This window comes from Geodermatophilus sp. SYSU D00703 (assembly GCF_054050155.1).
Map to the genome: position 1 here is coordinate 1 of NZ_JBJGYU010000030.1, position 52,526 is coordinate 52,526.

The following is a 52,526-nucleotide window of genomic DNA, read 5'->3' on the forward strand; positions in this document are numbered from 1 at the left end:
CGGGGCGCGGGGGGGGGCGGCGGGCCCCCCCCGCGGCCCGGCCCCCCCCCCCCCCCCGCCGCGTTGCCGCCGGGACGGGTGGAGACGCCCGTCCCGGCGTCTCCTCGTGCCGGAGGGGCAGATGCATCAGGACCGCATCCCGAACCCTCCCGCCGTCGTTCCCCGGGAGGGCGCCGCGCCGCCCGGCCGCCCACGGCTGGGCGGGCTGGGTCGTCTGCGTTCGCCGCCGTACCGCTGACCGCGCAGATCGTCCGCGCCGGGTGACGTAGGGGACCGGCGGCCCCGGGCACCGTGGGAGCGCCGAGCACCGTTCCTCGTTCCCTTGGGGGAGACATGACCGCTGACCTCGAACAGGGCAGAGACCTCGACCAGATGGGGCCGGTCGACTACCTCGTCGTGGCCTTCCCGGTCGAACGCATGACGGGGGAGGCCTTCCCACTGCTGATCGACCTCGTGGACCGGGGCGTCATCCGCATCCTCGACCTGGAGTTCATCCGCAAGGACGAGGACGGCACCGTCACGACGTTGAGCCAGGTCGACCTGGAGCGCATGAAGGTCGTCGAGGCGGCGCTGTTCGACGGTGCGGACTCCGGCCTCCTCCGCCCGGACGACCTCGCCGAGGCAGCCTCCGCACTGGACCCCGGGACCGCCGCGGGTGTGCTGGTCTACGAGAACGTCTGGGCGGCTCCGTTCGCCGCCGCGCTGCGCCGGTCCGGTGGACAGCTGGTCGCGTCCGGCCACATCCCGCTGCAGGAGCTGGCGGCGACGCTCGACGCGCTCGAGGCCGATGAGCAGTCCACCACCACGGCGCCGGAGCCGGCCCGGCCGGTGGACTGACCGGCCGGACGGCGCCGGTGGACTGACCGTCCGGACGGCGGTGACCCGGCTGCCTCAGAGCAGCCGGGTCGCCCAATCCGGTTCCACCGCCGCCCAGCCCCGCGCCCACCGGCGGTCCCGGTGGGCGTCCAGGGCGGCGCAGAGGAGGGCGTAGAGGGTCCACGTCGCGAGCGGGATCCCGAAGAAGAAGACCGCCCCGATCGACATCGCCGAGCTGTCGATGCGGCTGCGGTCCATGGGTGCGCGGGTGATGTGCCCGTCTCGGTGCACCCACACGGGGACGGTCGTCCCGGCAGTCACGCCCGGGCGGACCAGCACGACTCCCTGGCGCTCCGTCCCGCCCGGGACCGGCCAGACGGCTGGGGCCGGCACGGTCACCGGGTCCTCGCCGCCGTAGCCGGCACCGGCAGCCTGTGGCGCCTCGGGCGCGTCCTCGAGCAGGACGGCGTCCACGTGGGTGCGCTCGGCCGCTTCCTCCGCCGCCAGCGCCTCGAGCTGACCGGTGGTGACCGCCGAGGCGGCCACGGCCAGCGGAGGGGCGACCAGCAGCGCGAGGACGACGACGAGCCGGCCGGCCACCTGGAGCCGGTCCGAGCCCCGCTTCAGCGGCCCCGACCCCAGGGTGAACCACCGCACGGAGCGGCGGAGCGCGGTGTCCGTCGGAGTGCTCATGCCACGGCCCTCGGTTCCTGCCGTCCGCTGTCGGGGAGTGGGCGGGGTGCTCAGACCAGCACGCGCCGCTTGAGCTGCTCGAACTCCTCCTGGCTGATCGCGCCGCGGTCGAGCAGTTCCTTGCCGCGGGCGATCTCCTCGACCCCGCGGTAGCCGGGCGCGGCCACCGCGCGGATGTGGTCGTCGGTCCGCTGCTTCAACGCGGCCGCCTGCTGCACGTCGCGGTCGGTCATCGCGCGCCCCTGGCCGATCAGGTACGTCAGCGAGCCGATGAGGGGGAGGAGTATGACGAACACCGTCCAGGCGGCCTTGCCCCAGCCGGAGACGTCCCGCCGGCGGAACAGGTCGCCGAAGACGGTGATCAGCAGCCAGAAGTAGGCCATCAGGGCGAAGAACAGGACGAACGTCCACAGCAGGTCGGCGAGTGGGTAGCCGTCCGCGGCCACGGTCATGGTCCACCTCCGGGAGAGGGCGCTCCGGCCCAGGATGGGCACCGGCGGGCGCGGCCCCATCGCCCCCGCGGGATGACTCCTCGGCGTCGTCCGGCGGCGGCACCCGGGAGAGCGAGGTCCGTCGGAGCCCCCGGCCGCCTCGTCCCGGCCTCCGGAGGCCGCCTCATCCACGGAGGAGGAGGCAACCGGCACCCCGACCCGCGAGGCTCACGGGATCGGATCGGACCTCCCGCGTCCCGGGGAACCGGCGGCGGCGGTCGTCCGGCTCGGTGAGCGGGTTCCCGCGGCGAACTCCCGTCGCACGGCGCCCGCCTCGAGCAGAAGGAGCAGCGCAGATGGGACGTCAGGTGTACGAGCTCCGAGTACGCGGACCGGTCCCCGCCGAGCTCCTCGAGGAGATCGGCGCGGAGGACCTCGGCGAGGAGCCGCCGCTGACCATCCTGCGGACCGAACCCACGGACCAGCCGGGTCTGCACGGCATGCTGCAGCGCCTGCGCAGCCTGGGCCTGGACCTGATGGAGGTCCGCACGACCGGACCGGAGTCCTACGTCGACGGCTCGACGTGAGCAGTCCGGCGGCGTGCGCCCGCCCCGTCCCCGACCGCCTCGTGTGCGAGGGAGCGTGATGCCCGATGTCTCCCGTCCTGGTGGTGCTCGGCGCCGCCGTCCTGGTGGGGACGACGGTCGTCGTCCTGGCGGTGTGGGGCCGGATCCGCTACGCGCGTGAGCTGCCCTCGTTCCGGTGTCGGGTCGGCCCGCCGGCGTCGTCGCGCCGATCCGAGGCGCGGTGGTGTCTCCGGCGCACGCGGGCGGCGTGGGTCGACGACGTGCTCCTCCTCCGGTCCGGCCTGCTGCGGCTGTGGCTCACGCCGCTCGCGGTCGGGGTCGCCCGGGAGGTGACGGTGGAGGCGCTGGAGCCGGGGGAGGTGCGCGGCCTGGGGCGGCGTCCGGTCGCCCTGCGGTTCACCGGGCACGACGGCTGTGAGGTGGAGGTCGCGGCGGCGCACGAGGACGCCGGCCTCCTGGTCGGGCCCTTCCTCACGGCGGCGATGTCCGGTCTCCCCGACGCGCCCCGCGAGCGCGGCGTCTGAACCGCTGGGGTCATCCGACCGGGGTGATGAACCCCCGGGCCGGCGTTCGCGACGCTCTGCCGCGACCACCCGGACCACGAGGGAGCACCCCATGCCGCTGCTCGACCTGTTCTGGACGATGTTCCTCTTCTTCTGCTGGATCCTGTGGTTCTGGTTGCTGTTCCGGGTCTACTCCGACCTGTTCCGGCGCCAGGACATCGGGGGCTGGGCCAAGACCGGCTGGGTGGTCTTCACGATCCTGCTGCCGTTCCTCGGCGTCTTCGTCTACCTGATCTCGCAGGGCCGGTCGATGGCCGAGCGGGCCGAGCTCGAGGTCGAGCGGCAGCGGGCCGCCACGGAGGCCTACATCCGGTCGGTGGCCGCCGACGCCGGGACCACGCAGACGGCGAAGGCCCGCGGCCTCCTCGACAGCGGTGCGATCACGCGCGACGAGTACGAGCGCCTGGTGCCGAAGGTCCCCAGCTGACCGCTGCGCCTCACGACAGCGGCACCCCGGCCGGCGACGGCCGGGGTGCCGCTGTCGTCGGTCAGGCAGCCGGCACGCGGTGCGGAGCCCGGGGGAGCAGGAACGCGGCCACCCATCCGACGACGGTGAAGCCGCCCACCACCAGGATCGCGGTGAGGAACGGCGGGTTCCCGCCGGCCGCCGCCGCGACGAGCACCGAGCCCGCGATCGCGACACCCAGCGACGAGCCGAGGTTCGACACGCTGCGGGAGACCCCGGAGATGTCCCCCTGGACCTCCTCCGGCCACGCCGACTGCACGACGTTGACCGACGCGGTGAGCATCGCGCCGAGGCCGAACCCCATGAGGAACAGGCCGGGCCAGAAGGTCCAGACGGCGGAGTCCTGCCGGGCCAGGCCGAGGAGGAGCAGCAGTCCGACGACGGTCACGGTGAACCCGGCCCGGATCAGCAACCGCTGCGGGTGCCGGCTGGCCATCCGCTGCGCCATCGCCGACGACAGCAGGATGCCGATGGTGGCCGGCAGCAGCATCAGGCCGGTCTGGATCGCCGAGTAGCCGCGCTCCTGCTGCAGGAACACCGAGATGACGAAGAAGGAGCCCTGCATCACCAGCCACTGGACGGTCTGGGTGAGCAGGCCCAGGTTCGACGTCCGGTTCCCGAACAGGGCGGGCGAGACGAGGGGCGCCCGACCGCCGCGCTCGCGGGCGCGGGCGTACAGGAAGAAGCCGGCCAGCACCACGACGCCCAGGCCGACGACCAGCCACACCCGGGCCGAACCCCAGCCGAGGGTGTTGGTCTGCAGGACGCCGAAGACCAGGAAGAACAGCCCGGCCGCCGACAGGACCGCGCCGACGACGTCGAAGCGCGGCCGCTGCGCCGGGAGCGGCGGGTCGTCGATGCGCCGCGCCAGCAGGGCGATGACGGCCACGACGACCACCTGGAGCAGGAACGAGGCCCGCCAGCTCACGTAGCTGGTGATGAGGCCGCCGATCAGCGGCCCGGCGGCGGCGCCCAGCCCGGCGGCCCCGCTGACCACGCCGAACCACTTGGCCCGGGTCTTCAGGTCGTCGAAGACCACGGTGATGAGGATGTAGATCGGCGGGATGAGCAGCGCCGAGCCGACGCCCTCGAGCAGCGAGTAGCCGATCGTGAGCATCCCCAGCCCCTGCGAGAGAGCGGCCAGCAGGGCACCGGCCCCGTAGACCACCAGGCCGAGGATGAAGCAGTACTTGCGGCCCCAGATGTCGGTGAGCTTGCTGCCCGGGATCATCAGGGCCGCCATCGTCAGCGTGAACAGCGTGATGGTCGTCTGGATCCCGGCGACGTCGGTGTCCAGGTCGTCGGCGATCGTGCTGATCGCGACGTTCATGTTCGACGCGGCGTAGCTGGCGATGAACTGGGCGAGGGCGAGCGGGAGGACGACGGCCCCCGCGGTCGCCGTCGCCGGTCCGGCGCCGGTCCTGGTCATGGCGGGTCCTCCGGGATCGGCGCCGGGCGGCGGTGTCGGGCCGGCGCGGTTACGAGGAGCGCTGCTCCGGGACCTGGTCGGCCAGGGCGGCCGCGCCGAGGACCCCGCGCAGGATCGCGCCGGCCGCCGCGGTCACCCGCGCGCTGCCGACCACGGGGGCGATGGCGACCAGGACGGCCTGGGCCTTCTCCGCCGTGAGGCCCGCCTCGGCCGCGGCGCCGAGGGTGATCGCGTAGGAGATCGGCGCGGCGTCCATGGCGACGAGGGCGGCGAGCCGCACGAGCAGGTAGGTCTCGGCGTCCAGCCCCGACCGCTCGGCCGCGTCGAGGTTCATCGCGAGCAGCGTCTCGAGGACCGGTGCGTCGCCCTGGGCGATGCTCTCGAGCGCGTTGTCGGGGGTGGTCTGGGTCATGGCTCCTCCTGGACGAGGCGGGACGGACGGACGTCCAGCGTCGGGCGCCGGCCGCCGTCCGTCCTCACCCGCTGCGGACGAGCACGCGGCTCAGCGGGGCGGGCGCCCGTCGAGGGCCGCGTCGAGCGTGGTCGCGGCGTCGATGAGCGCGAGGTGGGTGAAGGCCTGCGGGAAGTTGCCGATCTGCTCGCCGGTGAGGGCGATCTCCTCGGAGTACAGGCCCACGTGGTTGCCGTAGGTCAGCATCTTCTCGAAGGCGGTGCGGGCGTCGTCCAGCCGGCCGGCGCGGGTGAGCGCGTCGACGTAGGCGAACGTGCACAGCGAGAAGGTGCCCTCCGACCCGCGCAGCCCGTCGGGGGAGGCCTCGGGGTCGTAGCGGTAGACCAGGCTGTCGGTGACCAGCTCGCGGTCCATCGCCGCCAGCGTGGTGGTCCACATGGGGTCACGCCCGTCGACGAACCCGACCGCGGGCATGCGCAGCAGCGCGGAGTCCAGGACCTCGGTGTCGTAGTGCTGGACGAAGGCCTGCCGCTGGAAGTGGAAGCCGCGCTCGAGGACCTGCTGGTAGATCGCATCGCGCGCGGCGCGCCAGCGCTCCAGCGCCGCGGGCCGGCCGTGCTCGGTGGCCAGCCGGATGCCGCGGTCGAAGGCCACCCAGCACATCACCCGCCCGTAGGTGAACGGCTGCCGGCCGCCGCGGGTCTCCCAGATCCCCTCGTCGGGCTGGTCCCAGTTGTCGACCAGCCAGTCGAGCACGTGGCTGACAGCCGTCCAGCCCGCGTGCGGGAGCGGCAGGCCGGCCCGGATGCCGGCGTAGACGCTGTCGAGCGCCTCCCCGTAGATGTCGAGCTGCAACTGTTCGGCGGCGCCGTTGCCGATGCGCACCGGGGTCGAGCCGCGGTAGCCGCGCCAGTGGTCGAGCACGTCCTCCTTGAGGTCGGAGGAGCCGTCGATGCGGTACATGATGTTCAGCGGGCCGCTGTCGGAGCCGACCCGCTCGCGGATGCGGTCGCCCATCCACCGGCCGAACTGCGCGGCCTCCGCGGTCAGGCCGAGCTTGAGCAGCGCGTGCACCGAGAACGAGGCGTCGCGCACCCAGGTGAAGCGGTAGTCCCAGTTGCGCTCCCCGCCGACCTGCTCGGGCAGGCCCGCGGTGGGCGCGGCCACGAGGCCGCCGGTGGGGGCGTAGGTCATCAGCTTCAGCGTGATCGCCGACCGCTGGACGTCCTCCCGCCATCGACCGGTGTAGGTCGAACGGGACACCCACGAGCGCCAGAAGGAGACCGTCTCCTGGAACAGGGCCCGCACCTCGGCCGGCCGGATCTCACGCGGTGGCTCGCTCCCGCCCCACTCGAGCACCACCCCGCGGGTCTGGCCCGCCTCCAGGGGGAGCGTCGCGTGCCCGTCGCCGTCCCCGGCGCCCTGGATCAGCCGCTCGTCGTCCGGCTCGCGGACGACGTGCAGGGTGAGCCGCTGGCCGTTCGCGGTGAAGACGGCGCCGTTCGCCGTCACGTCGGCCCGGTGCGCCTGCCGCCCGTAGTCGAAGCGGGGGGCGACATCGATGTCGAACGTCACCCGGCCGCGGACGCAGTCGAGGATCCGCACGATCCGGTGGTTGTCCGTGGCCTTGTCGCCGGCGGGCGGCATGAAGTCGACGACCTGCCCGAGGCCCTCATCGGTGAAGAACCGGGTCACCAGGACGGCGGTGTCGGGCAGGTACATCTGCTTGGACGTGTACTCCACACCCGCCGGGCGGATCCGGAAGTGGCCGCCGCGCTCGTCGTCCAGCAGCGCGCCGAAGACGCTGGGGGAGTCGAAGCGGGGCGCGCAGAACCAGTCGATCGACCCGTCGGTGGTGACGAGCGCGGCGGTCTGCAGGTCGCCGATGAGCCCGTGCTCGGCGATGGCGGTCTCGGTCCTGGGCGTCTCGGTCATGCCGGCGACCGTGACGCGGGCGGCTCGCCGGGCGCCTCATCCCCCGGGGGTGATGAGTTCGGCGGTCCACCGGAACCAGGCTGGTCCGCTGACCGCCGGGTTCCGCGCCCGCGGGAGGGGAGGAGCCATGCGCCGCTTCGCCGTCGGGCTGCTGGTTCTCATCAGCGCCGTCGCCCTGGTCCTGGCCAGCACCTCGCTGTGGACCCGCCGCACCGTGATCAATACGACGGTCTTCGTCGCCACCGTCGAGACGATGGTGGACCTGCCGCAGGTGGAGGCCCGCATCACCGACGAGGTGACGTCGACGGTCATGACCAACCCCGATGTGAAGGCCGCCATCGACGAGGGAGTGGCGCTGCTGCCCGACCGGCTCCAGCAGTTCCGCTCCACGGTCGAGGAGGGGATCCGGTCACTGGTGGCCACGGGCGTGCGGCGTCTGCTGACCAGCGACCCGTTCCGGCCGCTGACGCAGGCGGCGCTCACCTCCGCGCACGACCAGCTGGTCGCCGGCGAGTCGGTGCGGTTCACCCTCGGCCAGGCCAAGGAGCGCATCCCCGACTCGGCGAAGACCGGCATCGCCGGGCAGATCCTCGACCTGCTGCCCGACGACGTCGGCGTCACGATCGTGACCCCGGCCGACGCCCCGCAGCTCTACACCGCGGTCGACCTGCTGAAGTCGGTCTGGTGGTGGCTGGGGCTGCTGTCGCTGGGCACGCTCGCCGGCGCGCTGGGCACCTCGCGGCACCGCCGGGGCACGCTGCGCGCCTGGGCGGTGACCACGACGGTGCTGACCCTGCTGGTGCTGCTCGCGCTGCGGATTGGCCGCGGGGCGCTCGTGGCGAGCGTCCGGGTGGAGAACCGCGACGCCGTCGGGGCGATCTACGACGTGCTCGCCGCCAGCCTGCGGTCCTGGACGCTGTGGCTGCTCGGTGCCGCCCTGCTCCTCCTGGTGCTCACGCTCGTCTGGGGCCGGCTCGGGATCGTGGCCGGGGTGCGGCGCGGCGTGGCCTCGGCCCGCGCGACGCTGCGCCGGAGGCGGGAGGAGTCCCGCGCGGCCGCGGCGCTCGCCGCCGAGGGGGCCGAGCCGGCGGCGGACGCCGACGTCCGTGAGCCCTGGACGCGGCGGGTGGCCGCCGGGACGCGCGCGTTCGCCGAGGGGCTGGACCTGCCGCAGCGGACCGCCCGACTGGGCGGGTTCGTCCGCGACTACCTCGTCCCCGCACGCTGGTGCGGCATCATCCTCGGGGCGCTGGTGCTGCTGTTCTGGCCCGCCCCCACGCTGTCGGTGCTGATCTGGATCGCGGCCCTGGTCGCGCTCTACATCGGGGCGCTGGAGCTGCTGCAGAGCCGGGCCCCGGAGCCGGCACCCGCGGAGCCGATCACCTCCGGTGCCGTGCCCGCGACGGGGGCGGTCGGCGTCGCCGCCGACGGCGCCCCGGTGACCCCTGGGGTCGTCCCTGCCCCCCGTGCAGGTCCCCTCCGGGTCGACGGCGCGGCCGAGGCCGCGCCGGGCGGCGCTCCGGTCGCGACCGCGGTGGAACCGGTCCAGGTCGTGCCCGAGCCGGAGCGGTTCGTCCCGGCGGCGCTCACGCCGGAGACGATCTCGACGCTCAACGACCGCCTCGACCTGCTCGTGCGCCTGGGCAGCGCCCGGGACGCCGGCGTCCTCACCGACGAGGAGTTCGGCCGCGAGAAGAACCGGCTGCTCGGCGTGTGACGCGCGGGTCAGCCGGCGTCCGGTGGCGGCGCGCCCGGGTCGATGCTCGCTCGACGGCGGCGGTCGACGGCGGCGAGGAAGAGCTTGAGCACCAGCCCGATCAGCACCAGGTCGCCGACCATCTGCACCGTGGTGAGGACCCGGGCCACCTCGCTGACCGGGGCGATGTCGCCGAAGCCCACGGTGGCGAAGACCGTGACGACGAAGTAGAGGCCGTCGACGCGGCTGATGGGCTCGGTGAAGGCGTCCGGGTCGGTGCCGGAGAGCTGCACGAACGTGGTGGCGAACAGCAGGAGGAACAGCGGGAGTGACAGCGCGATGCCCTCGACCGCCCGCAGCGCGGGGTGCGGCGCCCTCAGGATCGCCCGCACCTGCCAGGTGACCAACAAGCCCATGGCCACCACGCCGGCGCCGAGCGCGGCGACCGTCGCGGCGGTGAACGCGCGGTCGAGGGGCAGCGCGAAGTAGACGACGAGCAGGCCCACACTCGTGAGGACCGTCCGCACCACGGCCACGAGCAGTGGCCGCCGCCCAGGATCGCCGGGCGCCGTCCGCTCCGTGGGCAGGGCAGCCGCGGCGCCCCGTCCGGGGGACCGCTCGGCGCGGGCGGGACCGTCCACCCGGCCGATGCTGGCGCGGCGACGACCGCCGAGGATCACCCGCCCCGGGTGAGCGGGCCCCAGCAGTGGGGTGCTGGTTGGTCGCCACGGACGGGACGCGGCGCCTCCTCGGGTAGCGCTGGTGGGAACCGGGCGAGGTCGACGGCCCGCCCCGGGCCCAGCGCCGGTTCGTGACCACCCGCGACCGCGCCTGCCGGTTCCCCGCCTGCGGGCAACGGGTGGGCTGGGCAGGCCTCGACCACGTCGTCCCGCACGCCTGCGGCGGGGCGACCGACTGCGCCGACCTGTGCCTGTCTGTGCCGCAGTCACCACCGGCTGAAGAGACCCTTGCCCGCGGCTGGCGGTCCGCCATGACCGACGACGGCGTCCTGCACGTGCCTCCGGGGTCACCCGCACGACCCGACCACCCGGCCTTGGACCCCCGGCACCCGAACCACCCGCAGCTGACGAGCCACCGCCGCAGTCTCTCCACCGGACGGTGATCGCCCGCCCTTCCGACCACCGGGCCCCGGACGACCCGGGGTCGGCGCCGGGTGAGCGCACGCCGACCCACGGTCGGACCGCGGTCAGAGGTCGGTGCGAGCCGGGATCCGACCGCGGGCGACGGCGTCGGCCAGCCGGCGGTGGTCGTCCTCGTTGACGTCCGCGTAGGCCTCGGCGAAGTCGGCGATCGCGGTCTCGAAGGCGGCCGAGGAACCGAGGTACCCGGAGATCGCGATGCGGTCACCGGAGCGTGCGTGGGCGCGGGCGAGACACCAGGCGCACTGCTCGCCGTAGACCTCGAGCCCCTGCGGACGCAGGTCGTCGACCTCGATCGACCCCTTCCAGTCCCGCAGCTGCCGGATGTAGAAGTCCCGCTCGACCCCGTCGATCCCGGCCGTCCGCTGCCAGCCGAGGAAGATGTCGCTGGCCTGCTGCATGAGGCGCTGGCCGGCCACGACCCGCTGCCCCTGGTTGGTGTACCGGCTCCGGCCCACGAACTCCGCGTGCACCGAGGGCTCGGCCTCCTTGATCTGCAGCAGCAACGGGTCGTCCTCGTCGCGCCCGACGAGCAGGACCACCCAGCAGCGGGTGCCGACGCTGCCCACGCCGACGACCTTGCGCGCCATGTCGACGTAGCTGTAACGCTCCAGCAGGGTGCGCCGGTCGGACTGCAGCGTGCCGCGGTACTGCCGGATGAGGAGGCGGAACGCCTCGGCCGGGTCGTCGCCCTCCGCTCCGGGGGCGAGGTCGCGCAGCGGCACGAGCAGCGGGGGGTCCGCCTTGATCCGCGGCGCCCCGTCGACCACCTCGGTGAGCTTCCCGAACGCCTGCAGCGTGTCCCGTGTCCGAGCCCGGTCGAGGGCCTGCGCGAGACGGTCGCGCCGTGCCCGGTCCAGCCGGGGGGCGAGCTGCACGGTGAGCAGGTCGGCGTCGATGTGCGAGTACCAGACGTCGATGTCGCGGGCGCGGGCGAACTCGGCCATGGCCGTCCGGTAGCGGGCGCCGGCCGCGAGAGCCACGGCCCGCCGCCGCTTGCGGGGGACGCCGTTCTGCCGGCCCGCGATCTCCAGGCTGGCGACCAGTCGCTTCACGTCGAACTCGAACGGGCCCGGCAGCGTCTCGTCGAAGTCGTTGGCGTCGAACACCAGGCGCCGTTCCGGCGAGCCGAACATCCCGAAGTTCGAGACGTGCGCGTCCCCGCACATCTGCACGGTCAGTCCCGAGCGCGGGGTCCCGGCCAGGTCGGCCGCCATCACCCGCGCGGCACCGCGGTAGAAGGCGAAGGGCGACTGGAGCATGCGTCCGTAGCGGATCGGCAGCAGGTCGGGGACCCGGGTCGCCCCCTGCTCCACGAGCAGGGCCAGCGGGTCGGGCGAGGACGCCGTCCGGGAGAACTCCGCGTGCGCGTCGAGCGCGACGGCGGTGCGCAGGACCTTGCCGGCGGCGCGCCGCTCCTTCGGAGTGGGCCTGGTGGTCGGCGCGGCGTCCCGCACGGGGCGATCGTCGTGGGACGCCGGGGCTGTCGTCAGCACGTCGAGCTCACCTGGTCGAGGAGGGAATCGGCGTCGTGGACGAGGACTCCGATGGCGGAGGCGACGGCGCCGAGGGTCTGGGCCGAGGGGTTGCCCTGCGCCGTGTCTATCGCGGTCTGCACCTGGTCGGCGTCGGCCTGCACGGTGTCGACCTGGCTCGCGTACTCGTCGCCGGCGTCCTCGCGCAGCTTCGCCAGGTCGCTCTTCACCGACGCGAACGCCCCCTTCACGGCGTCGGTGCCCTGCTGGACGGGCTGGACGTCCCCCAGCGCGGTGACCGACGACCGCAGGTCGTCGGCGGCCTGGCACACCGCCGCACCCGACGCCTCCGCCGTGCCCGACGCTCCGGTGCCCGACGTCGCAGCACTCGACGCCGGAGCACTCGACGTCGCGGTGCCGGATGCCGCAGGGCTCGACGACGAGCCCGAGTCCGAGCACGCGGCGACCGCCAGCGCGACGACGACGGCCCCGATCCCGGCTGCGCTTCTCCGCCTCATGACCCGACGGTGCAGGGCCGGGGCGGGCGGCTGCGTCATCCAGGGGGGATGAGGTCACGCACCGGGCCGCAGGCGAACCTCGGGAGCCAGGAACGCCACCCGGGGAGGAACCGTCATGACCGCCAACGTGTCCGGTCCCTACGCGGCCGCGCCGTCGAGGCACAAGGGGCTCCGGGTCGCGGTCGGGCTGCTCGGCGTGGCCGTCGTGGTCATCGGGATCGTGCTGCTGTTCAACCCCGTCGCCGCCGCCCGCAGCCTGGCGCTGCTGATCGGCCTGGCCTTCGTGGTCGGCGGGCTGCTGGAGATCGCCGTCGCGTGGGACGCCGAGCGGCACCGCACGGGGTCGCTCGTGCTGGGGGCGATCCTCGTGCTCGGCGGCATCCTGGCCGCGTTCTGGCCCGGCCTCACCCTCTGGACGCTGGTGCTGATCACCGGGCTGTCCCTGATCGTCCACGGTGCCGGCCGGGTCGGCCTCGCCGTCGTCGCGCGACGGGAGATCCCCGGGTGGGGCTGGCTCGTCGCGCTCGGCGCGGTCAACGTCATCGTGGGCGTCCTGGCCATCGTCTGGCCCCAGGCGACCGTCCTGGTGCTCTGCATCGTCTTCGGCCTGCAGGTCGTCTTCCTGGGCCTGGCCCTGGTGGCCGCCGGGTTCTGGCGCCCCGGCACCGCGCGAGGACTCCCCTCGATGGGTTGAGCACCACCGTCCGCACGAGCGAGCCGGCCCGCCGGCCGGGACCGAGCAGGAGAGAGGAACCGACATGCCAGGACTGCTACGAGGGATGGCCCGCACCGCCGTCGTCGCGGGGACGGCGACCGCCGTGTCCAACCGGGTCTCCCGCCGCCAGGCCAACCGGTGGGCCAACCAGCAGGGCTACTACGCGCAGGAGCCGCAGTACGCCGAGCCCGCACCCGAGGCCCCGCCGCGCACCGACACCAACACGAAGCTGGCCCAGCTGCGCGAGCTGGCCCAGCTCCGGGACTCCGGCGTCCTCGACGACGCCGAGTTCGAGCTCCAGAAGAGCCAGATCCTCAACTCCTGACCCCGGGCCGCCCGGTCCGGTCGCGCACACCCCGAGGAGAAGTCCATGGCCACCATGACCGTCTGGAAGTTCCCGACCGCCCACGGCGCAGACAGGGCCGAGGCGACGCTCAAGGACCTGCAACGCAGGGAGCTCATCCGGATCCACGACGCCGCGATCGTGAGCTACCCGGAGGGTGCGAGGAAGCCCAAGACCCGGCAGCTGACCAACATGGCCGGCGCCGGCGCCCTCGGTGGCGCGTTCTGGGGCATGCTGTTCGGGCTGATCTTCTTCGTCCCGCTGCTGGGGATGGCGATCGGTGCGGGCATGGGCGCACTCACCGGCAGCCTCACCGACGTCGGCATCGACGACAGCTTCATCCGCCGGATGCGGGACGAGATCCAGCCCGGCACGTCGGCGCTGTTCGTCCTCTCCTCGGACGCCGTGGTGGACAAGGTCAGGCAGGCGTTCGAGGGCCAGGAGATGGTCCTGGTCGAGAGCAACCTCAGCTCCGACCAGGAGGAGAAGCTGCGCGAGGTGTTCGCGGAGGAGCAGGTGGCGCCCGAACCGAGGACGCCTGCACCCACGAGCTGAGCGCGACCTCGGGCCGGGGCCCGGCTGCTGCGGCAGCCGGGCCCCTGGTGCGTGCCCGGTCGGCGGGAGCAGGGCGACCAGCAGGAGTCGTCCACCTCGGACGGGGGTCCGGTCCCGTCGTGGCGCGGCGGGGGACAGCCGGTCAGGGACAGCCGGTCAGCCCAGCGCCGGATCAGCCCAGCGCCAGACCCTCGGTCGAGCCGGAGGGCGTGGGGTCGGGGAGCCGGGCCATGCGGAAGGAGTTGGCCAGCCCGGCGAGCCCCGCGAGGATCGGGACGACCAGGGCGACCTGGAGGGACAGGGGCCGGGTCTCGGTGTTGATCCGGATGATCTCGGCCCGGACCGGTGCCGGCTGACCGGCGAGCAGTTCCTCGAGTCCGGCGTTGCTCATCAGCTGCGCGTCCTCGTCCAGCACGCGGGCCACCTGCTCCTGTTCGGCGGGGGAGAGGACGTCGCTGCTCTCTGCGGCGGCGGTGAACGCCGTCGCCAGCGTGGCGAGCATGATCGCCCCCGCGAAGGCCAGCCCGAAGGACAAGCCGAACGACCCGGCTGCCGAGTTCACCCCGGCGGCCTCGCTGACCCGCTCGTCGGAGACCGGACTGAGCGTGTAGTTGTTCAGCTGCGAGACCAGCAGTCCCAACCCGGACCCGGCGATCAGCAGCGGCACCAGGAGGTACCAGCCGGAGTCCGCGCGGGGCACGAGCGGGAGCAGCAGCGTCAGCCCTGCGGTGAGGAGTCCGAACCCCCAGCGGACGACGGTGGACGGGCGCCGCCGTCCGGCGCGCTTGCCGGCGAGCAGGGCGACCCCGAACATGCTCAGCGACAGCGGGGCGATGGACAGGCCCGCTTGCAGCGCGTCGTACTCCAGCACCATCTGCAGGTAGATCGGCAGCACGATCATCGTGCCGCCCAGGGCGATCTGCTGGAGCAGTTGCTCGGACACGCCCAGCCGGAAGTACCGGGACGAGAACAGGTCCGGGTCGAGCAGGGTCGGCCGGCCGAGGCGCTTGCGGCGGCGCAGCCACCACACCAGCGCGCCCATCGCGGCGAGCCCGACCACCATGAGCGCGCCGACGGACTCGCCGCCCTCCTGCCACACCAGGATGCTCAGCACGATGCCGCCCATCCCGACGACGGACAGGGCCGAGCCGACGACGTCGACGCGCCGCGGACCGGTGTAGGGCACGTCGTGGACGAGCCGGAGCCCGCACAGCACGGCCGCGATGATCACGGCCTCGAGCGCGAACCCGACCCGCCACGACAGGTAGGTGGTGATCACCCCGCCCAGGAGCGGACCCACCGCGGCAGCGATGGCCGCCGCGGCGCCGACCACGGCGTAGACCTTGGTCCGGGCGGCGCCGTCGAAGTTGCCGTGGACGAGGGACTGCATGGCGGGCAGAAGCAGCGAGGCGCCGAGTCCACCGACCAGTGCCCAGAACACGATGATCGCGGCCAGGCTCTGGGCGAGTGTCATGGCCACGGCGCCGACGGCGTAGCCCAGCAGGCCGAGCACGTAGGCCCGCTTGCGCCCGAACAGGTCGCCGACCTTGCCGCCGATCAGGATGAACGCGGCGGACACCAACGCCTCCAGCGCGATCGCCGACTGCACACCGGAGACGGTCGTGCCCAGGTCCCGGACGACCGCCGAGATCGAGACGTTCATCAGCGAGGTGTCGACGACGAGCACGAACATCGCCATCGCCAGGAGGACGGCGAGCAGGCGACCGCCCGTGCCGGATGAGGGAGGAGCAGCGTCCGGCTTCTCGACGGCCATTCTGAGGATGGTGGGCGCACCGGGATCGGTACGGCTCATCCCGACGTGGTGAGCGGCCGCGGGCGTCATCCTCCGCGAGTGAGGCCCGCGACGGGCCGGGCTGGTTGGTTGGTACCGCGTGGAACGCCCGGCTCCACGGGTGAGCGAGGTGGCGATGTGCAGGTGGATGGCCTACTTCGGCGACCCGGTCTCCGCCGGGGAACTGCTGTTCCGACCGGCTCACTCGATCATCGACCAGAGCCTGCACGCCCGGCTCGGCGGCTTCGCCACCAACGGTGACGGCTTCGGCATCGGCTGGTACAGCGACGGGGGAGCGCCCGCTCTCTACAAGAGCACGCAGCCGGCCTGGAGCGACGAGAACCTGCGGGAGCTCGGGGGGCAGATCCGCACGCCCCTGCTCTTCGCGCACGTCCGCGCCTCCAGCGGGACCCCGGTGCAGCGCAGCAACTGCCACCCGTTCCGGTACGGCCGCTGGCTGTGGATGCACAACGGGTCGTTGGCGCAGTTCGCCGAGGTGAAGCGCGACCTCGTGCTGGCCGTCGACCCCTCGCTGTACCCGGCCATCGAGGGGTCGACCGACACCGAGACGCTGTTCTTCCTCGCTCTCACCTTCGGGCTGGCCGACGACCCTCCGGGAGCAGTGGCCCGTGCGGTCGGCCTGGTCGAGGACGTCGGCCGGCGCCATGGCGTGCAGCACCCCGTCCACATGACGGTCGCCACCAGCGACGGCGAGTCCGTCTGGGCCTTCCGCTACTCCTCGGAGAAGGACACCAGCTCGCTGTACTACTCCAGCGACGTGTCCCAGGTGCGGCAGCTGTACCCCGACCTGGAGGCGCTGGACCAGCTCGGCCCGGACACCCGGTTCATCGTCTCCGAGCCGCTCCGTGACCTGCCGGGAGCGTGGCACGAGGTCCCGGAGGCGTCGTGGGCGCTGGTGCGCGCCGGTCACCAGGAGATCGCGCCCTTCACCCCCCTCGCCGCCACCTGAGGCGTCGAGCGGCGGTACCGCGGAACGGTCGCGGACGTCTCCTCTCGTCGGGATGAGGCCGGGTTCGGCACCGCGCCGCGTGTCAGGGAGCGGTGGGCAGCCGGTTCCGCCCGCGCTTCCAGACCCCGTCCACCGCGAGGCACAGCAGCAGGATCACCAGCAGCGTGACGGCGGTGGCCGGCTCCTCCACCAGCGTGGTGAGCGTGAACGTCACCAGGACGCCCACCGTGGTGACGATCGCCAGCCACAGCACCCAGCCACGGGCGCCGGTCTCCCCACGGATGCGCAGGTGGCCGACCGTCACGAGCGCGAACACCACGAGGGCGACCGCGCTGCCGATCGACGCGATCGCGCTCAGGTCGAAGAAGACCGCCAGCCCGGCTGCCAGCACGACGGTGAGCAGCAGGCCGGCGGGCGCACGATCGGCGAACCGGCGGCCGAGCGCCGGCGGGAACTGGCCGTTCCGGGCCATCTCCTCGCAGAGGCCCGCAGCCGGGAAGAGGCCCGAGTTGGTCGCGCCCGCCGTGGCGAACAGAGCGGTCACGCTCATCATCCAGTAGCCGAGCTGCCCGAGGACGGGCTGCGCCGCGACCGCCAGCGCGGTGCCGCCGGACGCGACCACCTGGTCGACCGTCAGGGTGCCGAACACACCCAGGGCCACGGCGACGTAGACGGCGGTCGCGATGCCCAGGGCGAGGTACACCGCGCGTGGGAGTTGCCGTGCGGGATCGGTGAGGTCCTTGGCGGTGAAGGTGATGACGCCGAAGCCGAGGAAGGCGAAGAAGGTGAGCGCGACGCTGGAGACGATCGCGCGCAGCGAGGGATACCCGGCGAACGCGAGCAGGCTCGGGTCCATGTTCCAGATCGTGGCGACGGCGAACACGGTGAGGATGCCGGTCACCACCACCACGACGACCGTCTGTGCCCGGGCAACCGCGCGGGAGCCCAGGATGTTCAGCACCGCCATCACCAGGATGACGAGGACGGCGAGGGCCTTGATCGACGGCATGCCGCCGTCGAAGGCCGCGGCGGCGTAGCTGCCGAAGGAGACCGCCACCATCGCGGTGATGATCGCGTTCGTGGCGAACAGCAGCCACGCGATGATCCCGGTGACGTGTCCGTCGCCGTACCCGCGGCGGACGTACTCCAGGAAGCCGCCCGCCGAGGGGTACCGCGCGCCGAGGCGGGCGAAGGAGTAGCCCTGCAGGAGGGCGACAGCCCCGGCGCAGAGGAACGACAGCCACACGGCCGCCCCGGCGACCTCCCCCGCGGTGCCGAGGAGTGCGAAGATCCCCGCACCCACCATGGAGCCCACCCCGATGAAGGCCGCCTGCCGCACCGACAGCTTCGTGGACCCCTTCTGCTGGACCGCCATGGCCCCTCCCACGAGTGCCGCGCCCTCGCCGGGGCGCCACCGGCCGCTGCGTCGGCGATCGCAGTGACGGTGCAGCCGTTCCTCCACCGGAGCGGTGGTCGTCCAGCGTGTTCGGCGACACCCGGGGGCCCCTCATCCCGCTCGGATGATCACGGTCGGCGCCCGGTCCTCCGGCGCGGGGCGTCTCGATCCCGCTCGGGGCACTGCCGGCGGACCGGTGCCGGTCGGCTGCGGGGACGTGCTCATCCGCCTGGGGGGATGGCGCGCGTGGTGGTGGGCGCGAGGGTGGCCGACGCGTGACGCGACCGGCCCCCGGAGGACGACGATGGCCGACCAGAGAGCCCGGCGGATAGCGGACGCGATCAAGCCGCTGCGTGTGAAGCCCGGCAGCACCGTCCGCCTGGGCAAGGACTTCGACCCCCGGTACAAGGCGAGCTTCGTGCACAAGGAGGACGGGGCGGACCTCCTGCAGACCGGCGTGACGCTCCTGGCGGAGTACCAGGCCCGCCTGGCCGCCCAGGACACCCACGGCGTGCTGGTCTGCCTGCAGTCCCTCGACGCCGGGGGCAAGGACGGGACCATCCGGCACGTGATGAGCGGGGTCAACCCGCAGGGCGTGCACGTGCACAGCTTCAAGGCACCCTCGGCCGAGGAGCTCGACCACGACTACCTCTGGCGCTACGCCCGACGGCTGCCGGCGCGCGGGGAGATCGGCATCTTCAACCGGTCGCACTACGAGGAGGTGCTGGTCGTCCGGGTGCACCAGGAGCTGCTGGCCCACCAGAAGCTGCCGCCGGAGGCGCGCGGCTCCGGGATCTGGCGGCGCCGATACCGGCAGATCAACGACTGGGAGCGCTACCTCACCGACAACGGGATCGCCGTGGTCAAGCTCTTCCTGAACCTGTCGAAGGAGGAGCAGCGCCGGCGCTTCCTCGCCCGCATCGACCTGGCCGAGAAGAACTGGAAGTTCTCCGCCAACGACGTGACCGAACGCCGGTTCTGGGACGACTACCAGGACGCCTTCTCCGAGATGCTCTCGGCCACCAGCACGGCGTGGGCGCCCTGGTACGTCGTCCCCGCGGACCGCAAGTGGTTCGCCCGGCTCTGCGTCTCAGCGGTCCTGGCCCACACCCTCATCGAGATCGGTCCGCGGTTCCCCGACGTGAGCGACGAGGACCGGGCACGGCTGCAGGCGGCCCGGGCCGAGCTCGCGGCCCAGGCGCCGGCCGAGGGGCCCGCCGTCGACGGCGCCCGGCGGGGCACGGACGTCCCGAGCCCCCGGGAGGTCGTCGAGCCGGCCGCTGCCGGTACCGGGTGACCGCGCGCAGCTCCGGCTGAGCCGTTCGCCGGCCGGGCGCGGCCGGCTCCCCGCCCGCCACCGGGTGATTCATCCACGGGGGAGGAGGACCCGTTCCCGCGCCCCGGCTGCAATGACGCCGTCCCCAGCGACTCCCGGAGGGGTCCATGAGCACCGCATCCGCTCCGCCGGCCGGTCCGGCCACACCGGTCGAGCAGGAGCCCCGCGGGACCCTGGGCCTGGGCGCCGCGACCGCGCTCATCGTCGGCAGCATCATCGGGGTCGGCATCTTCAACCTGCCGGCGTCGCTGGCCGCGTACGGGCCGATCAGCCTCGTCGCCATGGCGCTGACCACCATCGGCGCCCTGGCCCTGGCCGTCATGTTCTCCTCGCTGTCCCGCCGGCTGCCTGCCGACGGCGGCCCCTACGCCTACGCCCGGGCGGCGTTCGGCAACCTCGCCGGCTTCTCCAACGCCTGGCTGTACTGGATCACGGCGTGGTCCGGGAACGCGGCGATCGTCGTCGGCTGGGTGCTGTACGTGGAGGAGTTCGTCAACCAGGACCAGAACCCGCTGTTCTCGATCGTCCTCGCGCTGATCGGGCTGTGGCTGCCCGCCGCGATCAACCTCAACGGCGTCAAGGCGATGGGCACGGTCCAGATGTGGACGTCGGTGCTCAAGTTCATCCCGCTGGTCTTCATGTCCACCGTCGGGCTCTTCTACGTCCAGAGCGCCAACTTCGCCGTCTGGAACACCAGCGGCCAGAGCACCATGGGCGCCATCGGCGGGGCCATGGCGCTGTGCCTGTTCAGCTACCTCGGCGTCGAGTGCGCGGCCGTCGCCGCCGCCAAGGTGCGCGACCCCGACGAGAACGTCCCCCGCGCCACCATCTTCGGGACCCTCGGCACCGCGGCCGTGTACCTGCTGTCGCTGACGGCGGTCTTCGGCATCGTCTCGACCGCGACGCTGTCGGAGTCGACCGCGCCGTTCGCCACCGCGGTCAACCAGGTCTTCGGCGGCACCTGGGCCGGCTACGTCATGTCGGCGCTGGTCGTGGTCTCCGGCTTCGGCGCGCTCAACGGCTGGACGATGATCTGCGCGGAGATGCCGCTGGCCGCCGCCAAGGACGGGCTGTTCCCGAAGGCCTTCGGCAAGCTGAACCGGCACGGCGTGCCCGCGTTCGGCATCATCTCGTCCACCGCGCTGGCGTCGCTGTTCATGATCATGTCCTACGCCGGCTCGGTCGGGATCACGGTGTTCAACACCCTGGTCTTCATGAGCGGCATCACCGCCGCCATCCCGTACGCCTTCTCCGCCCTGGCCCAGGTCAAGTGGCGGGTGCTCGACCACCGGCAGCTGCAGACCCCGCGCTTCGTGCGCGACGTGGGCGTCGCCGTGGTCGGCCTGGCCTTCTCGGTGCTGTTCATCTGGTACTCGCGCAACACCGGCGGGAGCCTCTGGCAGGAGTACCTGCCGTTCATCTTCGCCGGCGGCGCGTTCCTGGCCGGCATCCCGATCTACCTCAGGCACCGGACCTCGATGTCCGAGCCGCCTGCCGTCCCGGCCTGGCGGCCCTGACCCGCGCCCAGCAGAAGGAGCGAGAGCCATGCCGTTCCGCGTCGACTCCGAGGTCGGGCAGCTGCGCCAGGTGATCCTGCACCGGCCCGGCCTGGAGCTCACCCGGCTCACCCCGCAGAACGTCGACGACCTGCTGTTCGACGACGTGATGTGGGCCCAGCGGGCCCGGGAGGAGCACGACGCCTTCGCCGAGAAGCTGCGCACCAAGGGCGTGAAGGTGTACCTGTTCCACGACCTGCTGGCCCAGGCGATCGACCAGCCCGGAGCGCGGGAGTTCCTGCAGGAGGAGCTGACCACCGCGACCCGGTTCGGGCCTGCCCTCGACGCCCCGCTGGACGAGCTCATCGGCACCCGGCCGGCAGACCTGGTGGCCGAGGCGCTCGTCGGCGGCGTCCTCAAGTCCGACCTCGACCTGCCGAAGACCTCCAGCCTGCTGCTGGAGTACCTCGACGACGACGACTTCCTGCTCGCGCCGCTGCCCAACCACCTCTTCCAGCGGGACAACTCCGCGTGGGTCCACGACGGGCTGTCGGTGAACCCGATGAGCAAGCCGGCGCGCAAGCGGGAGACGATCAACTCCCGGGTGGTGTGGAACTTCCACCCGATGTTCGCGGCCGATCCGCCGCACTTCTACTACGGCAACGACAGCGCGAACCACGACCCGGCCAACTGCGAGGGCGGCGACATCCTCGTCATCGGCAACGGCACGGTCATGGTCGGCATGGGGGAGCGGACCAGCCCCCAGGGCATCGAGTTCCTCGCCCGTCGGTACTTCGAGCACGGCCGGGTCACCAGGGTCATCGCCGTCGAGCTGCCCAAGACGCGCGCGTTCATGCACCTCGACACGGCCATGACGATGATCGACCGCGACGCCTTCAGCGTGTACCCGCACCTGCCCGAGACGCTCCGGTCGTTCACGCTCACCCCGATCGGCAGCGGGGGCGACTACCAGGTCACGGAGAACCCCGAGCTCTGGCCGGTCGTGGCCGACGCCCTCGGCGTCGAGAAGGTGCGGGTCATGCGCACGCCGATCGACCTGCTCGGCGCGCAGCGGGAGCAGTGGGACGACGGCAACAACTTCCTCGCCGTCGCCCCCGGCGTCATCTTCGGCTACGAGCGCAACACGACGACCAACACGTTCCTGCGCAGGAACGGCATCGAGATCGTGACGATCGCCGGCGAGGAGCTCGGCCGCGGCCGCGGCGGGCCGCGCTGCATGTCCTGCCCCATCGAGCGCGATGCCGTCGCTGACACGGCCGTCGCCTGAGCCCGCGGACGGAGCCCGTCATGGCCCTCAACCTCCACAACCGCGACTTCCTCAAGGAGGCGGACTTCACCGCTGCCGAGCTGCAGTTCCTGCTCGACCTCTCGTACGACCTCAAGCGGGCGAAGGCGTCGGGCAGCGAGCGGCAGCGGCTGCGCGGCCGGGACGTCGCGCTGATCTTCGAGAAGACCTCGACCCGCACCCGGTGCGCGTTCGAGGTCGCCGCCTACGACCAGGGCGGTCACGTCACCTACCTGGACCCGGCGTCCTCGCAGATCGGGCACAAGGAGTCGGCCGCCGACACCGCCAAGGTGCTGTCGCGGATGTTCGACGCCATCGAGTTCCGCGGCAAGGCCCAGGCCACGGTGGAGGAGCTCGCCGCCAACTCGGCGGTCCCGGTCTACAACGGGCTCACCGACGAGTGGCACCCCACCCAGATGCTCGCCGACTTCCTCACCATGACCGAGCACGCCCGCCGGCCGGCGCACGAGCTGACCTACTGCTTCACGGGCGACGGCCGGTTCAACATGGGCCGCTCGCTGCTCGTGACCGGCGCGATCATGGGCTCGGACGTGCGGATCTGCGCCCCCGAGGCGCTCTGGCCCGACAAGGACGTGCAGGACCTCGCGCGGGAGCGGGCCGAGGAGTCCGGGGCGCGGATCACCCTGACCGCCGACCCGGCCGAGGCCCTGCCGGGCGCCGACTTCGTGCACACCGACGTCTGGGTGTCCATGGGGGAGCCGGACGACGTGTGGCGGACACGCGTGGAGGAGCTGACCCCCTACCAGGTCAACGCCCGGGCGATGGAGCTCACCGGGAAGCCACGGGCGCGGTTCATGCACTGCCTGCCGGCGTTCCACGACACCAACACCGCGGTCGGGCGGAAGGTCGCCGACCTGACCGGCATGACCGGCGGGCTCGAGGTGACCGGCGAGGTGTTCGACTCGCCGGCCAACATCGCCTTCGACCAGGCCGAGAACCGGCTGCACACGATCAAGGCGGTCATGCTCGCCACCATCGGCGACTGACGCTGCGACGGGAGGGTGGGCCATGAGGATCGTCGTCGCCCTCGGCGGCAACGCCCTGCAGCGCCGGGGCGAGCCGATGACCGTCGAGGGGCAGCGCCACAACGTGGCGGTGGCCTGCAAGTCGCTCGCACCCGTGGCCGAGGAGCACGAGCTCGTGATCACCCACGGCAACGGGCCGCAGGTGGGGCTGCTGGCGCTGCAGGCGGCCGCGTACGACCCGGCGTCGGTCTACCCCTTCGACATCCTCGGCGCGCAGACCGACGGGATGATCGGCTACCTGATCGAGCAGGAGCTGGGCAACCTGCTGCCGGCGGAGAAGCCGCTGGCCACCGTCCTGACGATGATCGTGGTCGAGCCCGACGACCCCGCGTTCGAGTCGCCGACGAAGTTCGTCGGCCCCGGGTACACCGCCGACGCCGCCCGGGAGCTCGCCGCGCGGCGCGGCTGGGTCTTCCGCCAGGACGGCGACTCCTGGCGGCGCGTCGTCCCCTCGCCGCAGCCCCGGCGCATCGTGGAGGTCCGCCCGGTCGAGTGGCTGCTGGCCCGGGGGTGCGTGGTCATCGCCGCCGGCGGTGGCGGGATCCCCACGATGTACCCGCACGGCACGCGGACCCTGGTCGGCGTCGAGGCGGTCATCGACAAGGACCGCGCCAGTGCCGTACTCGCCCAGGAACTGCACGCCGACCTGCTGGTCATCGCGACCGACGTCGAGGCGGTCTACCTCGACTGGGGCACGCCGGAGCAGCGGGCGGTCGTCGCCGCGCACCCGGACGCGCTCGACCCCGGCCTGTTCCCCCCGGGCTCCATGGGACCGAAGGTCGAGGCCGCCGCGCAGTTCGCCCGCTCCTCGGGCCGGTCGGCGGTCATCGGCTCGCTCGACCAGTTGTCCTCGATGCTCGCCGGTGACGGCGGGACCAGGATCTCGGTGCACGCCGAGGGGATGGAGACCCGATGAGCGCCCCGACCGACCCCCGGGTCTCGGCCCAGCCGACGATCCCCGTCCAGCGGACGGTCAGCGCCGAGGGGCTCCCGCCGTACCTGCTCCCGCCCGAGCAGGTGGTCGCCGGCCTCGGTGCCGACGTCCGGAACGGCCTGACCCACCGGGAGGCCGCCCGCCGCCTGCAGGAGACCGGGCCGAACAAGCTCACCAGTGAGAAGCCGCCGTCGATCTGGGTGGTCGCGCTGTCCCAGCTGCGCGACCCGATGAACATCATGCTGATCGTGGTGGCGGTGGCCAGCCTGCTCATCGCGCAGGTCTCCACCGCGGTGCTCGTGGCCGCACTGGTCCTGCTCAACGTGGTGCTCGGCACCCGGCAGGAGCTCAAGGCCCGGGCCAGCGTCGACGCCCTGGCCAAGCTGCAGGTGCCGCAGACCCGCGTGCTCCGGGAGGGGCAGTACGAGCAGATCCCGGCCGAGGAGGTCGTCCCGGGGGACGTGGTCCGGCTCGAGGCCGGCGACGTCGTGCCCGCCGACGGGCGGATCGTCGCCTCGGCCACGCTGGAGACGCAGGAGGCCGCGCTCACCGGGGAGAGCGCGCCGATCAGCAAGGGTGCGGAGACCCTGACCGGGCCCGACGTCGGGCTCGGTGACCGGGTCAACATGCTGTTCCAGAACACCTCGGTCACCCGCGGCACGGCGAGCATGGTCGTCACCGCGACCGGCATGCAGACCGAGATGGGCAAGATCGCGACGATGCTCACGTCGGTGACCCGGACCCGGTCGCCGTTGCAGAAGGAGCTCGACGGGCTCACCCGGGTGCTCGGCATCGTGGCGTGGACGGCCGTGGCGCTGATCGTCGTCGTGGGCCTCGCCCGGGACCTGCCGGCCGAGGACGTCCTGCTGCTGGGCACCGCCATGGCGATCTCGGCCATCCCGACCGGCCTGCCCACCTTCGTCCAGGCGATGCTCTCCTACGGCGCCCGGCAGCTGGCCGAGGCCAAGGCCGTGGTCAAGAACCTGACCGACGTCGAGACCCTCGGCGCGACCAGCGCGATCAACACGGACAAGACCGGCACGCTGACGCTCAACGAGATGATGGTGTCGACCATGTACGTGGACGGCGCCTGGTTCACCGTCGACGGCGAGGGCTACCGGAAGACCGGCGGGATCCGCGCGGTGGCCGGCACCGAGCTGCCCGACTTCACCCGGCTGGCCTACGCGCTGGTCCTCGACAGCGACGCGACGGTGGGCGACGACGGCACCGTCATCGGCGACCCGACCGAGGCCGCGCTGGTGGTGCTCGCCGCCAAGCTGGGCGTGGACGCCGACGAGACGCGGCGGGCCTACCCGCGGCTGACCGAGGTGCCCTTCGACTCCGACTACAAGTTCATGGCGACCTTCCACCGCGTCACGATCGACGGGGTCGAGCACGTGGTGGAGCTGGTGAAGGGCGCGCCCGACGTCGTCCTGGGCCGGTGCAGCCGGGCAGGGGGCCCGTTCCGCTCGCCCCAGGTGCCGATCGAGGAGGAGCGCGGCCGGATCGAGGGGGCCAACCGGCAGATGGGGGAGAAGGGCCTGCGGGTGCTCGCCTTCGCCGCCCGCCTGGTCCGCGAGGACGAGCTGGGGGCGATGCAGGCCGACCCCATGACGCTGACCACCGACCTCGGCTTCGTCGGGATGGTGGGCATCATCGACCCGCTGCGGCCCTCGGCCAAGGCCGCCGTCGAGACGGCACTGCGCGCCGGCATCGACGTCCGGATGATCACCGGTGACCACGCCGTCACGGCGCATGCCATCGGCGAGCAGCTCGGGCTGGGGGCGGGCGCGATCAGCGGCGCGGAGCTGCAGGCGCTCTCGGACGAGGAGCTGCGCCGGAGGTTGCCCCGGCTGCACGTGTTCGGCCGCGTCACGCCCGAGGACAAGCTCCGGCTGGCCCGGATCATGCAGGGCGAGGGGCTGATCGTCGCGATGACCGGGGACGCGGTCAACGACGCCGCGGCGCTCAAGCAGGCCGACATCGGGGTGGCCATGGGCTCCGGCAGCGAGGTCTCCAAGCAGGCCGCGCGGATGGTCCTCACCGACGACAACTTCGGCACGCTGGTGCACGCCGTCGAGCTGGGCCGCAGCATCTACGGCAAGGTCGTCTCCTACATCCGCTACCAGATGAGCCAGCTGCTCTCGCTGGTGCTGCTGTTCGTCACCGCCACGGTGTTCAACATCAACAGCGGCGTGGCGATGACCCCGCTCATGGTGCTGTTCCTGAACTTCTTCGTGGCGGTCTTCCCGGTCGTGGTGATCCTGCTCGACCCGGCCGACCCGGAGATCATGGACCGGCCGCCACGGGACCCGAAGGTGCCGATCACCAACCTCCCGGCGGTCGTCCGCTGGATCGCGTACGGCACGGTGCTGTTCCTCTCGGGTCTCGTGCCCCTGGTCGCCGGCCCGGACGAGCCCAGCACCGACGTCGCCAGCGCGTCGATGACGATGTGCTACGTCGTCATCGGGCTGGGCACGATCTTCAGCGGCGTGGTCATGCGACGTGATCCCACGTCGGGGCTGACCCCGCCGATCCTGACCGCGGTCAAGTGGTCGGTGATCCCGGCCGGCCTGCTGGTGCTCTCCACCGAGCTGGACTTCCTGCAGAACGGGCTGCTCGCCCAGTCGCTGACCGGGCTGCAGTGGCTCGCCTGCATCGGCCTGGCCCTGCTGATGCCGATCGTGGTCGAGCTCGACAAGTGGGTGCACCGTCGCCGGCAGCGCCCGCCGGCGCCGGTCGTGGTCGAGGCCGCCGTGGCCCCGGCGCGGGCGACCGTGGCGGCCTGACGTGTGCCGCTGGCTGGCGTACACCGGGTCCCCGGTCCTCGTGCAGGACCTGCTCTACGCGCCGGAGAACTCGCTCATCGTGCAGAGCCTGCACGCCCGGTTGGGCGTCGAGCCCACGAACGGCGACGGGTTCGGGCTCGGCTGGTACGACGGGCACGCCGAGTACGCCGGCCAGTTCCGAAGCACCGAGCCGGCCTGGAACGACCGGAACCTCCGTGAGCTGTCCGGTCACATCCGCTCCGCGATGGTCCTGGCCCACGTCCGGGCCTCGACGGGGACGGCGATCCAGCGGACCAACTGCCACCCGTTCCGGCACGGGCGCTGGCTGTGGATGCACAACGGCGCGATCGCCGGCTTCCGCGACGTGAAGCGGGACCTGGCGCTCGCCGTCGCGCCCGACCTCTACCCGGACATCGAGGGCTCCACCGACTCCGAGCTGTTCTTCCACCTGGCGTTGACCTTCGGCCTGGAGGACGACCCGCCGGCGGCGGTCGCCCGCGCCGTCGGGGTCATCGAGGACGTCGGACGGCGGCAGGGGGTGCAGTTCCCGATCCAGATGACCGTCGCGACGACCGACGGCGAGACGCTGTGGGCGTTCCGGTACTCGAGCGAGGGCCGCTCGCGGTCGCTGTTCCACAGCGCCGACATCACCACCCTGCGCGCGCAGTACCCCCACAACCCGGTGCTGCACCGGCTGTCGGACGACGCCCGGCTGGTGGTCTCCGAGCCGCTGGGGAACCTGCGCGGCGCCTGGCGGGAGGTCCCCGAGTCCACCTGTGTCGTCGTCCGGCAGGGCGAGGAGGAACTGCGGCCGTTCGCGCCGCGCCTCCTGCAGCCGGCCGGCTGACCGGCCGGGCAGCGTGAGGTGACCGCCGCCTCCGGGGCGGCCGCTCCGCCGGCCGGGGCACCCGGGGTGGCCGCGACCGTGGGCGTCGAGGAGGAGTTCCTCCTCCTCCGGCCGGACGGCGAGGCCGCACCCGTCGCCGCGGAGGTGATCGCGTCGCTCGGGGACGGCCCGCACGCCCAGCCGGAGCTGATGCGCTTCCAGGTCGAGAGCGCGACCGGCGTGTGCCGCGACCTGGCCGAGCTCAGGGCACAACTGCGGGAGCGCCGCCGGCTCCTGGCCGGTGTCGCGGCGGAGCACGGGGCGTGCCTCGTCGCCGTCGGCACCCCGCCGTTCGGCCTGCCGAGGATCGCGGCGCTGACCGACGACCCGCGCTACCGGCGGCTGCTCAGCCAGATCCCGGGGGTCACCGGCGAGGAGGTGACGTGCGCCTGCCACGTCCACGTCGGCGTCGCCTCCCGCGACCTGGCGGTCGCGGTGCTCAACCGCATCCGCGGGTGGTTGCCCGTCCTGCTCGCCCTGGGCGGCAACTCGCCGATGTGGGCGGGGCGGGACACCGGCTGGAGCAGCTACCGCTACGTGCAGCAGAAGCGATGGCCGACGTTCACGATGCCGCCCCGCTGCCCCGACGCCGCCGCCTACGACGAGCTGGTCACCCGGCTCATCGCGGTCTCCGGGGCGATCGACCCGGGCAGCGTCTACTACTTCGCCCGGCTCTCGCCGCGCTATCCCACGCTCGAGATCCGGATCCCGGACGCGTGCCTCGACGTGGACGACACGGTCCTGCTGGCCGCGCTGGGCCGCGCGCTCGTGGCGACCGGGATCGCCGACGAGGAGGCGGGGCGACCCGTCGCCGCCATCCCCGCCCGGCGGCTCGCGGAGGCCTGCTCCGCCGCCGCCCGGCGCGGTCTGGACGGCCGGCTGGTCGACCCGCAGCGGGGCACGCTCGTCCCGGGGCGGGCCGCCCTCGAGGCGCTGGTGGAGTGCGTCGCGCCCGCCCTCGACGGCGCGGGGGACGGGGACGCGGTGCGGGGGCTGCTGGCGCAGCGGATGGCCCGAGGCTCGGGCGCGGCGACGCAGCGGGTGCTGCTGCGCAGTGGCGCCGACCGCGCCGGGTTCGTCGCCGCTCTGGCCGCCCGGACGTCGGGCCGCTGAGACGCTGCAGCACCTGGGCACCGGGAGCCCCTCCGGATCCGATCCACGGCGCGACCGTGAACCACGGGGAGAGGAAGCCGAGGACCCACCCGCCGACCGACATGGCCGCACCTTCCCGAGGAGGGTCAGCCGGGCAGGGAGCGGAGGTCCCCGGGGGCGAGCTCACCATCCGCCGGCCGGGGGTCGTCAGTGGCCCCAGGATCGCGCCTGCCCAGACCGAGCCGGTTCCGCAGGCGCGTGGCCCAGCGGTCCGGGGCGCGGTCGAACTCCGCGGCCAGGATCGTCGTCGCGACGAAGATGAACGTGACGCAGAGCAGCCACCCGATGAGCGCGAGCGTCACGCCGAACAGCCCGTACCGCAGGCTGTACGTGGACATCAGGCGGGGCATGTAGACCGTGGTGGCGAGGGCGTAGACCCCCGCGCAGGCGGCGGTCAGCACCCCGGTCGGCACCAGCCGACGCCAGGAGACCCGCCGGTCGAGCAGGAGCCACGGGATGGTCGTCCAGAGCAGCAGGCTCCCCATCACGGAGACGGTCCCGCCCAGCGCCCAGCCGGCCGGCAGGGCGCCGACCAGCGTGCGGATGAGGAAGAGCAGGCTGATCTCCACCAGCAGGACGGCCAGGGCGAGGGCGGCGTTGAGCGAACCCCTGACCCCGCGGCGCGGGGACAGCTGCCAGGCGTCCTGGTACATCCGTTGCATCCGTCTGGTCAGGGAGACGCCGGAGAAGACGAGGAGCACGATGCTGAACACGCCGGTCGAGGCGGCGGAGGGGTGCGCGAAGAGCTCGCGCACCGCGTCGGCGGCGGAACCCTCCAGGGTGAACTTGCGGATGAGGACGTCGGAGACCAGGTCACGGTGCTCGGGCGGCGCCAGCCCGGAGGCGAGCAGGACCAGCGGGATCAGCGCGGTGAAGGCCTGGGCGGCGATGGCGGTCGCGCGGTCGATCCCCTGGAGGGCCATGAAGGAGCCGAGGGAGCGGCCCAGCAACGTCGCCTCCAGCCGGCGCCCCGCCGTCCGGAGGCCATGACCTGTCTGCATCCCGGCTCCCTCCGACGCGCACCGGGGACAGCGGCGACCACCGCGCCGTCCCGCCGCTCTACAGCCCGGTGCCGGACGCGCCACCGACTCCGGTGGCGCTCGCCGGCCCGGGCTTGGCTGGGCCGCGACCGCCTCCTCCGCCCCAGCCGACCGTAGGAGGTCACCGGTACCGACGGGCGTCCCCCCGCGGGGATGACCCGACCCGCCGCGGAGGCCCGGCGACTCACCCCCGGCGGAGGAGGCCCGGTTCGTGTCGCGGCAGTCATCATCACGACCGGTCCCGACCGCGGCCGAGGGAGAGGACGAGCCAGTGGTCACGACAGTGGATCAGGTCCCGACGGAGGCGACAGACGCGGCCGTCGTCGCGCAGACACTCCGGATCGGTCACGGCGCGCTGCTGCGCGCTCTCCAGGGCAACACCGTCAACGTCCCCCTCCCGGTCCTCGGCACGGTGCGGCTGCCGCCGCTGGACAGCCTCGTCTGGTTCGGCGGTCTCGCCACGCTGGCCGCGGTCGGGGTCATCGAGTGGCCCGTCGCCGCGGCCATCGGTGTCGGACACCTGCTGGTGCAGCAGGAGCACTTCCGGATCCTGCACGACTTCGGCGAGGGCCTCGTGAAGGCCTGACCGCCTCCGCGCCCCGTGTCCGTCGCGCGGCCGGGTCGTCGCGGGATCGCCCGGAGCGGACGAGGCGCTGCCGTCGTCCCGGCGGGAGGCTCGGCGTCCGGACGACGGAGGGTGGCGGGACATGCTGCGAGGTCGACGGGCGGAGCGACGCGAGGAACGACACGGCGCCGTCCACTACCGGATGCGCCAGCGGCTGATGTCGGTCGGCGACGACTTCTGGATCGAGACCGACTCGGGGGAGCGGGCCTACAAGGTGGACGGCAAGGCCCTCCGGCTGCGCAAGACCCTCGTCCTCGAGGACGCGGACGGTCGCGAGCTGGCCAGGATCCAGGAACGGGTCGCCCGACTCAGGGACTCGATGGAGGTCGAGGACGCCGACGGCCACCGACTGGCAATGGTCCGGAAGGCACTCGTCAGCCCCCTCCGGGACCGCTGGGCCGTCACGGTCGAGAACGGCCCGGACCTCGACGTCCAGGGGAACGTCCTCGACCACGAGTACACCTTCACCGACGGCCGCACCACGGTGGCCACCGTCTCCAAGAGGTGGTTCCGGGTCGCCGACACGTACGGCGTGGAGGTCGCCCCCGGCCAGGACCCGGTGGTCGTGCTGGCCGCCACGGTGGCGGTCGATGCGATGGTGCACGAAGGGCGCTGACGAACGGGCGGCGGCGCGACGCGACGGGACCTGAGGCCGGCGGTGGGCGACCGTGGAGACGGCCGTCCTCGTCGTCGCCGCGTCGGTCTTCCTGTGGGGCGTGGTGTCGGCGCGGCTGGAGCGGGCGGACCTGAGCGCCCCGATCGTGTTCGTGGCGGTCGGCGCCGTGCTCGCCGCGTGCGGGCTGGTCGACGCCACCACCGCTCCGGAGACCCTCAAGCCCCTGGTCGAGACCACCCTCGTGTGGGTCCTGTTCGCCGATGCCGCACGCGTCCGGGTCCACGACCTGCGCTCCGACGCCGGGCGGTACGTCCGGCTGCTGGCGATCGGCCTGCCGATGACCGTGGTCGCCGGCTGGGGACTCGCGGCGTGGCTGTTCCCCGGTCTCGGGCTGTGGCTCGCCCTGCTGGTCGGCGGCGCGCTGGCGCCCACCGACGCCGCGCTGGGGACCCCGGTGGTGACCAACCCGGCGGTGCCGTCCCGGCTGCGGCGGCTGATCAACGTGGAGAGCGGACTCAACGACGGGATCGCCACGCCCGTCGTCGTGTTCGCCCTGGCCGGCGCGGCGTCGGCGGAGGGACGCGCGGAGGCCCCCGGGCTGGGACAGGCGCTGCTCGAGCTGGGGATCGGCGTGGTCGCGGGGGTGGCCGTCGGCGCGGCCGGCGGGGAGCTGCTGCGCCGGGCGCGCGGCCGGGGTTGGGTCGCGGAGGACTTCGCCGGGCCCGCGGTGCTCGCGCTGGCCCTCACCGCCTACGCCGCGGCACTCGCCGTGCACGGCAACGGTTTCGTCGCGGCCTTCTGCGGCGGGCTGGCCTTCGCCGCGACGGCCGGTCGGCGCGGCCCCGCCGAGCTGGTCTTCACCGAGCAGGCCGGTGGCCTGGTGTCGCTGCTGGTGTGGTCGGCCTTCGGCGCGATCGCGGTGCCGATCCTGCTCGCCCGCGCGACCGGGACCGTGGCGCTGTACGCGCTCCTCAGCCTGACCGTCGTGCGGATGGTCCCGGTCGCGGTGGCCCTGATCGGTTCCGGTCTTGACCCGGCCACCGTGGCGTTCATCGGCTGGTTCGGCCCCCGCGGTCTGGCGTCCCTGGTGTTCGCCCTGCTGGCGCTCGAGGAGCTGGGGCCGGCCGCCGACGAGGCCGTGGCCGTCATCGCGGCGACCGTGTTCCTCAGCGTCCTCGCCCACGGGATCACCGCCGCGCCGCTGGCCGCCCGCTACGGCCGGAGCGGCGCGGCCCGCGGCCCGGAACGCGGCGGCCCGGTCCCCGAACTGCCGGTACGCGGGCTGCCTCGCCGTCGCTCCGCCCATCGCGGGTGAGCGCCGGCGGGGGAGGGGACTCAGCCCGCCGGCACCTGCTGCGCCCGGGAGCGCCACTCGGTGGGGCTGACGCCGAAGCGCGCGCGGAACCACCGGGAGAAGGCGCTGGGCGCGGTGAACCCGAGCAGCTGGGAGACGTCGGTCAGCGAGTACCGCTCGGTCGCGAGGTAGCGCTCGGCCAGCGCCTCCCGTGTCGCGTGCACGATCCCCGAGAAGGACTCGCCGTCGGCGGCCAGGTGCCGGTGCAGGGTCCGCGGGGTCACCCCCAGGCTGCGCGCGACCTGCGCGGTGGAACAGCGGCCGAGCGGGAGCAGCATCTCGACCAGCTCCCGCACCTGGCCGGTGGCCGTCGGGGCCCGCGGGCTGCCGAGCACCTCCAGGAACCGCCGCGCGTAGGGCCGCAGCAGCGGGTCGACCGCGGTGTTCGCGGCGTCGAGGTCGCCGGCGTAGAGGACCAGCCCGGTGAACGCGTGCCCGAACTGCAGCCGCGGCCCGAGCACCGCGTGGTGCGTGGCGGGGGAGGCCGGCGCCCCGTGGGAGAAGCACACCGACAGCGGCTCCCACCGCTCGCCGAGCAGCTCCCGCACGATCCCCAGCAGCGCCGCGGTCGCCAGCTCCGACGCCTGCCGGGTCGGCGCGGGCTCGCCGAACTCGAACCACAGCCGCATGGTCGCCAGGTCGTCGCCCTCGTCCAGCCGCAGCCGCAGCGCCTCGTTGTAGCTGTGCTCGTACCGGATCAGCAGCGCCAGCGCGTCCCGCAGCCGGGGCTCCTGCCGCAGCACCACGCTCAGCGGCCCCAGCGTGGCCAGCCGCCGCAGGCCGGCCAGCCGCAGGCCGAGGTCCTCGCGGCCGGACAGCCGGGCCGAGCGCTCCAGCAGCCGGGCGACCGCCGCTGCGGGGATCCAGGTGTCGGGGACGGCGAGGTCCGCGACGTCCAGCCCCGACTCCCGCAGCAGGCGAGCCGGGTCGAGCCCGCAGGAGCGCGCGAGTCCCACGTAGCCGTCGAGCGTCGCGCAGCGGACCGAGGGGGTCATCGGGCCTCCCCACCTCCGGGGGTGTCCGAAGAGGCTAAGCGCACTGTCCGGATCGGTACAGCCCGAGGCGGTGGCGGCTGCCACAGTCTTTGCCATCGGAGAGAGCGGGCGGACCGCCTCCCGGACGGCGGCCGAGAACGACCCCGCACCGCCGAGACCCATCCGGCACGTGCTCCTCGCCGTGCCGTCGCGCGCCCCGAGAAGGAGAGACCCGCCATGGCCAAGGGCATCCGCTTCCACGAGACCGGTGGCCCGGAGGTGCTGCGCTGGGAGTCCTTCCCGGTCGGCGAGCCCGGCCCCGGACAGGTGAGGGTCCGCCACGAGGCCGTCGGGCTGAACTTCGCCGACACCTACTTCCGCACCGGGCTCTACCCCGCGCCGCTGCCCGCCGGCATGGGCGTGGAGGCGGCCGGCGTGGTCGAGGACGTCGGGCCCGAGGTCACCGACGTCGCACCGGGTGACCGGGTGACCTACACCGGCAGCCCGCTGGGCGCCTACAGCACCGAGCGGGTCATGGACACCACGCCGCTGATCCCGCTGCCCGACGCCATCCCGTTCGAGACCGCGGCCGCCATGACGATGCGCGGTCTCACCTGCGGCTACCTGCTGCGGAGGATCACCGACCTCGAGCCCGGCACGACCGTCCTGCTGCACGCCGCGGCCGGAGGCGTGGGGCTCCTGTTCACCCAGTGGGCCCGGCTGCTCGGCGTCGAGGTGATCGGCACGGTCTCCACCGACGAGAAGGCCGAGATCGCCCGGGCGCACGGGTGCGCGCACACGATCGTCTACCCGCGCGAGGACGTCGCGGCCCGGGTGCGCGAGCTCACCGACGGCGCCGGCGTCCCCGTCGCCTTCGACAGCATCGGCCGGACGACGTTCGCCTCGTCCCTGGACTCACTCAGCCGGCGCGGCCTGCTCGTGTGCTTCGGGACGTCGTCCGGCCCCATCCCGCCGATCGACGCGATGCAGCTGGCGGTCAAGGGGTCGCTCTTCATCACCCGCCCCGCCCTGGCCGACTACATCGCCGACCCCTGGGAGCGCGCCGCACTCGCCGGCGAGCTCTTCGACCACGTCGCCTCCGGCCGGATCACCGTCGAGGTCAACCAGCGCTACGCCCTCGAGGACGCCGTCACGGCGCACCGCGACCTGGAGTCCGGCCGCAGCGTCGGGTCCTCGGTCTTCTGCCTGGAGCCGGCGGGCGCCTGAGCCCGCCGACCCCGTCCCACCCACCCCCACCGAACAGGAGCACCGCCATGCACACCGTCCTCGACCACGCCGACCAGCGCCAGCAGGTGCCGTCGCTGTGGGTCGGTTCCCCCGCCGTCGAGGTCATCCCCCTGACCGCCACCATCGGCGCCGAGCTGCGCTCGGTCAGCCTCGCCGAGGCGTCCCGGGACGACGACCTCTTCGCCACGCTCCGGGCCCTGCTGCTGCGGTACAAGGTCCTCTTCGTCCGCGACCAGGACATCACCCGCGCCGAGCACGTCGCGCTGGCCGAGCGGTTCGGGCCGCTCGAGGACCACCCGGTCGCCGGCAGCGACCCCGACCACCCCGGCCTGGTCCGCATCTACAAGGACCTCGACAGCAGGCCCGAGCACTACGAGAACGCCTTCCACTGCGACGCGACCTGGCGCGAGGTCCCGCCCCTGGGCTCGGTGCTCCGCTGCGTCGAGACGCCCTCCGTCGGCGGCGACACCATCTGGGTCAACATGGCCGAGGCGTACCGCCGGCTGCCGGCGCACGTGAAGGAGCGGATCGCCGGCCTGCGCGCGCGGCACAGCATCGAGGCCAGCTTCGGCGCGGCGATGCCCGACGAGCAGCGGCGGGCCCTGCACGCCCGGTTCCCCGACGCCGAGCACCCCGTGGTGCGGACCCACCCCGAGACGGGGGAGGAGTTCCTCTTCGTCAACGCGTTCACGACGCACTTCGTGAACTACCACACGCCGGAGAACGTGCGCTTCGGCTTCGACTACTCGCCCGGTGCGAGCGAGCTGCTCAACTACCTGATCCGCCAGGCCGCCGTCCCGGAGTACCAGGTCCGCTGGCGGTGGACGGAGAACAGCTTCGCCATCTGGGACAACCGCTGCACCCAGCACTACGCCGTCCAGGACTACTGGCCCGGCGTCCGCAAGATGGAGCGCGCCGGGATCGTCGGCGCCGCGTTCTGACCCGCCCCCCCGCGATCCCCAGGAGACTGACGTGCACTTCCTCGACGACTCCCTGTTCCCCGAGAACCAGGAGAAGCTGGTCATCACCGCGGCCCCCTATGGGCCGGAGTGGGAGCCGGCCGACTTCCCCGAGGACATCCCGCTGACCATGGACCAGCACGTCCAGCAGGCCGTGGACTGCTGGGACGCCGGCGCCACGGTGCTGCACATCCACGTGCGCGAGCTCGACGGCAAGGGCTCCAAGCGGCTGTCCCAGTTCAACGAGCTGCTGCGCCGGCTGCGCGAGGCCGTCCCGGAAATGATCCTGCAGGTCGGCGGCTCGATCTCCTTCGCCCCCGAGGGCGAGGGCGCCGAGGCCCGCTGGCTCTCCGACGACACCCGGCACATGCTCGCCGAGCTCGACCCGAAGCCCGACCAGGTGACCATCGCGATCAACACGTCGCAGATGAACATCGTCGAGCTGATGACCGACTCGGACATCGCCGGCACCTCGTTCCAGCGCCCCGAGCTCTACGAGACCTACCGGAACATGGAGGTGCCCGCGAGCCCGGCCTGGGTCGAGGAGCACCTGCGGCGCCTGGTCGCGGCCGGCATCCAGCCGCACTTCCAGCTGGCCCACTCCGCGCAGCTGGAGACCGTGGAGCGCTTGGTCCGCCGCGGGGTCTACACCGGCCCGCTGAACATCACGTGGGTGGCGATCGGCGGCGGCTTCGACGGTCCGAACCCCTACACGATGATGGAGTTCATCCGCCGGGTGCCCGACGGCGCGTCGCTGACGCTCGAGAGCATCATGCGCAACGTCCTGCCGATCAACACGATGGCGATCGCCCTCGGCCTGCACACCCGCTGCGGCAACGAGGACACCCTGTGGGGCCGGCTCGGCGAGAAGTGCACCTCCGCGGACGCCGTCCGCCAGCTGGTGCGGATCGCCGACGAGCTCGGCCGCGAGGTCGCCACCGGCAAGGAAGCCCGCGAGATCTACAAGCTCGGCGAGTACTGGGGCAGCGCCGACGAGGCGCTGGCCAGGCTCGGCTACCCGCCGAACCGCCGGCCCGGCCAGGTCGGCTTCCTCCACCACGCCTGACCAGCGGGGGGTGCGCGCCTCCGGGCCGCACCCCCCGCCTCCTGTCGGCGGCGGACGGCGCGTCCGCCGCCGACCGCTCCCACGCGCACGCCGGAACGGGGCACGGCGTCGTACCCTCCGTCGCACTGGAGTGTCGCCATGACATCGCTGCTCGCCGAGGGCCCCGTCGCCGGCCGGGCCCCCACTCCTCGAGCCCGCCGGGTGTTCCCCTGGGTCGTCTTCGTCCTCACGTTCGCCCTCCTGCTGTCGGACTACATGTCCCGGCAGGTCCTCTCGGCCGTCTTCCCCTTCCTCAAGGCGGAGTGGGCGCTGACCGACACGCAGCTCGGCGCGCTCACCAGTGTCGTCGCGCTGACCGTCGGGCTCCTGGCCGTCCCGCTGTCCCTGCTCGGCGACCGCTGGGGCCGGGGCCGCGCGATCGTCCTCATGGCCACGATCTGGAGCCTGGCCACGGCCGGCTCCGCGGTCGCGGCCAACTACGAGCAGCTGATGCTGGCCCGCGTCTTCATCGGCGTCGGTGAGGCCGCCTACGGCAGCGTCGGGCTGGCCGTCGTCCTGGCCGTGTTCCCCGCCTACCGCCGGGCGTCCTTCACCGGTGCCTTCATGGCCGGCGGCTCGTTCGGCTCGGTGCTCGGCGTCGCACTCGGTGGCTGGCTCGCCGTCCAGTTCGGCTGGCGCTGGTCGTTCGCGGCCATGGCCCTCCTCGGCCTGGTCCTGGTGGCGCTCTACCGGCTCGTGGTGAGCGACGCGAAGCTCGAGCGGTACCGCGTCGCCGACGCCGACGACGGTGAGCCCCTGTCGACGGGGGGCCGGGCGCGGCTGCGCACGCTGGTCAGCACGCCGTCGGTGATCTGCGCCTACGTCGGCAGCGGCCTGCAGCTGTTCATCGCCGGCTCGCTGTTCGCCTGGCTGCCCAGCTACCTCAACCGCGCCTACGGCCTGCCGCCGGACCGGGCGGCCGCCGTCGCCGCCGTCGCCATCCTCTCCATGGGCCTCGGCATGATCGCCTGCGGCTGGGTCACCGACCGGCTGAGCCGGCGCGCGGCGATCCGCAAGTGGACGTCGGCCGTCGTCTACTCCCTGGTGTCGCTGGTCTGCCTCGGCGCCGGGTTCAGCCTGGCGCCCGGTGCGGGGCAGCTCCTGCTCCTGGCGGTCGGCGTCTTCTTCGCCGCCGGCACCACCGGCCCGGCCGGCGCGATGGTGTCCAACCTGACCCACGAGTCGATCCGGGCGACCGCGTTCGGCGTGCTCACCCTGGCCAACAGCCTGCTCGGCCTGGCCGCGGGACCGCTCGTCACCGGCATCCTCGCCGACCGGCTGGGCCTGGTCGGTGCGATGCAGCTCGTGCCCCTGGCCGCGGCCGGCGCGCTGGTCGCGCTGGTGCTGGGCCGCCGGGCGTACCCGGCGAGCCTCGCCCGGGTGAACGCCGCGGGAGGGACCCGATGACCGCGGCGACCGTCGTCCTCGTGCCCGGCCTGCGCGGCGCCGTGGAGGACCACTGGCAGACGCGGCTGGCCGCGACGCTGCCCGGCGCGCGGTGCGTCCCCCCGCTCGGGCGGACCGAGCCGAGCCTGCGGGCCCGCGTGGCCCTGCTGGAGCAGACCGTCGACGACATGGACGGGCCGGTGGTCCTCGTGGCCCACGGCGCCGGCGCCCTGGTCGCCGTGCACTGGGCGGCCGGGTACGGCGGGACGGCGGTCCGCGGGGCGCTGCTGGCGACCCCGCCGACCCTCGCCGCCCCGCTGCCCGCGGAGTACCCGTCGATCCAGCGACTGCGCCACCACGGCTGGCTGCCGATCCCGCGCCGCCCGCTGCCCTTCCCCAGCATCGTCGCGGCGAGCACCGACGACCCGCTCGCCAACCCGGTGCGGCTGCGGGCGCTGGCCCGGGCGTGGGGGAGCCGCTGGCACTCGCTCGGCGCCGTCGGGCACCTCGACCCGGCGTCGGGGTTCGGCGACTGGCCCGGGGGCGCGGAGCTGATCCGGGCCCTGGGCGGCGGTGCCGTGCAGCCGGAACCGGACGACGTCCCGCTGCACCGGCTGCAGCGGGTGCCCGCGTGACCGCCGTCGAGCCGGTGGCCGTCGCCGGGAGCGCAGTCGAGCGCTGCGCTCCGGACGCCGCGCCGTCCCCGGAGGGACGCCGCCGCGCACCGTGGCCGGGGCTGCTCGCCGCCGCGGTGGGCCTCGGCGCGGCGCTGCTGGCCCACCACCTGGTCCCCGCCGTCGGCGTCCTCACCTGGGCCGTGGCGCTCGGCATGGTCGCCGGCAACACCCGGCTGCTGCTCGCGGCGGCGCGGCCGGAGCTGGGGCGCCTGACCAAGCGGCTGCTGCGGACGGGGATCGTGCTGCTCGGGTTCGGGGTGTCCTTCGGGGCGATCGTGGCACTGGGGGCGGGCACGATCGCGCTCGTCGCGGGCACCCTCGTCGCCACGCTCGTGGTCACCACGTGGCTGGGCAACCGGGCGCGGCTGGGCCGGGCGCGCAGCCTGCTGATCGGGACCGGCTTCGCCATCTGCGGCGCCTCGGCCATCGCCGCCATGGAGGAGACCGCGGGCGCCGACGAGGAGGACGTCGCGGTGGGCATCGCGATGGTCACCCTGTTCGGCACCGTGGCGATGGTGCTGCTGCCCCTGCTGCAGCAGCCGCTCGGGCTCAGCGACGTCCAGTTCGGCGTCTGGGCCGGCGCGAGCATCCAGGAGGTCGGCCAGGTCGTCGCGGCGGCCGGCGCCGGTGGTGCGGCCGTCGTGGCGGTCGCCGTCGTGGTCAAGCTGACGCGGGTGCTGCTGCTGGCACCGGTTGTCGCCGCGGTCAGCGTCCGGCGCCGGAAGGCCGACCCCGATCGGCGTCCGGCCGGGAAGCAGCCGCCGCTGGTCCCGCTGTTCGTGCTCGGGTTCCTCGCCTGCGTCGCGCTGCGCAGCACGGGGGTGGTCCCCGCGGGTGTTCTCGAGGTGGTCGAGCACGTCCAGGTCGCGACGCTGGGGGCGGCGCTGTTCGGGATGGGTGCCGGCGTGCGGCTCGCGTCACTGTTCCGGGGCAGCGGGCGGGTGCTGCTCGTCGCGGCGGTCGCCACCCTGTTCATCGCCGGCGTGTCCCTCGCCGGCGTCCTGCTCCTGGGCGGCTGACCCCCGGACGGATGCGGCGACGACTGGGCGTCCGCCGGTCAGTGGACCAGCGCCTTCAGCGCGATCAGCCCGGCCCCGATGAGCGCCACGAGCGCGCCCTTGAGCAGGGCGTTGTGGGTCGCCGCGCCGGCGAACCGGGCCGCCCAGTACCCGTAGAAGCCGATCAGGCCCAGGCCCGTCCACTTGGCGACCGTGAACGCGGTGTGGACCTCGAGCAGCCCGAGCGCGGACAGCAGGAAGAACACGGCGGGGAAGGCGACGCCGAAGCCGACCGCCCCGGCGTCCTCGGCCATGTGCCCGACCTGGGGACGGGTGACCGGCCGCCGGGTGCTCGTCTCGGCGCCGACGACCTCGCTGTAGAGCTCGGCCAGCCCGACCGCCAGGGCCGTCCCGAGCAGCCAGACGGCCATGACCCACGCCTCCGGCGGGTGCTTCTCGATCGCCACGACCAGGGCCAGGCCGATGATCGAGCCGTAGACCACCTTGCCGACCTGCCGCGACCCGAGGTGCGCTTCGAGACTCGCCCGCATGGCGGCAGCGTCGACCCCCGCCGCTGCCGCGCGCACCGTCCGGTCCGGAGGATGTGCGGCCCGGTCAGCCGACGGCCCCCGGGACGACGGCGAACAGCCGCTCCCGCACGGTCTCGCGCGCCTGGAGGACCTCCTCGATCCGGACGAGCTGCTCCTCGGACGCGGGCAGCTCGAACACGTCGCTGAGGAAGCGGGGCAGGTCCGCGCGGTAGTCGTGCTGCGTCGCCCCGAAGGGCCCGGACGTCTGCGCGTTCTTCATGTCCACGAGGCTCTGGAAGAACGTCGTCACCGGCCGCCACCGCATGGCCGGGGGGATCCCGCGCGGGCTTCCCGCGACGACCGGCTCCGGGCGGGGCCGGGTGGGGCCCAGCCAGTCCGGGGGGTACCAGAGCAGGTCCGGCCCGAACTTCGTCACGCCGTCGTTGTCGTGGCTGAGCAGCACGAAGCGCGGCGCACGGCCCCCCCGCCGCTCGACCAGGGCGGCGAGCTGGGCGTGGTCGTTGACGACCGCGACGGCGTCGGCGTCGACGTCGAGGCGGTCGCCGCGGGTCACCTGGCGCATCCACTTGCTCCCGTACGGCGTCCCGATCCACAGCGCCCGGTCGATCCCCAGCGCGTCGAGACCGAGCGTCCCCCAGTGCAGGAACACGTCCTGGCTGGTGTGCGCGCCGAGGCTCTCGCCGAACAGCACGACGCGCGGACGGGGACCCGGGCGGTCGCGGAGACGCTTCAGCACCCGCTGCCACAGCAGCCGGTTCTGCTCCCGGGCCCGGGGGACCATTCCGAGGGACAGCGGCGACGGGCGGCGCGAGTACTGCAGGGTCACCGTGGCGACGTCGCCGAGCGCGAGGTACTGCAGCGCGGCGACGGCGACGTAGTTGACGTAGCCGGTGCCGGTCGGCGAGACGAGGACGAGCAAGGAGCGGTCGAACGCGCCGGTCCGCTCCAGCTCGGCCATCGCGAGGTCCACCCGCTCCCGCCGGGTCGGCGCGTTGTCCAGCCCGACGTACACCTGGACGGGGGCGGCCCGGGCGGGCGTGCCCATGACGGTCTCGATCGACAGGTCCGGCACCCCGGCCGGAGGGTCGATCAGCGGCTCGGGGCGGACCGACGCGAGGGCGTGCAGCCGGCCGTCGCGTCCCATGCCCTCCCAGGCGACGAGGCTGCCGGGGCCCCCGCTGACCGTCGACGGCACCCACCTGTCGCCCTCGCCCGGCTCGAGCACCGGGACGTCGACCGACGTCCGCGCCTCGATCCGCCGCATCGCCCGGTGCCACAGCGTGGAGACGCCGAGCCCCATGCCGGCGAGGGAGCCGGCGTGCCCCGCCAGTCGCCAGAGAGGGGGCGGCCCGGGCAGGACCGCGGCCAGCCGGCGGGCGACGAGGTCGGTGAGGGCGTGCTCGGCGTAGGCGACGCCGGCGAGGGACCCGACGACCCCCGACGCGGCGGCCAGCGACGTCAGCGGCGACGGTGCCCCGTCGGTGCGCTCGGCGGGCTTCCCCGCGCGGACCCGGTCCAGCACGAAGGCGACCCCCAGGCCGACCGGGACCGCCAGCGGGACGGCGGCCAGGCGCCCCCCGAGCCGCAGGCGGTCGTCGAGCGCCCGCGCGCCGAGCTGGGCGCCGCCCAGCAGCGCGCCGCTCAGGCCGGTGGCACCGAGCCGCCAGGCGGCCTGGCGCACGGCCCCCCGGAACGGGTCCTCGGCCCGCGGCGGCAGGGCCCGGAGCAGGCCGAGCCCCAGGGGCACCGCGGCGCAGTCGACCGCGATCGTGCCGGCGCGCCGGGCGGCCGGGGACGCCGCTGCGCCGACGATCGACCGGCCGGTGGCCTCCAGCGCGTCCTGGGCCGCGACCGACAGCAGGAAGTGCAGCCCCGTCGCCAGCCCCGTCACCAGGCCCTGGTCGAGGGGCGTCCGCGTGGAGAGCGACGGTGCGAACGTGGCGGGCGCCGTCGCCGCGGCCACCAGCAGCCCGACGTCCGGAGGCGAGCCCGGCTCGGGCAGCCGCACCGGGATCCGTCGTCGCATCCGCGCTCCTGCTCGTCCCATGGCGGGATGGTGCGGTGCCGGCCGGCGTCCGCGGCTCATCCTCCTGGTAGGAGTTCCGCCCGCCGCGGACTCCGTAGCGTCGTCGGTCCCACGAGCGGAGCGTGCGATGACGACCGAACCGGTGACGAGGCCCCCGTCCGAGGACACCGACGTCGTTCCGCCGCCGGCGACCGCCGCGTCCGCGGGGACGACGCGGCGCCGGGCCCGGCGGTGGACGCGCCGGCTGCCGCGCTACTCGTGGAGCGGCACGGTCGGCGCCGTCCTGCTCGGCTGCGCCTCCCTCACCCCGTCGCTGCTGCCCCGCGGCTGGCTCGTACAGGGACTCATCGCCGGGATCACCGCGGCGATCGGTTACGGCCTGGGGGCCGCGGTCGCCTGGTTCGTCGCGGAGGTCACTGACCGGCGGCTCTCCGCCGGAACCCGCCGCCTCGCCTGGCGGGCGCTGGCCGTCGCCGGGCCGGCGCTCGTCCTCATCGCGCTGGGCTTCGGCGCGTACTGGCAGCGGCAGATCCACCTGCTCATGGGCCTCGACCCGCCGGAGGGGTTCTCCTCGCTCGGCATCGTCGTCGTGGCGGTGCTGGTGTTCGCGGGCCTGGTCGCGATCGCCCGCGGCGTCCGATGGGCGGCCCGCCGGCTGGTCCGGGCACTGGGCCGGGTGCTCCCGGGGCGGGTCGCCCGCCCGCTCGGGGTCGTGGCGGTCGCCGTCCTGCTGGTCCTCCTGGTCAACGGCGTCCTCTTCCAGGGGCTGGTCGAGGCCATGAACTCCACGTTCAGCGTCAAGGACGACGGCACGGAGGAGGGCGCCGTCCGCCCCACGATCCCCGAGCGGTCGGGGAGCACCGGGTCGCTCGTGCCCTGGGAGCAACTGGGGCTGCAGGGGCGCAACTTCGTCGGCACCGGCCCGACGCCGGAGGACCTCACGGCCTTCTCCGGCCGGCCGGCGCGCCAGCCGGTCCGCGCCTACGCCGGCCTGGCGTCCGCCGACGACGTGGGCGACCGCGCAGCGCTCGCCGTCCGCGACCTCGAGCGCGCGGGTGGCTTCGACCGGGAGGTGCTCGTCGTGGTCACCACCACCGGGACCGGGTGGGTCGACCCCGCGGCGAGCGGCGCGCTGGAGTACGCGCTCAACGGCGACAGCGCGATGGTGGCGATGCAGTACTCGTACCTGCCCAGCTGGCTGTCCTTCCTCGTCGACCAGGCCAAGGCCCGGGACGCCGGGCGGGCGCTGTTCGACGCCGTGTACGGGGCCTGGTCGCAGTTGCCGCCGGACGACCGGCCGCAGCTGTACGTCTTCGGGGAGAGCCTCGGGACCTTCGGTGGGGAGGCCGCCTTCAGCGGCCTGGCCGACATCCAGAACCGCACCGCCGGGGTGGTCTGGGCCGGGCCGCCGAACTTCAACGAGCTGTGGCGCGGCCTCGTGGCCGACCGGGACGCCGGCTCCCCGGAGTGGCTCCCGGTGTACGACGAGGGCCGCGTCGCGCGGTTCGCCGACGAGGCGCCCGACCTCGCCGCACCGCCGGCCCCGTGGGAGACGCCCCGGGTGGTCTACCTCCAGAACGCCTCCGACCCGATCGTGTGGTGGTCGCCGCGGCTGCTCCTGTCCCGCCCCGACTGGCTCGAGGGGGAGCGGGGCCCGGACGTGTCACCCGACATGGCCTGGCTGCCGTTCGTCACCTTCTGGCAGGTCACGGCCGACCTGGTGTTCTCGACCGGCGTGCCGGACGGGCACGGCCACAAGTACGAGGCCGACTACGCCGACGCGTGGGCGGAGGTGGCGCAGCCGCCCGGATGGACCGACGCGGACACCGACCGGCTGCGGCAGCTGGTCGGCGGCGGCTGACGTGGCCCGGCCAGCGGCGTGACGACGTCGGCCGCCCGCCGCAGGCGCCACCGGCTGGTCTCGAGCGCCGTCGTCCTCGCGCTCGCCGCGATCAACGTGGTCGACCATCTGCTGCACCCGCCCTGGTGGGTGCGAGGGCTCCAGGGCGCCGCGCTGCTGGCCTGGGCCCGGCTGGACGGGCTGACCTGGGGGCAGCTGGGTCTGGGCCGGGACCGGCTGCGGGCCGGCTGCCGGTGGGCCCTGGGAGCGGGCGCCGTCGTCGCCGGCGTCTACGTCGTCGGGGTGCTGCTCCCGCTGACGCGGCCGGCGTTCCAGGACGACCGCTACGACCTGCCGCTGCCCGGCGCGCTGCGCACCGCCCTGTTGGTCATCCCGCTCGGCACGGTGCTCCTCGAGGAGGTCGCCTTCCGCTCGGTGCTGTGGGGAGCGCTGTCCCGCCACTGCCGCCCGTGGCAGGTGCTGGTCACCACCTCCGTGCTCTTCGGGCTGTGGCACGTCTTCCCCGCGCTGGGGATCGGGAGCACCAACCGCGGCGTCTCCGGGGCGGTCGGGGGTGGCGGCAGCGCCGTGGTCGTCGTGGCCACGGTCGCGTTCACCACGGTGGGCGGCCTGGTCTTCGGTGAGCTGCGCCGGCGCAGCGGCAGCGTCGTCGCGAGCGCCGGGGCGCACTGGGCGACCAACTCCCTCGGCGTCCTCTTCGGCCTCGTGGCCCGGCGGCTGGACGCGGCCGCGGCGGCTCCCCGGCCTGCGGACCTCCGGTGGCCGGTCACCCTGGGCGGGTGATGCCGTCCGGCCCCGCGGACGGAACGGTGGGGCGGTCCACGCCAGTGCCGACGCCGGACGAGGAGGTGCGGCGGTGACCGCGGTCGCTGAGGACGTCGTCCCGGAGGACGACGATCCGCTCCCGCGCGAGGTGTCCTTCGTGGACCTCCTGGTGACGCGGGTCGCGCGGGACTACGGCGCGGACCCCGTCGAGGTCCGGGAGCACGCCGTCGTGGCGCTCGCGGCGTTCGCCGGCGCCCGCGTGCAGGCGTTCGTCCCGATCCTGGTGGAGAAGAGGGTGCGTGAGACCTACCGCGGACGCGGCCCGGCCCGCTGACCCGGGGAGGGCCGAGCGGTGAGCCCCGTCCTCCCCGGCCTCCGTGCGCTGCGCGGCTACCGCCGGCAGTGGCTGGTCAAGGACGTCGTGGCCGGGGTCGTGCTCACCACGCTGCTGGTGCCGCAGGGGATGGCCTACGCCCAGCTGGCCGGGCTGCCGTCGATCACCGGCCTGTACACGACCATCACCTGCCTGCTCGCCTACGCGCTGTTCGGCCCCTCGCGCATCCTCGTGCTCGGGCCCGACTCCTCGCTGGGGCCGATGATCGCGGCGACCGTGCTGCCGCTGGTGGCCGCGGGCGGGGATCCCGAGCGGGCGGTCGCGCTGGCCTCGATGCTCGCCATCATGACCGCGGCGGTCATGATCGCCGCAGGCTGGGCCGGGCTGGGCTTCGTCGCCGACCTGCTCTCCAAGCCGACCATGATCGGCTACATGAACGGGCTGGCGCTGACCATCCTGGTCGGCCAGCTCCCCAAGCTGCTCGGGTTCTCGGTGGACGCCGACGGGCTGCTCATGGAGCTGGCAGCGTTCGTCGAGGGGGTGGCGCGCGGCGAGACCGTGCCGGCCGCCGCGGCGGTCGGGATCGGCGGCATCGCGGTGGTGCTCGCGCTGCGGCGCTGGGCGCCCCGGGTGCCCGGCGTGCTGGTCATGGTGGTCCTGGCCATCGCCGTGAGCGGCGCCTTCGACCTGGGGGCGCGCGGCGTGAGCCTCGTCGGGGTGCTGCCGGAGGGCTTCCCGCCGCTGACCGTCCCGGCGATCGCCTGGTCGGACGTGGCCCCGCTGCTCGCCGGGGCGTTCGCGATCGCGCTCGTCTCGCTCGCGGACACCATCTCCACCGCGTCGTCGTTCGCCGAGCGCACCGGCCAGGAGGTGCGCGGCAACCAGGAGATGATCGGCATCGGCGCGGCCAACCTGGCCGCCGGCCTGTTCCAGGGCTTCCCGGTCAGCACGAGCGCCTCCCGCACCGCGGTGGCCGAGCGCGCCGGGATGCGCTCGCAGCTCACCGGGGTCACCGGCGCCGTCCTCATCCTCGTGATGATCGTCTTCCTGCCGGGCCTGTTCCGGGACCTGCCGCAGGCGGCGCTGGCGGCGGTGGTGATCACCGCGTCGCTCTCCCTGGCCGACGTGCCCGGCACCGCCCGCCTGTGGCGGCAGCGCCGCGTCGAGTTCACCCTGTCGATCGTCGCGTTCGCCGGGGTGGCGCTGCTCGGCGTCCTGCCCGGCATCGTGATCGCGGTCGGGCTGTCGATCCTCAACGTCTTCCGGCGGGCCTGGCGCCCGTACCAGACCGTCCTCGGGCTGGCCGACGGCGTGGCCGGGTACCACGACATCCGGTCGTACCCGGACGCCCGGCAGCTCCCCGGGCTGGTCATCTACCGGTTCGACGCGCCGCTGTTCTTCGCCAACGCCAAGACCTTCCGCGACGAGGTCACGGCCCTCGCCCGCTCCGAGCCCGCGCCCCGGTGGATCGTGGTCGCCGCCGAGCCGATCACCGACGTCGACACCACCGCCGCCGACGTCCTGCTCGACCTCGACCGGCTGCTGGACGAGCGCGGTCAGACCCTGGTGTTCGCCGAGCTCAAGGACCCGGTCCGCCGGAAGGTCGAGCGCTACGGACTCGACCGCGAGCTCGAGGCCCGGCACTTCTTCCCGACGGTGGAGGCGGCGGTCGACGCCTTCCAGCGGCGGACCGGTGCCGCCTGGCCCGCGCCCCGCCCCGCGCCGGACGGGGAGACCGGCGTGCTCGAGCGTCCGGAACCGCCACCGCAGGCCCAGGCCTGAGGGCGGTCAGGCGTCCCGGCCGGCCGGGGGTGGGGCCGGGTCCGCGCCCACCGTCGCGGGCTGGTCCACCGCTCCCGGTCCCGGCGCCGGCGACCGGCCGGTGGCCAGCCGCCACAGCGCCGCCCAGTGCACGCGACCCCGCGGCGGCCGGACGCCGGGCCGCTCCCGGGGAAGCCGGACCCGCAGGGCGCCGGGACGGACGGTGCAGCGGACCGGGGCGGCCAGCCGCACGGTCTCGCCGTCGATCCCCACCGGCACCTCGGGGACGTCGGCGGAGACCAGCACCTCCCGCGCCTCCGCCCGCTGCAGGCCGCGCTGGTGGGCGCCCTGCAGCAGCCCGACGGCCTGCCGGGCGGAGTCCACCCGCACCGAGATGACACCGAGCACGCCGCGGTCGAGCCGGGACCGCCGGCCCATCCCGGCGAGGTCGGAGTCCTCGTAGGGGTTGTTGCTCACGAGCAGCGCCTGCGGTGCGTCGACGACCACGTCGCCGACCTCGGCCACCAGGTGCGCCCCACGCCGGCGGCTGAGCAGGTCCGGCAGGGCCTCCAGGGTCGTGCCGCGCTTGTCGTCCCGGTAGGCGGGGCTCTCCACGATCTCGGCGTACGCGCCGAAGGAGGCGTTGTTCACGAACGGCCGCCCGTTGACCTCGCCGAGGTCGATGCGGGCCTCCACGCCGTCGCGCAGGGCGTCCAGGCAGCGCGCCGGGTCCTGGCGGTCCAGTCCGAGGTCCAGGGCGAAGTGGTTGCGGGTGCCCGCACTGATGACCAGGAACGGCACCCCGTGCTCCGCCGCGACCTGCGCGACCAGCGCCTGGGTGCCGTCCCCGCCGGCCACCCCGAGCAGGTCCGCACCGCGGGCGAGGGCGTCCCGGGCCAGCTGCTGGACGTCGGTGCCGGGCCGGTCGAGCAGGGCCACCTCCGCGCCGAGCTCCTCCGCCCGCTCCTTCAGCCGGAACCGGCCCACCTTGCCGCCGCCCGAGCGCGGGTTCATGACCACGAACGGGTGCCGCGGTGCCGGCGTCTCGGCGACCGGGAGCGCCCACTCCGACCGCTCCGGGCGCAGCGCCGTGTGCGCGGCGGCCACCCCGGCGGCCAGCAGCACGGCCGCCAGGACCGCCACCCAGAACAGGTCGGCGGCGGCGAACACGACGATGAGCGCCACGGGGGTGCCCACGGCCAGGGCCAGGGCGAGCCAGCGCACCGGCCCGCGGTGCAGCAGGAACCAGAAGGCCGCGGCCGCCACCACCGCCGCGGCCGCCACGGTCAGCAGGACCAGCCACAGTCCGCCGTCCCCGGCGAAGGACACGAGGAGCAGGAAGGCGGCGGCGACGAGGACCAGAGACCCCCGCGCCCACCACCGCCGGGCACGCACCGAACCCACCGCACACCTCCCGGGGCCGCCGTGCCGCGATGCTCCCGGGCCGGGCCGCCGGGGGGCTCACCCTCCCCGGACGGTTCCGCGTGCCGCGGAGCGCGGCGTGGGGAGCGGGGCCGGGAGCCGACGGCCCTCACCCGGCGGGGGAGCGGTGTCGGCCGCGGACCGGGCGGTCCGGCGCCAGTCGCTCGGGCTGGTGCCGAACCGCTCGCGGAACCAGCGGGTGAAGGCACTGGGCGCCCGGAAGCCGAGCAGCTGGGACACCTCGGTCAGCGACAGGCGGTCGTTGGGCAGGTAGCGCTCGGCCAGTCGCGCCCGGGTGGCGTGCACGACCGCCGAGAAGCTCTCGCCCTCGTCGGCCAGGTGGCGCTGGAGCTCCCTCGGGCGCAGGCCGAGGTGCCGGCTGACCCGCTCCATCGAGCAGCGGCCCAGCGGCAGCAGCAGCTCCACCGTCTCCGCCACCTGGTCGGCCGCCGTGCGTGGCCCGGGCGCCACGACCGTCTGCAGGAACTGCTCGGTGTAGGGCCGCAGGGACGCGTCGGAGTGGAGCACGGGGACGGCCAGCTCGTGGGCGCGGAAGACCAGGCACGTGGCGTCCTGGCCGAACCGGACGCCGGGGCCGAACACGCGGTGGTAGGGAGCCGGGTCGGCGGGCTCCGGGCGGGCGAAGGAGGCCGACAGCGGCGTCCAGCCGGGGCCCACGAGGGTCCGGATCACGCCCAGGACGGCCGCCATGAGCAGGTCCAGCGCCTGGTCGGTCGGCGCGGGCTCCCCGAACTCGAGCCACGCGGTGAGGGTCGCCACACCGTCGAGCTGCGCCAGGCGCACGTGCAGCGCCTCGTTGTACACGCGCTCGTACCGGATCAGCAGGTCCAGGGCGCTGCGGAGGTCCGGCTGGTCGCGGAGCACGACGCTGATCGGCCCGAGGGTGCCCAGCCGCCGCAGCTCGGCCAGGCGCAGGCCGAGGTCCGGGCACCCGGCGTCGCGGGCGGACAGCTCGAGCACGCGGGCGACGGCGGCACCGGGGATCCACCGGTCCGGGACGTCGAGGTCGGCGAGGTCCAGCCCCACGGAGGCCAGCGCGGCGGCCGGGTCGAGGCCGAGCGATCGCGCCAGGTCGGCGTACCCGGTGAGCGAGGCGCTCCGGACGCGAGGCCGCATGGACGGTCCCTCCTGCGCGATGCGCCAAAAGGTAAGAGGCACGACCGGATCGGTAAAGCGTCCTCCGGCCCTCCTCCCTACCGTGGCACCACCGGGCGGCGGACGACCGAGTCGTGGAGTGGTCCGCCTCCCACCCGCGCGTGCCCTCGGAGGACCCGTGCCCCGTCCGTCCATCGCCGTCGCTCCTCCGGACCGCCTCGTGCCCGTGCCGCGCCGGCCCGCAGAGGAGGGCGCCATGCCGTCGCTGCCCCCGTGCCCAGGAGGGGCCCCGCCCGCCGACGGCGCCCCGGTCCTCACCGACCGCGACGTGGAGCTGCTGCGCCACCTGGCGGAGGGCCGGTCGACGGCCCAGATCGCGGTGGCCATGTCTGTCACCAGCAACACCGCCCGCACCCGGATCCGCCGGGTGCAGGGCAAGCTGGCCGTGGCCGGACGCCGGCAGGTCGTGGACGCCGCGCGCGGGCGCGGCGTCCTCTAGGACGCCGGGCCGCCCGGCCGCACGGGGAACTCCTCGGCGCCCCGACTCGCGGATGACCGGCCGTCGGTCACACTGGGACCACCTCGCCGGGCGGGCGACAGAGGGCCTGCCGGTCCGTGGTGCGTCCGCCTGGCGGGGCCCGGGTCACCCCGGCGTCTCGACCGACCCGACCGTCGAGCGCGGGAAGGGGTCCGCGCCGTCCTCGAAGGAGCCGACGGTGGCGAACGCCACCAGTCCCGCCGTCGCCGCGAGGACCGCCACCGACCGGACGACCCTCGCTCCCACCGACTCCTGAGCGCCGCCCGGCCGTGTGCTCCTCACCCCGGCATCCTCGGCGCCACCGGTCACGCTGCGTCACCGCAGGGTGGGGCGGCCACCCGGTCCGGCGACGCCGTTCCCGCTAGAGGGTGGCCGGCTGCACCGCCCGGTCCGGGTCCGCCCCGGCCAGCCGGCCGACGATCGCGCAGGCCCCGCCGAGGTCCAGGCCCGCGCCCTCGGCCCGGCCGTCGGCGAGGTCGCCGGTGTCCAGGGCGGAGCGGGTGGCCTCGACGTAGCGCTGCCCGTCCACCGGGTCCATCCGCAGCGGGTCGTAGCCGACCCGGCGGGCGGCGGACTCCACCGCACCCAGCAGGACGGCGCCGGTGTGCGGCTCGCCGGCGGCCGTGGCGGCCCCGACCGCGGTGAGCAGCCCGGCGAGCGTGCCCGTGGCGTCGCCCTCGCGGTGGGTGAGGTCGACCATCCGCCACAGGTTCGCCAGCGCCTCGTCGGGCCGGCCGAGGTCGACGAGCACCTTGGCCCGGATCCACAGCACCGACGAGCGCGCCCACGAGTGGCCCAGGTCCAGGGCCAGCTGCTCGGCGCGGTCGAGGTGCTCGAGCGCGCCCTCGGCGTCGCCGGCGACCCGCGCGAACTGCCCGAGGGTCATCGCGATCTCGGCCTGGACCCACTCGATGCCCGACGCCTGGGCCAGCTCCAGGCCGCGGGCGATGTCCTGCGAGACCCCGCCGTCCTCGTCGGTCTGCCCGAGCAGCGCCCGGACGAAGCCGCGCAGCACCAGGGCCAGCGCGAGGACGCCGTCGCGCTCGTCCGGTGCGGCGGTGACGATCTCGTTGGTGCGCGCGAAGATGGAGGCGACGTCCCCGGACAGGTAGGCCAGCAGCGCGTCGCCGAGCAGGGCGCCGCTGCGGACGTGCGGCGGCGTCGACGGCGTGGCGTCCAGCGCGGCGGCCAGCCACCGCCGGCCCTCCTGCACGTGGCCGCGGCGGTACCACCACCAGGCCAGTGCGGACCCGATCCGCAGCGCGAGCTCGCCCTGCCCGGTGGCCAGCGTGTGCGTCAGCGCGGCCCGCAGCCCGGGCTGCTCGGCGTCCAGCCGGCGGGCGCTGGCGGTCCACTCGGCACGGCGCAGCGCCGGCTCCAGCCGCTCGGTCAGCGCCACGACGAACCCGGCGTGCCGGTCGCGCAGCCCCCGCGCCCGGTCCGCACCCAGGTGCTGCTCGGCGTACTGCCGCAGCGTCTCCAGCATCCGGTAGCGGCCGGAGGCGTGGTCGAGCTCGACCAGCGACTTGGCGACCAGCACCCGCAGCAGCTCCAGGGTGCCGCCCTCCACGTCCGGTCCGGCCACGGCGTCGACCGCGTCGGGCCCGAACGTGCCGGGCAGCACCGACACGGCCTCGAACACCGCCTGCTCGGCGGGGGACAGCAGGTCGACGCTCCACCGGACGGTGGCGGCCAGGGTGCGCTGGTGCGGGGGAGCTGAGCGCCACCCGCCGGCCAGCAGGGTGAACCGGTCGTCGACCCGGCCGGCCACCTCGGCCAGCGGCAGGGTGGTGAGACAGGCGGCGGCCAGCTCGACGGCCAGCGGGAGTCCGTCGAGGGCGGCGCACAGCTCGCGCACCTGCTCGAGGTCCTCGGCGGAGGGGGCCGCCAGGTGCGGGGCGGCCAGCCGGGCCCGGTCGAGGAACAGCTGCTCGGCGTCGCTGCCGGGGCTGCCGGCGGGCATCGGGCCGCACGGCAGCACCGCCTCGCCCGGCAGCCCGAGCGGCTCCCGGGAGGTGGCGAGGACCCGCAGCTCGGGACACCGGGGCAGCAGGTCCGCGCACAGCGCCGCGGCGGCCTCCACCACGTGCTCGCAGTTGTCGAGCAGGAGCAGCAGCGGCCGGCCTTGCAGCGCGGGGGCGGCCCCCCCGCCCCCCCCCCCCCCCCCCCCCCCGCCCCCCCCCCACCCCCCCCCCCCCCCCCCCCCCCCCCCCCCCCCCCCCCCCCCCCCCCCCCCCCCCCCCCCCCCCCCCCCCCCCCCCCCCCCCCCCCCC

General features: G+C 74.2%; 49 protein-coding genes. 31 read left to right on the forward strand and 18 right to left on the reverse strand.

Annotated elements, in window-relative coordinates; genetic code table 11:
- Nucleotides 1-333: 333 nt before the first annotated feature.
- Nucleotides 334-837, forward strand: a complete 504-nt coding sequence (locus tag ACI782_RS20955; RefSeq protein ID WP_456912026.1) for a DUF6325 family protein — start codon at nucleotides 334-336, stop codon at nucleotides 835-837.
- Between the two features lie 54 nt (nucleotides 838-891).
- Here ACI782_RS20955 and ACI782_RS20960 read toward each other — a convergent pair whose 3' ends face one another.
- Nucleotides 892-1,509 carry an Rv1733c family protein gene (locus ACI782_RS20960; RefSeq protein WP_456912027.1) on the reverse strand — a complete coding sequence of 206 codons (618 nt, stop codon included), beginning with the start codon at nucleotides 1,507-1,509 and terminating at the stop codon, nucleotides 892-894.
- A gap of 50 nt (nucleotides 1,510-1,559) precedes the next feature.
- Nucleotides 1,560-1,961, reverse strand: a complete 402-nt coding sequence (locus tag ACI782_RS20965; protein ID WP_456912028.1) for an SHOCT domain-containing protein — start codon at nucleotides 1,959-1,961, stop codon at nucleotides 1,560-1,562.
- A 335-nt stretch (nucleotides 1,962-2,296) separates the two neighbouring features.
- Here ACI782_RS20965 and ACI782_RS20970 point away from each other — a divergent pair, with 335 nt between their 5' ends.
- From ACI782_RS20970 to ACI782_RS20980, 3 genes are all read left to right on the forward strand, one after another.
- Complete coding sequence (locus ACI782_RS20970) at nucleotides 2,297-2,527, forward strand: hypothetical protein (RefSeq protein ID WP_456912029.1); 231 nt, start codon at nucleotides 2,297-2,299, stop codon at nucleotides 2,525-2,527.
- A gap of 65 nt (nucleotides 2,528-2,592) precedes the next feature.
- Entirely contained in the window at nucleotides 2,593-3,051 is a 459-nt protein-coding gene (locus ACI782_RS20975) for a hypothetical protein (RefSeq protein WP_456912030.1), read from the forward strand.
- Nucleotides 3,052-3,142: 91 nt separating this feature from the next.
- A complete protein-coding gene (locus ACI782_RS20980; protein WP_456912031.1) occupies nucleotides 3,143-3,517 on the forward strand; it encodes a PLD nuclease N-terminal domain-containing protein in 375 nt (124 codons plus the stop codon).
- Between the two features lie 61 nt (nucleotides 3,518-3,578).
- Here the strand turns inward: ACI782_RS20980 and ACI782_RS20985 are convergent, their stop codons facing one another.
- The 3 genes from ACI782_RS20985 to ACI782_RS20995 all read right to left on the reverse strand — a co-directional run bounded on the left by ACI782_RS20985 (nucleotide 3,579) and on the right by ACI782_RS20995 (nucleotide 7,332).
- Nucleotides 3,579-4,985, reverse strand: coding sequence for an MFS transporter (locus ACI782_RS20985; RefSeq protein ID WP_456912032.1), 1,407 nt, complete (start codon nucleotides 4,983-4,985; stop codon nucleotides 3,579-3,581).
- Between the two features lie 49 nt (nucleotides 4,986-5,034).
- Complete coding sequence (locus ACI782_RS20990; RefSeq protein ID WP_456912033.1) at nucleotides 5,035-5,397, reverse strand: carboxymuconolactone decarboxylase family protein; 363 nt, start codon at nucleotides 5,395-5,397, stop codon at nucleotides 5,035-5,037.
- 90 nt (nucleotides 5,398-5,487) lie between these two features.
- Nucleotides 5,488-7,332: a glycoside hydrolase family 15 protein gene (locus tag ACI782_RS20995; RefSeq protein WP_456912034.1), complete on the reverse strand. Its 1,845-nt coding sequence runs from the start codon at nucleotides 7,330-7,332 to the stop codon at nucleotides 5,488-5,490.
- Between the two features lie 127 nt (nucleotides 7,333-7,459).
- Here ACI782_RS20995 and ACI782_RS21000 point away from each other — a divergent pair, with 127 nt between their 5' ends.
- Entirely contained in the window at nucleotides 7,460-9,049 is a 1,590-nt protein-coding gene (locus ACI782_RS21000) for a hypothetical protein (RefSeq protein ID WP_456912035.1), read from the forward strand.
- Between the two features lie 8 nt (nucleotides 9,050-9,057).
- Here the strand turns inward: ACI782_RS21000 and ACI782_RS21005 are convergent, their stop codons facing one another.
- The 3 genes from ACI782_RS21005 to ACI782_RS21015 form a co-directional block, all read right to left on the reverse strand.
- Nucleotides 9,058-9,669 carry a potassium channel family protein gene (locus tag ACI782_RS21005; RefSeq protein WP_456912036.1) on the reverse strand — a complete coding sequence of 204 codons (612 nt, stop codon included), beginning with the start codon at nucleotides 9,667-9,669 and terminating at the stop codon, nucleotides 9,058-9,060.
- Nucleotides 9,670-10,235: 566 nt separating this feature from the next.
- A complete protein-coding gene (locus tag ACI782_RS21010) occupies nucleotides 10,236-11,645 on the reverse strand; it encodes a DUF2252 domain-containing protein (protein ID WP_456912037.1) in 1,410 nt (469 codons plus the stop codon).
- A 32-nt stretch (nucleotides 11,646-11,677) separates the two neighbouring features.
- Nucleotides 11,678-12,181 carry a hypothetical protein gene (locus ACI782_RS21015; RefSeq protein ID WP_456912038.1) on the reverse strand — a complete coding sequence of 168 codons (504 nt, stop codon included), beginning with the start codon at nucleotides 12,179-12,181 and terminating at the stop codon, nucleotides 11,678-11,680.
- Nucleotides 12,182-12,296: 115 nt separating this feature from the next.
- On the opposite strand from ACI782_RS21015, the gene ACI782_RS21020 reads away from it, so the two are divergent.
- From ACI782_RS21020 to ACI782_RS21030, 3 genes are all read left to right on the forward strand, one after another.
- Nucleotides 12,297-12,875 carry an HdeD family acid-resistance protein gene (locus ACI782_RS21020; protein ID WP_456912039.1) on the forward strand — a complete coding sequence of 193 codons (579 nt, stop codon included), beginning with the start codon at nucleotides 12,297-12,299 and terminating at the stop codon, nucleotides 12,873-12,875.
- A gap of 85 nt (nucleotides 12,876-12,960) precedes the next feature.
- Nucleotides 12,961-13,221: an SHOCT domain-containing protein gene (locus ACI782_RS21025; RefSeq protein WP_456912040.1), complete on the forward strand. Its 261-nt coding sequence runs from the start codon at nucleotides 12,961-12,963 to the stop codon at nucleotides 13,219-13,221.
- A 45-nt stretch (nucleotides 13,222-13,266) separates the two neighbouring features.
- Nucleotides 13,267-13,794 (forward strand): DUF1269 domain-containing protein, encoded by a 528-nt coding sequence (locus ACI782_RS21030; protein ID WP_456912041.1) that lies wholly within the window; start codon nucleotides 13,267-13,269, stop codon nucleotides 13,792-13,794.
- 172 nt (nucleotides 13,795-13,966) lie between these two features.
- Here ACI782_RS21030 and ACI782_RS21035 read toward each other — a convergent pair whose 3' ends face one another.
- Nucleotides 13,967-15,607 carry an MFS transporter gene (locus ACI782_RS21035; protein ID WP_456912042.1) on the reverse strand — a complete coding sequence of 547 codons (1,641 nt, stop codon included), beginning with the start codon at nucleotides 15,605-15,607 and terminating at the stop codon, nucleotides 13,967-13,969.
- A 100-nt stretch (nucleotides 15,608-15,707) separates the two neighbouring features.
- On the opposite strand from ACI782_RS21035, the gene ACI782_RS21040 reads away from it, so the two are divergent.
- Entirely contained in the window at nucleotides 15,708-16,556 is an 849-nt protein-coding gene (locus ACI782_RS21040; protein ID WP_456912043.1) for a class II glutamine amidotransferase, read from the forward strand.
- 82 nt (nucleotides 16,557-16,638) lie between these two features.
- Here the strand turns inward: ACI782_RS21040 and ACI782_RS21045 are convergent, their stop codons facing one another.
- Nucleotides 16,639-17,931, reverse strand: coding sequence for an APC family permease (locus ACI782_RS21045; protein ID WP_456912044.1), 1,293 nt, complete (start codon nucleotides 17,929-17,931; stop codon nucleotides 16,639-16,641).
- A 325-nt stretch (nucleotides 17,932-18,256) separates the two neighbouring features.
- Between ACI782_RS21045 and ACI782_RS21050 the strand changes: the two genes are divergently transcribed.
- The 8 genes from ACI782_RS21050 to ACI782_RS21085 all read left to right on the forward strand — a co-directional run bounded on the left by ACI782_RS21050 (nucleotide 18,257) and on the right by ACI782_RS21085 (nucleotide 28,858).
- Nucleotides 18,257-19,249 carry a polyphosphate kinase 2 family protein gene (locus ACI782_RS21050; protein WP_456912045.1) on the forward strand — a complete coding sequence of 331 codons (993 nt, stop codon included), beginning with the start codon at nucleotides 18,257-18,259 and terminating at the stop codon, nucleotides 19,247-19,249.
- 146 nt (nucleotides 19,250-19,395) lie between these two features.
- Entirely contained in the window at nucleotides 19,396-20,805 is a 1,410-nt protein-coding gene (locus ACI782_RS21055; RefSeq protein ID WP_456912046.1) for an amino acid permease, read from the forward strand.
- A gap of 28 nt (nucleotides 20,806-20,833) precedes the next feature.
- Nucleotides 20,834-22,072 (forward strand): arginine deiminase, encoded by a 1,239-nt coding sequence (locus ACI782_RS21060; RefSeq protein WP_456912047.1) that lies wholly within the window; start codon nucleotides 20,834-20,836, stop codon nucleotides 22,070-22,072.
- Nucleotides 22,073-22,092: 20 nt separating this feature from the next.
- Nucleotides 22,093-23,097, forward strand: coding sequence for an ornithine carbamoyltransferase (gene argF / locus ACI782_RS21065; protein WP_456912048.1), 1,005 nt, complete (start codon nucleotides 22,093-22,095; stop codon nucleotides 23,095-23,097).
- Nucleotides 23,098-23,119: 22 nt separating this feature from the next.
- Nucleotides 23,120-24,052 carry a carbamate kinase gene (gene arcC, locus ACI782_RS21070; RefSeq protein ID WP_456912049.1) on the forward strand — a complete coding sequence of 311 codons (933 nt, stop codon included), beginning with the start codon at nucleotides 23,120-23,122 and terminating at the stop codon, nucleotides 24,050-24,052.
- Nucleotides 24,049-26,859, forward strand: a complete 2,811-nt coding sequence (locus tag ACI782_RS21075; RefSeq protein ID WP_456912050.1) for a cation-translocating P-type ATPase — start codon at nucleotides 24,049-24,051, stop codon at nucleotides 26,857-26,859. Before arcC ends, ACI782_RS21075 begins: the two co-directional genes overlap by 4 nt.
- Nucleotide 26,860: 1 nt before the next feature.
- Complete coding sequence (locus ACI782_RS21080; RefSeq protein WP_456912051.1) at nucleotides 26,861-27,706, forward strand: class II glutamine amidotransferase; 846 nt, start codon at nucleotides 26,861-26,863, stop codon at nucleotides 27,704-27,706.
- A gap of 18 nt (nucleotides 27,707-27,724) precedes the next feature.
- The gene (locus ACI782_RS21085; RefSeq protein ID WP_456912052.1) at nucleotides 27,725-28,858 is read left to right on the forward strand and encodes a carboxylate-amine ligase; all 1,134 of its coding nucleotides are present in this window, start codon (nucleotides 27,725-27,727) and stop codon (nucleotides 28,856-28,858) included.
- 125 nt (nucleotides 28,859-28,983) lie between these two features.
- Here the strand turns inward: ACI782_RS21085 and ACI782_RS21090 are convergent, their stop codons facing one another.
- Nucleotides 28,984-29,898, reverse strand: a complete 915-nt coding sequence (locus ACI782_RS21090) for a YhjD/YihY/BrkB family envelope integrity protein (RefSeq protein WP_456912053.1) — start codon at nucleotides 29,896-29,898, stop codon at nucleotides 28,984-28,986.
- Nucleotides 29,899-30,208: 310 nt separating this feature from the next.
- On the opposite strand from ACI782_RS21090, the gene ACI782_RS21095 reads away from it, so the two are divergent.
- The 3 genes from ACI782_RS21095 to ACI782_RS21105 all read left to right on the forward strand — a co-directional run bounded on the left by ACI782_RS21095 (nucleotide 30,209) and on the right by ACI782_RS21105 (nucleotide 32,493).
- A complete protein-coding gene (locus ACI782_RS21095) occupies nucleotides 30,209-30,523 on the forward strand; it encodes a hypothetical protein (RefSeq protein ID WP_456912054.1) in 315 nt (104 codons plus the stop codon).
- Nucleotides 30,524-30,644: 121 nt separating this feature from the next.
- A complete protein-coding gene (locus ACI782_RS21100; protein WP_456912055.1) occupies nucleotides 30,645-31,178 on the forward strand; it encodes an LURP-one-related/scramblase family protein in 534 nt (177 codons plus the stop codon).
- Between the two features lie 52 nt (nucleotides 31,179-31,230).
- Nucleotides 31,231-32,493, forward strand: a complete 1,263-nt coding sequence (locus tag ACI782_RS21105) for a cation:proton antiporter (RefSeq protein WP_456912056.1) — start codon at nucleotides 31,231-31,233, stop codon at nucleotides 32,491-32,493.
- Nucleotides 32,494-32,513: 20 nt separating this feature from the next.
- On the opposite strand, the gene ACI782_RS21110 is transcribed toward ACI782_RS21105, so the two are convergent.
- Nucleotides 32,514-33,527 carry an AraC family transcriptional regulator gene (locus ACI782_RS21110; protein ID WP_456912057.1) on the reverse strand — a complete coding sequence of 338 codons (1,014 nt, stop codon included), beginning with the start codon at nucleotides 33,525-33,527 and terminating at the stop codon, nucleotides 32,514-32,516.
- Nucleotides 33,528-33,743: 216 nt separating this feature from the next.
- Between ACI782_RS21110 and ACI782_RS21115 the strand changes: the two genes are divergently transcribed.
- From ACI782_RS21115 to ACI782_RS21140, 6 genes are all read left to right on the forward strand, one after another.
- A complete protein-coding gene (locus ACI782_RS21115) occupies nucleotides 33,744-34,733 on the forward strand; it encodes a quinone oxidoreductase family protein (protein ID WP_456912058.1) in 990 nt (329 codons plus the stop codon).
- 47 nt (nucleotides 34,734-34,780) lie between these two features.
- Nucleotides 34,781-35,695, forward strand: coding sequence for a TauD/TfdA dioxygenase family protein (locus ACI782_RS21120; RefSeq protein WP_456912059.1), 915 nt, complete (start codon nucleotides 34,781-34,783; stop codon nucleotides 35,693-35,695).
- A 31-nt stretch (nucleotides 35,696-35,726) separates the two neighbouring features.
- The gene (locus tag ACI782_RS21125) at nucleotides 35,727-36,779 is read left to right on the forward strand and encodes a 3-keto-5-aminohexanoate cleavage protein (RefSeq protein ID WP_456912060.1); all 1,053 of its coding nucleotides are present in this window, start codon (nucleotides 35,727-35,729) and stop codon (nucleotides 36,777-36,779) included.
- 138 nt (nucleotides 36,780-36,917) lie between these two features.
- The gene (locus ACI782_RS21130) at nucleotides 36,918-38,225 is read left to right on the forward strand and encodes an MFS transporter (RefSeq protein ID WP_456912061.1); all 1,308 of its coding nucleotides are present in this window, start codon (nucleotides 36,918-36,920) and stop codon (nucleotides 38,223-38,225) included.
- Entirely contained in the window at nucleotides 38,222-38,839 is a 618-nt protein-coding gene (locus tag ACI782_RS21135; protein ID WP_456912062.1) for an RBBP9/YdeN family alpha/beta hydrolase, read from the forward strand. The genes ACI782_RS21130 and ACI782_RS21135 overlap by 4 nt, the downstream gene beginning before the upstream one ends.
- On the forward strand, nucleotides 38,836-39,900 hold the full coding sequence (locus tag ACI782_RS21140) for a YeiH family protein (protein ID WP_456912063.1): 1,065 nt from the start codon (nucleotides 38,836-38,838) through the stop codon (nucleotides 39,898-39,900). The genes ACI782_RS21135 and ACI782_RS21140 overlap by 4 nt, the downstream gene beginning before the upstream one ends.
- Nucleotides 39,901-39,938: 38 nt before the next feature.
- Here the strand turns inward: ACI782_RS21140 and ACI782_RS21145 are convergent, their stop codons facing one another.
- Both ACI782_RS21145 and ACI782_RS21150 read right to left on the reverse strand, forming a co-directional pair.
- Nucleotides 39,939-40,430 (reverse strand): hypothetical protein, encoded by a 492-nt coding sequence (locus ACI782_RS21145; protein ID WP_456912064.1) that lies wholly within the window; start codon nucleotides 40,428-40,430, stop codon nucleotides 39,939-39,941.
- 64 nt (nucleotides 40,431-40,494) lie between these two features.
- Nucleotides 40,495-42,456, reverse strand: a complete 1,962-nt coding sequence (locus tag ACI782_RS21150; RefSeq protein ID WP_456912065.1) for an alpha/beta-hydrolase family protein — start codon at nucleotides 42,454-42,456, stop codon at nucleotides 40,495-40,497.
- Nucleotides 42,457-42,583: 127 nt separating this feature from the next.
- Here ACI782_RS21150 and ACI782_RS21155 point away from each other — a divergent pair, with 127 nt between their 5' ends.
- The 4 genes from ACI782_RS21155 to ACI782_RS21170 all read left to right on the forward strand — a co-directional run bounded on the left by ACI782_RS21155 (nucleotide 42,584) and on the right by ACI782_RS21170 (nucleotide 47,198).
- Complete coding sequence (locus ACI782_RS21155) at nucleotides 42,584-44,317, forward strand: alpha/beta hydrolase (protein ID WP_456912066.1); 1,734 nt, start codon at nucleotides 42,584-42,586, stop codon at nucleotides 44,315-44,317.
- 18 nt (nucleotides 44,318-44,335) lie between these two features.
- Nucleotides 44,336-45,100 (forward strand): CPBP family intramembrane glutamic endopeptidase, encoded by a 765-nt coding sequence (locus tag ACI782_RS21160; protein WP_456912067.1) that lies wholly within the window; start codon nucleotides 44,336-44,338, stop codon nucleotides 45,098-45,100.
- 73 nt (nucleotides 45,101-45,173) lie between these two features.
- The gene (locus tag ACI782_RS21165) at nucleotides 45,174-45,416 is read left to right on the forward strand and encodes a three-helix bundle dimerization domain-containing protein (protein ID WP_456912068.1); all 243 of its coding nucleotides are present in this window, start codon (nucleotides 45,174-45,176) and stop codon (nucleotides 45,414-45,416) included.
- A gap of 18 nt (nucleotides 45,417-45,434) precedes the next feature.
- Nucleotides 45,435-47,198 carry a SulP family inorganic anion transporter gene (locus ACI782_RS21170; protein WP_456912069.1) on the forward strand — a complete coding sequence of 588 codons (1,764 nt, stop codon included), beginning with the start codon at nucleotides 45,435-45,437 and terminating at the stop codon, nucleotides 47,196-47,198.
- Nucleotides 47,199-47,204: 6 nt separating this feature from the next.
- On the opposite strand, the gene ACI782_RS21175 is transcribed toward ACI782_RS21170, so the two are convergent.
- Nucleotides 47,205-48,581 (reverse strand): diacylglycerol/lipid kinase family protein, encoded by a 1,377-nt coding sequence (locus ACI782_RS21175; protein WP_456912070.1) that lies wholly within the window; start codon nucleotides 48,579-48,581, stop codon nucleotides 47,205-47,207.
- 57 nt (nucleotides 48,582-48,638) lie between these two features.
- Nucleotides 48,639-49,736, reverse strand: coding sequence for an AraC family transcriptional regulator (locus ACI782_RS21180; protein ID WP_456912071.1), 1,098 nt, complete (start codon nucleotides 49,734-49,736; stop codon nucleotides 48,639-48,641).
- Nucleotides 49,737-49,971: 235 nt separating this feature from the next.
- Here ACI782_RS21180 and ACI782_RS21185 point away from each other — a divergent pair, with 235 nt between their 5' ends.
- Nucleotides 49,972-50,214 (forward strand): response regulator transcription factor, encoded by a 243-nt coding sequence (locus ACI782_RS21185; RefSeq protein ID WP_456912072.1) that lies wholly within the window; start codon nucleotides 49,972-49,974, stop codon nucleotides 50,212-50,214.
- Between the two features lie 144 nt (nucleotides 50,215-50,358).
- On the opposite strand, the gene ACI782_RS21190 is transcribed toward ACI782_RS21185, so the two are convergent.
- Together ACI782_RS21190 and ACI782_RS21195 are read right to left on the reverse strand one after the other, a co-directional pair.
- Nucleotides 50,359-50,499, reverse strand: a complete 141-nt coding sequence (locus tag ACI782_RS21190) for a hypothetical protein (protein ID WP_456912073.1) — start codon at nucleotides 50,497-50,499, stop codon at nucleotides 50,359-50,361.
- 115 nt (nucleotides 50,500-50,614) lie between these two features.
- Nucleotides 50,615-52,336: an ATP-binding protein gene (locus ACI782_RS21195; RefSeq protein WP_456912074.1), complete on the reverse strand. Its 1,722-nt coding sequence runs from the start codon at nucleotides 52,334-52,336 to the stop codon at nucleotides 50,615-50,617.
- Nucleotides 52,337-52,526 lie beyond the last annotated feature (190 nt).

Bases quoted from the DNA above. Each gene is read 5' to 3' on its own strand.
- ACI782_RS20955 (WP_456912026.1), top strand. From the start codon at position 334: ATGACCGCTGACCTCGAACAGGGCAGAGACCTCGACCAGATGGGGCCG.
- ACI782_RS20960 (WP_456912027.1), bottom strand. From the start codon at position 1,509: ATGAGCACTCCGACGGACACCGCGCTCCGCCGCTCCGTGCGGTGGTTC.
- ACI782_RS20965 (WP_456912028.1), bottom strand. From the start codon at position 1,961: ATGACCGTGGCCGCGGACGGCTACCCACTCGCCGACCTGCTGTGGACG.
- ACI782_RS20970 (WP_456912029.1), top strand. From the start codon at position 2,297: ATGGGACGTCAGGTGTACGAGCTCCGAGTACGCGGACCGGTCCCCGCC.
- ACI782_RS20975 (WP_456912030.1), top strand. From the start codon at position 2,593: ATGTCTCCCGTCCTGGTGGTGCTCGGCGCCGCCGTCCTGGTGGGGACG.
- ACI782_RS20980 (WP_456912031.1), top strand. From the start codon at position 3,143: ATGCCGCTGCTCGACCTGTTCTGGACGATGTTCCTCTTCTTCTGCTGG.
- ACI782_RS20985 (WP_456912032.1), bottom strand. From the start codon at position 4,985: ATGACCAGGACCGGCGCCGGACCGGCGACGGCGACCGCGGGGGCCGTC.
- ACI782_RS20990 (WP_456912033.1), bottom strand. From the start codon at position 5,397: ATGACCCAGACCACCCCCGACAACGCGCTCGAGAGCATCGCCCAGGGC.
- ACI782_RS20995 (WP_456912034.1), bottom strand. From the start codon at position 7,332: ATGACCGAGACGCCCAGGACCGAGACCGCCATCGCCGAGCACGGGCTC.
- ACI782_RS21000 (WP_456912035.1), top strand. From the start codon at position 7,460: ATGCGCCGCTTCGCCGTCGGGCTGCTGGTTCTCATCAGCGCCGTCGCC.
- ACI782_RS21015 (WP_456912038.1), bottom strand. From the start codon at position 12,181: ATGAGGCGGAGAAGCGCAGCCGGGATCGGGGCCGTCGTCGTCGCGCTG.
- ACI782_RS21020 (WP_456912039.1), top strand. From the start codon at position 12,297: ATGACCGCCAACGTGTCCGGTCCCTACGCGGCCGCGCCGTCGAGGCAC.
- ACI782_RS21025 (WP_456912040.1), top strand. From the start codon at position 12,961: ATGGCCCGCACCGCCGTCGTCGCGGGGACGGCGACCGCCGTGTCCAAC.
- ACI782_RS21030 (WP_456912041.1), top strand. From the start codon at position 13,267: ATGGCCACCATGACCGTCTGGAAGTTCCCGACCGCCCACGGCGCAGAC.
- ACI782_RS21035 (WP_456912042.1), bottom strand. From the start codon at position 15,607: ATGAGCCGTACCGATCCCGGTGCGCCCACCATCCTCAGAATGGCCGTC.
- ACI782_RS21045 (WP_456912044.1), bottom strand. From the start codon at position 17,931: ATGGCGGTCCAGCAGAAGGGGTCCACGAAGCTGTCGGTGCGGCAGGCG.
- ACI782_RS21050 (WP_456912045.1), top strand. From the start codon at position 18,257: ATGGCCGACCAGAGAGCCCGGCGGATAGCGGACGCGATCAAGCCGCTG.
- ACI782_RS21055 (WP_456912046.1), top strand. From the start codon at position 19,396: ATGAGCACCGCATCCGCTCCGCCGGCCGGTCCGGCCACACCGGTCGAG.
- ACI782_RS21060 (WP_456912047.1), top strand. From the start codon at position 20,834: ATGCCGTTCCGCGTCGACTCCGAGGTCGGGCAGCTGCGCCAGGTGATC.
- argF (WP_456912048.1), top strand. From the start codon at position 22,093: ATGGCCCTCAACCTCCACAACCGCGACTTCCTCAAGGAGGCGGACTTC.
- arcC (WP_456912049.1), top strand. From the start codon at position 23,120: ATGAGGATCGTCGTCGCCCTCGGCGGCAACGCCCTGCAGCGCCGGGGC.
- ACI782_RS21075 (WP_456912050.1), top strand. From the start codon at position 24,049: ATGAGCGCCCCGACCGACCCCCGGGTCTCGGCCCAGCCGACGATCCCC.
- ACI782_RS21090 (WP_456912053.1), bottom strand. From the start codon at position 29,898: ATGCAGACAGGTCATGGCCTCCGGACGGCGGGGCGCCGGCTGGAGGCG.
- ACI782_RS21100 (WP_456912055.1), top strand. From the start codon at position 30,645: ATGCTGCGAGGTCGACGGGCGGAGCGACGCGAGGAACGACACGGCGCC.
- ACI782_RS21110 (WP_456912057.1), bottom strand. From the start codon at position 33,527: ATGACCCCCTCGGTCCGCTGCGCGACGCTCGACGGCTACGTGGGACTC.
- ACI782_RS21115 (WP_456912058.1), top strand. From the start codon at position 33,744: ATGGCCAAGGGCATCCGCTTCCACGAGACCGGTGGCCCGGAGGTGCTG.
- ACI782_RS21120 (WP_456912059.1), top strand. From the start codon at position 34,781: ATGCACACCGTCCTCGACCACGCCGACCAGCGCCAGCAGGTGCCGTCG.
- ACI782_RS21130 (WP_456912061.1), top strand. From the start codon at position 36,918: ATGACATCGCTGCTCGCCGAGGGCCCCGTCGCCGGCCGGGCCCCCACT.
- ACI782_RS21135 (WP_456912062.1), top strand. From the start codon at position 38,222: ATGACCGCGGCGACCGTCGTCCTCGTGCCCGGCCTGCGCGGCGCCGTG.
- ACI782_RS21145 (WP_456912064.1), bottom strand. From the start codon at position 40,430: ATGCGGGCGAGTCTCGAAGCGCACCTCGGGTCGCGGCAGGTCGGCAAG.
- ACI782_RS21150 (WP_456912065.1), bottom strand. From the start codon at position 42,456: ATGCGACGACGGATCCCGGTGCGGCTGCCCGAGCCGGGCTCGCCTCCG.
- ACI782_RS21155 (WP_456912066.1), top strand. From the start codon at position 42,584: ATGACGACCGAACCGGTGACGAGGCCCCCGTCCGAGGACACCGACGTC.
- ACI782_RS21180 (WP_456912071.1), bottom strand. From the start codon at position 49,736: ATGCGGCCTCGCGTCCGGAGCGCCTCGCTCACCGGGTACGCCGACCTG.
- ACI782_RS21185 (WP_456912072.1), top strand. From the start codon at position 49,972: ATGCCGTCGCTGCCCCCGTGCCCAGGAGGGGCCCCGCCCGCCGACGGC.